We start from the raw sequence: 56,636 nt of genomic DNA on the forward strand, positions 1-56,636 counted from the left end.
TGTTCGGATTCGCTCAACATCAACTCCACCTTCGGTCGTCCCATTGGCATGCTGGTATCTCCCGTTCCGTTGATACCAACATCCTACGCAAACATAGTTCAGTTAACAACGGAACAGGACACTAGGCGTCGATACCGGGAAATTCGAAACCAATGTGCCGGGCATCTTCGCTGTGGGCGACATCAATACTTATCCGGGCAAGAAGAAGCTGATTCTTTCCGGCTTTCATGAGGCAGCGCTTGCCGCATTCGGCGCGGCGCCCTATATCTTCCCGGACAAGAAAATTCATATGCAGTACACAACAACCAGCACCCGGCTGCACAAGGTGCTCGGTGTCGAATCGCCCGTATTCGATTAAAGATCCGCTTGCCGGCATATCTGCCGGCTGTATCATGGCAGCGGGCCGGCGGCGAAATGCTGGCCCGCTGTGTTGTGAGCAGGTGCATCACACGCGGCCGGCAATGATCAAGCTAACTGAGAGAAACGAGAGGCTGCCCATGAGTCCAACCGCCGCCCGCAAGACGGGCGCAACCGGTGTCCGCGCGAAACAGGCCCAGGATACGCGCGCAAAGATTCTGAAGGCTGCGATCAAGGTGTTTGCAAAGCAAGGTTACGCGAGTGGCCGGGTCGAGAGCATTTCGAAAGCGGCCCGCTCGCACGACCGGATGATTTACTACTACTTCGGCAGCAAGGAGCAGTTGTTCGTCGAAGTGCTGGAAACCATCTACTCGCAATTCAACGAGGCGGAAAGCCGGCTCGACCTGGATCTGGACGATCCGGTGCGCGGCCTGCAGCAGGTCGTGGAATTCGTCTGGCAGTATTACCTCGACCATCCCGAGTTCGTCACGCTGCTATCCAGCGAGAATCTGCATCAGGGCAAGCATGCAAGGAAGTCGTCAAAGCTGCGTGAGATTTCCGGCTATGCGATTTCCGTGGTGCAGAAGGTGCTGGATGCGGGTAAGGCGAAAGGCGTGTTTCGTGACGGCATCGCGGCGCGGGACGTGTACATCATGATCGCCTCGCTCGGCTATTTTTATAACGCCAACCAGTACACATTGAGCGCGTTTCTCGGCGAATCGTTGATGGACAAGGCGGCTCTGGCGCACTGGCGCGAGGTGATCAGGGAGACGGTGTTGCGTGCGGTGCTGGCGCATGTGCCGGTTGAGGAAGCCGGCCGCGTTTAAGCCTTGTCCGCTCCGGCGTCCTCTTCACGGAACAGCTTGCCCACCAGATGGAAAGCCGAACTTGAGCGCCACCATCAGGCCAATCGTAATCAGATTGCGCGTATGCCGGGGCAAACCGTCACGTGTCCAGATTCACCCCATGCGTAGCGCGTGATGAAGTTCTAGACTTCCTCGGTGATCTCACTGCGGTTCGCCAACGAGCGATTCACATGCGCGTCGCCCAGCACCGAGCGGCGCATGTTCACGCGTGCGTCATAGCGTTCGCCGTCGTTCATGGTTGCTCCGCGAGGAAGTCAAGCACCGTGCTCGTGAAGATTTCCGCCTGCTCGATGTTGGAGATATGCGAAGCGTCCAGTTCGACATAGCGCGAACCCGGAATCGCCGCGGCCAATTCCTTGCCTTGCGCGGGCGTGGCTGCCAGATCATGCGTGCCGCTTATCACCAGCACCGACAACTTGATGCCAGGCGCTTCGGGACGCAAGTCAGTGGCGTCGATGGCTTCGCAGTTGCTGGCGTAGCCTTCCTTGTCGGTATGGACGAAGACGTCGCGGATCACCGAGAACATCAACGGCTCGCGGGCGATGAATTCGCCGGTGAACCAGCGCGGCAGCACCGCTTCGGACAGCGCCAGCATGCCTTCCTTACGCGCGCGTTCGGCGCGCGGCACCCACACTTCCGGCGAGCCGATGCGTGCTGCCGTATTGCACAGCACGACCCGTTCGAAGCGGTTAGCGTGACGCGTCGCAAGCGCGACGCCGGTCAGGCCGCCCATCGAGATGCCACAGAAATTCGCCGTGGCGATCTTCAGGTTATCCATCAGGCCGAGCACGTCGCCGCTCAACTGCCCGATGGTATAAGGCCCCTTCGGCGCCTCCGAATGACCGTGTCCGCGCGTGTCGTAGCGCAAGACGCGGAACTTCTTTGCCAGCGCGGCGACCTGGGGCGTCCACATCGTCATGTCGCTACCAAGCGAATTAGACAGCACGATCCACGGCGCATGGCCATGACGATCGCCGTCGATCCGATAGTGAAGCTCGATGCCGTTGACTGCAGCGTAGGGCATGCCTTGACTCTTGGGGAAGTGGGACGGTTAGCGCGTTCGCACAGCAGCGCCAGTACGGCATCGACATAGGCGCGCTGGCGTCGAGCATAGTCGGGTTGCCTGATGGCGGATCACGCGGCGCGGGCCGCCTCGGTGCCGTCGATCAGCTGCACGCCCGTCAATTTGTGCAGCGTGTCGAAGTCGATGTCGGAGCAAATTTCGCGCACCACAAGGCCGTCTGCGGTTACGTCGATTACGGCCAGATCCGTGTAGATGCGATCCACGCATGCCACGCCCGTCACTGGGTAAGAGCACTGCGCCGCAATCTTGCTTTCGCCCTGCTTGGTCAGGTGCTCCATCATCACATAGACCTGCTTTGCGCCGATCGCCAGATCCATTGCGCCGCCTACGGCCGGAATCGCATCCGGGGCACCCGTATGCCAGTTCGCCAGATCGCCCTTCGCCGACACCTGGAACGCGCCGAGCACGCAGAAGTCGAGATGGCCGCCGCGCATCATTGCGAAGGAGTCCGCATGATGGAAGAAAGCGCCTCCCGTCAGCAGCGTGACGTGTTGCTTGCCGGCGTTGATCAGTTCGTCGTCTTCCTCGCCCTTGACGGGCGCCGGGCCCATGCCGAGCAGGCCGTTTTCGCTGTGCAGGAAGATTTCCTTGTCCGCAGCGAGGTGGTTCGCCACCAGCGTCGGCACGCCAATGCCGAGATTCACATACGCGCCTTCGGGGATGTCCTGGGCGACGCGTTTCGCCATTTCATCGCGGGTCAGTTTTTTCATGTCGGTCTCCTCAGGCGGCGCTCGCGGATGCAAGCTCGGCTTGGTGTGCGGCTTGCGGCACTTCGATCACGCGTTGCACGAAGATGCCCGGCGTGACGATGTCCTCGGGATCGAGCTCGCCAAGCGGCACGACCTTCGACACCTGGACGATCGCGGTTTTCGCGGCGCTCGCCATGATCGGCCCGAAATTGCGCGCGGTCTTGCGATACACCAGATTGCCCCAGCGATCGCCCTTGAATGCCTTCACCAAAGCGAAGTCGGCGTGCAGCGGCGACTCCAGCACATAATGCCGGCCGTCGATCAGACGCGTTTCCTTGCCCTCGGCGAGTTTGGTGCCGTAGCCGGTTGGCGTGAAGAAGCCGCCGATGCCCGCGCCCGCCGCGCGAATCCGTTCCGCGAGATTGCCTTGCGGCACTAGTTCAAGCTCGATTTCACCGGCGCGGTAAAGCGCGTCGAACACATAGGAATCGGTCTGGCGCGGAAACGAGCAGATGATCTTGCGCACCCGTTTAGCCTTGAGCAACGCGGCGAGGCCGATGTCGCCATTGCCCGCATTGTTGTTGACGATGGTGAGTTCGCGCGCACCCTGCTCGATCAGCGCGTCGATCAGTTCGGACGGCATGCCGGCCGTGCCGAAGCCGCCGATCATGACGGTCGCGCCGTCGTGCACATCGGCGAGCGCCGCTTGAAGTGACTCGAAAATCTTGTTGATCATGTCGAATTCCGTTTGGGACGCGCCGCGCCGATTTGTTCTATATACGAACACAGATTCGTTTAGCGAACGCATTGGCGCATTATGAAAGGCGGCTGTTCCCGTTGTCAAGGCGAGGACATCCATAATCCGCTTTTCCGGGCGGCTTTGCAGCGCGACCCCGGTGACGCGTGTGATTCATCAGAACAGCGCGCGCGCTGCCCATGCTCGGCGCTTTCCCCAATATCGGCCAGGGCAATTTCGGGGGTACGGTGTATACGCAGCCGCGATACCACTCCGCCCCGCCCGCATGTCCGAACTCGACCTCAACCTGATCCCCTATCTCGTCGCGCTGGAAGAAACCCGCAACGTGAGCCGCGCCGCCGAACGCCTCGGCGTCAGCCAGCCGCGCGTCAGCACGGCGCTCGGCCGCCTGCGCGACTACTTCGGCGATCAGCTGTTCGTGCGCACTTCGCGCGGCATGGAGCCGACGCCCCGCGCGCTCGCCCTGATTCCCGCCGCGCGCGAGGCGCTCTCGCGTATCCGCCAGGGCATGCTGGACGCGCAGGACTTCGACGCCGCCACGACCACCCACACGTTTTCCATCGCCCTCGCCGATGTCGGCGAAGTCGTCTTTTTGCCGCGCCTGCTGCAACTCTTCGCCAGCCGCGCGCCGCAAGCGAATCTGCGCTCGCTCTCGCTGTCGCCCGCGCAGATCGAACGCGGCCTCGAAGCCGGCGAGGTGGATCTGGCAGTCGGCTATTTCCCGGATCTCGCGGGCAACAACTTCTTCCAGCAGCGTCTCTTTACACACCGTTTCATCTGCCTGATGCGCAGCGGCCATCCGTTGACCCGCGAACCGCTCACGCTGCCGCAATACCTCGCCGCGAGTCATGCCGTGGTGCGCGCCGAAGGCCGCAGCCAGGAAGTGCTCGAGCAATTTCTCGAGAAAAAGCGCCTCCGGCGTCGCGCCGTGCTGGAGACTTCGCATTTCATGAGCCTGCCGTTCATCCTCGCGCGCACGGATCTGATCGCCACCGTGCCGCATGCGATCGGCGCGACCTATGCGGCCGCGCATGCATCGATCACGCTCGCCGAGGCGCCGCTCGAACTGCCGCGCTTCGATCTCAGGCAGCATTGGCATCGCAAGTTGCACAACGACCCACGCGCGAGCTGGTTGCGCAGCGCCGTTGCCGAGTCGTTTGACGATACCGTGGACGAGTGGTCGAAATAACCCCGTTGATGCTACGGCCGATGTCCTTGCGCAGGCCTCGGGAAAACCACTCGCGTGGGGCGGCCATACACGCCGCAACGCAAAACATGGAACAATGGCCGCAACCATTCGGACCACATTCAACATGCGAGCACACAGGAGCGCAGGATGAGCAGCAAGGCAAAGAAGATCAAACAAAGTGAAGCCCTGGGCCGCCCAACGCGCGACGAAGCCCAAGCCGCCGTGCGCGTCTTGCTGCGCTGGGCCGGCGACGATCCGCAGCGCGAAGGCCTGCTCGACACGCCGGCGCGCGTGGTGCGTTCTTACGAGGAATTCTTCGCGGGCTATTCCGTCGATCCGCGCGAGATCCTCGCCCGCACCTTCTCGGAAGTGGACGGCTACGACGAAATGATCGTGCTGAAAGACATCCGCTTCGAAAGCTATTGCGAGCATCACATGGTGCCGATCATCGGCCGCGCGCACGTCGCTTATCTGCCGAAGCATCGGGTGGTGGGCATATCGAAACTGGCGCGGCTTGTCGACGCCTTCGCCAAGCGCCTGCAGATTCAGGAGAAGATGACCGTGCAGATCGCCGACACACTCAACGAAGTGCTGCAACCGGAAGGCGTGGGCGTGATTCTCGAAGCGTCGCACCAATGCATGTCGACGCGCGGCGTGCACAAGGCCGGCGTCTCGATGGTCACCTCGCGCATGCTCGGCACGTTTCGCACGGACCCGTCGACGCGCCGCGAGTTTCTGTCGATCGTCGGCAATCCCGGCATCGTGGCCGTGGCGAATACCTAGTCAGTGGACAGCGAGAATGCCTGGGACAGCCAGGCAGCGTGCCGAAGGTCTACGCACACGCCCAGCATAGGCAGTTCGGGCACGTTTGTTAGTTTGTTAATTCATCAGCACTACCTGGCAAATCCAGGCGGGCCTATGCGCGCCGCCCTTCGTCGTGGCTGTCGCTTTCGCGGACCTTGCCTTGCGAAACGCTGCTGCCCGGCGGCACGCTATGCGTCAGCCAGACATTGCCGCCGATCACCGAGCCGCGTCCAATCGTCACACGGCCGAGAATGGTCGCGCCCGCGTAGATCACCACGTCGTCCTCGACGATCGGATGGCGCGCATTGCCCTTGATGAGCGTGCCGTCGACATCCGCCGCAAAACTCTTCGCACCGAGCGTCACTGCCTGATACACGCGCACGTGCTCGCCAATGATGGCCGTCTCGCCGATCACCACGCCCGTGCCGTGGTCGATGAAGAAACTCGGGCCGATCTGCGCGCCGGGGTGAATATCGATGCCGGTCGCCGAATGCGCGATCTCGTTGATAAAGCGCGCGAGGAGCGGCACGCCGAGCCGGTGCAGCGCGTGCGCGAGTCGATGGTGCGTCATCGCCCATATGCCCGGATAGCACAGAAGGATTTCGGTGATGTGCTGCGCCGCCGGGTCGCCGGTGAAAGCGGCCTGGATGTCGCTCACCAGCAGCGCGCGGATGCCGGGCAACTGGGTGCCGAATTCGCGCGCCACTTCAAACGCGCGCTCGCTGAGCACGGGGTCCGGTGTGTCGGCGAATTCGGGCAGAAAGCGCAAGGCGCGGCGGATCTGTTCGGCGAGCAGCCGCAAGGTGCTTTCGAGAGTATGTCCGACGTAATAGTCGACGGTCTCGTCGGTCAGGTCGGGCGCGCCGTAGTGGGTCGGGAAAAGCGCGGCGCGCAGGCCGGTGACGATGCTGCTGACGGCTTCGCGCGAGGGCAACTCGCGAATGCCACGCGGATGACGGGTGCGATGCAACTGCTCGCGTGATGCGCGCAGGTCTGCGACGATCTGTTCTAAACCCCAGTTACGGGCAGGACTGTTTGGCATGGTGAGGACGGCGTCCGCGCGACAAGCACGGCAAGAGTGAATTGTCCCCAGAGATTACCGCGTTTTCCCGCCGCTCGTGCAGCGCTGCGTCCACGCCAGCCGCGTCAGATGGTGACGCTGCTGGCGTCGATCCAGCGCACCGCCCAGTCGCGTGCGTGCGCGATAGCGGCGGCTTCGTCGGCGAAACGGAAATCCGTGGGGAAAAAGCGGTTGGCGACCAGTTCGCCGTCACTGGACCGTGAGATCACCACGTAAGGTTGCCATGTCCCATCGCCCGCGCGCGCCGGCGCGCAGTTGAGCAAGTAGCCGCGATGTGTGAATGCAGCATCGAAGTGCATGTGTCACCCGCCCTGACTGCCTCGTAATAGTATTCGAGCAGCGCGTCGTCGTCTCCCACCGGCCACGCTGAGACGGCCTGGCAGAAGCCGTCAATTTAACCGCGCCTACTCGTCGGAGTAAGATCATACTCTGTAGAAAATACGCGTTGATTAAAAAAAAATCAAAAGAATGTCATGCGCGTATGGCCAGGCGAAGCGGAAGGCGCGTCGCTCGCTCGTCAACGCGCGGTACAAGTTTTGCTGCTATTTCAGCCATGTTGGCCTTTACTGGAGAAAGCATGATGAACAGCAATGACACTGGCAAACCCCAGGACGCCTCGCGCGCTCCCGGCACCGGCGGTCCGAGCAGCGCGGAGCTGCACAACGACCGCACGCACGACAGCACGGTGGACACCGACGGCAAGAACCTCGAAGCGGCGCGGCTGGCCGGCCATAGCCCGATCGGCCCTGACGAGGTCACCACCTCGAATGCCACGCTTGTGAACAGCGTGCCGGAGTCTAAAGACGGCCTCGGCGGTTTCGATAGCCGGGTGGGCGGCAATCGTCCGCTGCTCGCGCTCGAACCGGGCTATGAGGTGATCGACAAAGGCATGATCGCGCCGCAATCGACCTACGATGCGGACCATCAGTTCGACGACCCGCATGCGCTGGGAAGTCGTCAGGACCGTGGGCGGATTCACTACGCGCTGAACCATATGCGGCCCACGCGGCTGATCGAATTGCAGCGTGTGAGATAGCAGTCGCAGCGTGGCGGCGGGTTACTGCACGCCACGCACGCCACGCTTCAGTGAATTTCCGGCTCGCCGACGCTACCGGTGCGCGCCGCTCCGCCCGCTCCATCGCGCTGCAGGAAGTCGAAGTCGCAACCGTTGTTGGCCTGCATCACGTGCACCTGATGCATCGCGCCATAGCCGCGCGTGAAGCGCGGCGCCGGTTCCACCCACGCCGCCTTGCGCCGCGCCAGTTCTTCGTCCGATACCAGCACGTTCAGCTTGCGCTGCGGCACGTCCAGTTCGATCAGGTCGCCGTCCTGCACCAGCGCGAACGGTCCGCCAATGAAGGACTCCGGCGCCACGTGCAGCACGCACGCGCCGTAGCTCGTGCCGCTCATGCGCGCGTCCGAGATCCGCAGCATGTCGCGCACGCCCTTTTGCAGCAGCTTCTTCGGGATCGGCAACTGGCCCCACTCCGGCATCCCCGGCGCGCCCACCGGGCCCGCATGCTGCAGCACGATCACACACGTCTCGTCGATCTCCAGCGCGTCGTCGTCGATGCGCGCGGCCATGTCGTTGTAGTCCTTGAACACCACTGCGCGGCCCGTGTGGACGTGCAGCTTCGGGTCGGCTGCACCCGGTTTGATGACCGCACCGTCCGGCGCGATGTTGCCGCGCAGGACCGCGAGGCCGTTGTTCGGCAGCAGCGGCGCGGCGCGGCGGCGGATCACATCGTCGTTGAAGATCTTCGCGCCTTCGAGGTTCTCGCCCAGCGTGCGGCCGTTCACCGTCTTCTGCGAACCGTCGATCAGGTCACCCAGTTCCGCCAGCATCGCCTGCAGGCCGCCGGCGTAGTAAAAGTCCTCCATCAGGTACGAACCGGTCGGGCGGATGTTCGCCAGCACCGGCGTGTGACGCGAGATGTCGTCGTAGCGGTTCAGCGTCAGGTCGATACCGGCACGGCGCGCCAGCGCGATCATGTGGACAATCGCGTTGGTCGAACCCGAGAGGGCCAGACACGTCGTGACGGCGTTATCGATGGACCCCGCCGTGATGATGTCCGACGGCTTCAGGTCTTCCCACACCATCTCCACGATGCGCATGCCGGTTTTCGCCGACATCTGCGCGTGGCGCGAATCCGGCGCCGGAATCGACGCAAAGCCCGGCAGCGTGAAGCCCAGCGCCTCGGCCGCGCTCGTCATGGTGGACGCCGTGCCCATCGTCATGCAGTGGCCCGGCGAGCGCGCGATGCCGCCTTCCACGCCCTGCCAGTCCTGCTCGGTGATCTTGCCCGCGCGCAGGTCCGCCCAGTATTTCCACGTGTCCGAGCCGGAACCGAGCGTCACGCCGTTCCAGTTGCCGTTGAGCATCGGGCCGGCCGGCAGGAAGATGGTCGGCAGGTCCATCGAGATGGCGCCCATCAGCAGCGCCGGGGTGGTCTTGTCGCAGCCGCCCATCAGCACCACGCCGTCTGCCGGATACGAGCGCAGCGTCTCTTCCGCTTCCATCGCGAGGAAGTTGCGGTACAGCATCGTGGTGGGCTTCTGGAACGGCTCCGAGAGCGTCTGCACCGGCAGTTCGATCGGGAAACCGCCCGCCTGCCAGATGCCGCGCTTCACTTCCTCCACGCGCTGCTTGAAGTGCGTGTGGCACGGATTCATCTCGCTCCACGTGTTCAGGATCGCGATCACCGGCTTGCCGGCATATTCCTCGCGGCTGTAGCCCATCTGCGACGTGCGCGAACGGTGGCCGAACGAACGCAGGTCGTTCACCCCGTACCAGCGGTGGCTGCGCAATTCTTCGGGGGTCTTTCTCTTGGTCACAACTTCTCTCCTCACCGGGCCGCTGGGCAGGTCATCAGCCGCCCTTCACGCCCTGCGTATTGACATACAGCGAATACAACCCGTGGCTCGCGGCCATGAACAGGCGGTTGCGATGCAGCCCGCCGAAGCAGACATTGGCGCAGCGCTCGGGCAAGGCAATATGGCCGAGCGCTTCGCCTTGCGGCGTGAAGACACGCACGCCGTCGAGTTCTTCGCTGCCCATACCCCAGCCGCACCAGAGGTTGCCGTGGATATCCACCCGGAAGCCATCCGGCGTGCCGGGACCCGCGTCGATCAGCACGCGGTTGTTCGAAAGCGTGTGGTCGCCGTTGACGTCGAACGCGCGGATCTTGCGCGGCTCGCCGCGCGATTCGACCACGTACAGCAGCGACTCATCCGGCGAAAACGCCAGACCGTTCGGCCCGAGCACGTCGTCGATCACGACCGTCACCTCGCCCGTCTGCCCATCCACGCGATACACGCAAGCCGGCAACTCGGACGCCTGCTTCTCGCCTTCGTAGAAGCTGTCGATGCCGAACGTGGGGTCGCTGAACCAGATGGAGCCGTCCGACTTGACGATCACGTCGTTGGGCGAATTGAAGCGCTTGCCGCGATAGCGGTCGGCCAGCACGGTGATCGAACCGTCGTACTCGGTGCGCGTGACGCGCCGCGTGAGGTGCTCGCAACTGACGAGCCGCCCTTCGCGATCGCGCGTGTGGCCGTTGGCATTATTCGACGGCTGGCGAAACGGCGTCACCGCGCCCGTCTGCTCGTCCCAGCGCAGAATGCGGTTGTTCGGGATGTCGCTCCACAACAGATAGCGGCCATCGCCGAACCACACCGGACCTTCCGACCAGCGCGCGCCCTGATACAGACATTCAACCGAAGCCGACGCCAGCCGCAAGTCCTTGAAACGCGGATCGAGAATGCGGATCGCGGGATCGGGATAGCGTCGGTTGATTTCGGTCATGCCTTGTCCTCGGGTTGCCTGCGCGTGGTCAGGTGTGGTCGGTTGGGGGTTTACTCCTGCGCCAGTTTACCGTCGCGCAAACGCCAGAGGTGCAGCGGATTGCCGTCGTGCAATGCTTCCGGCAGCAACTCGGCCGGCAGGTCCTGATAGCAGACCGGGCGCAGGAAGCGGTCGATTGCGGTGGCGCCCACCGAGGTCGCGCGGCCGTCCGAGGTCGCCGGATACGGGCCGCCGTGCACCATCGCGTAGGACACTTCGACGCCGGTCGGAAAACCGTTGGCGAGAATCCGGCCCACCTTGCGCTCGAGCGTCGGCAACAGTTGGCGGGCAAGGGCGTAGTCGTCCGCTTCGATTTGCAGCGTCGCGGTCAACTGGCCTTCGAGATGCTCGGCCACTTTCTGCATTTCGCCGATATCGGCACAGGTGACGATCAGCGAAGTCGGTCCGAAGATTTCGTCTTCGAGCCTGGCCGTGGCGAGGAACTGCGCCGCCGTGGTTTCGAACAGCACCGGCAAGGCGGCGCAGGCGGCTTCGCTGGCCGCGCCTTGCGCCACGCTCTGCACGCCGTTGCTGGCCGCGCCTTGCGCCACGCTCTGCACGCCGTTGCTGGCCGCGCGTTGCGCCACGCCGTCCTTGTAGGCGGCGGCAATACCCGCCGTCAGCATGGTCTGCGCGCCCTTGCCGGCAAGCGCCTTCGCGGCTGCGTCGATGAAGGCGCGCGTATGCGGGCTTTCGAGCACCAGCACGAGACCCGGATTGGTACAGAACTGGCCGACGCCGAGCGTGACCGAATCGACGAAACCGCTCGCCAGCGCCTCGCCGCGCTTTGCCAGCGCGCCCGGGAACACGAAGAACGGATTGACGCTGCTCATTTCCGCGAACACGGGAATCGGCTCACGACGCTTCGCGGCGATCTCGACCAGCGCCAGACCGCCACGACGCGAACCGGTGAAACCCACCGACTTGACGGCCGGATGCTTGACGAGCGCCTCGCCGATTTCGTTACCCGCGCCCACGACGAGCGAGAACACGCCTTCGGGCAGGCCGCTATCCGCGACGGCTTTCTGGATGGCGCGGCCCACCAGTTCGGAGGTGCCGAGGTGCGCCGGATGCGCCTTCACGACCACCGGGCAGCCCGCGGCCAGCGCGGAGGCCGTGTCGCCGCCCGCCACCGAGAACGCCAGCGGGAAGTTGCTGGCGCCGAACACCGCGACCGGCCCAACCGCAATTTTCTGCAGACGCAGATCCGAACGCGGCAGCGGCTTGCGCTCCGGCAGCGCGGAATCGAGGGTAGCGGTGAGCCAGCGGCCGTCGCGCACCAGCGAGGCAAACAGCTTGAGCTGACCGACCGTGCGGCCGCGCTCGCCTTCGAGACGCGCCTTCGGCAGCGCCGATTCGATATGCGCGCGCTCGATCAAGGCATCGCCGAGGGCAAGGATGTTTTCCGCGATCGCTTCGAGAAAGCGCGCGCGCGTTTCGAGCGGCGCGAGGCGGTAAGAATCGAAGGCCTCGGCGGCGAGCGTGCATGCACGGTCCACGTCCGTCGCACCGCCCGCGCCGAACGCGGGCTCGATTTCCGTATTACGGGCCGGGTCGAAAGCGCGCAGTGTGCCCTGCGTTCCGCGAACGGCGGACGCGCCGAGCAACATGTCTCCGGTGATCTGCATCATCTGTTCCTTGTAATCTTTTTAAAGCCTGGGATGGTTAGCGTGCCGCCGCCTGCGCAAACTGGCGTTCAAACGCGAGCAGCGCCTGCGTCGCCGCGTCGATGCTCGCATGATCTTTCACAGGGCTCGGGCTTAGCAACGGCAATATCGGGCCCATGTCGGCGATCTTCGAGAACGTCACCGCGTCGTGCAGCACGCGAATCAGCGAAATGTCGTCGCGCAGGGTTTCCAGCGGCATGAAGGCGTCGTAGATGCGCTGCGCTTCTTCCGTGCGGCCCGCTTTGGCCGCCTTCAACAACGCCGTTACCGCGTGCGAGGCAATGCAACCCGAACCGGTTGTCCAGGCCGCGAGGCCGAAATCGCGCACGTGCACGAGCGCCGGGCGCTCGCCCATGCCGGACACCACTTTCGCCGCCGGCACGCTTTGCAGCAGGCGGCGCAGGTAGGCGTCATCGGCCGGGTTATCGCGCACGATAGCGTATTTCACGGCAATCAGTGTGCCGCGATCTACGAGGCGCGCCAGCGTGTCGACATCCACATAGTTTTCGCTCTTGATGTAGAGCGTGAGCGGGATGCCCGCGGCGTCGACAATGCGCGTGAGGCCCGTCTCCACGCCCTCGGAGGTGGTGAAACCGGCCAGCGGCAGCACCATGGCCGTGCGGTACGAGGTCTGCGCGAGGATACGCGCCTGATCGAGCATCTTGCCGTAGTCCGGGCCGATGGCCGGGATCACCCGCGTCTCCGGGCCGGCGCTTTCCGCCAGCAGGTCCAGCAGTTCGCGGTATTCGCTGACCGCGACGTGATACAGATTGGCGTTGCCGCCGTACAGGAGCGTGCGCACGCCACCCGCCTCGATGTGCTGGATCAGCTTGCGGTTTTCGGCGGCGTCGAGCGAGTAGTCGGCGCGGCGCGCCAGCGGCGGCACAGCCATGACGGTGGAGGCGAACTCGCTATCGAGGATGGGAGAAGTTTTCATGGCACCTCAGGACGGTATCGAAGAATTGATGCCAAGGTAGCACTCAGTCCGCAATGTTGTCAAACAACATTTGAAATGCATCAGCATGCAGACTTTCGCGTCGAGCTTTCCGTCAGGTAAAAGAAAACTTCTGAGACCTTACATATTGGGCGTCACAGGCCGAATCCGGACAGTTTTCCCGCTCCTGCCGGATTTGGAAAGTTCGTATGACAACCGCTTCTCAGGCGCATATGGCGGGTCCGAGTGAGCAACGCTGGCGGCGCCGCAGCTGCAAGCGCGAATCGGGATGGCGGGTCGGGTCCGTCGCGGCATCGCGACAAATGATACCCAGCAGGCAAAATATACCGATTCAAAGATATGCGGTCAATTTGACCGTCATTCTAGCTATGTGATTCGACAAAGCCCGTTTCTATAAGGACCAGCAATTAGATCGCGGGACGATTTGAACCACCCTGTACATTCTGGCTAAAACACATTCGACTTTCATTGTTAAAAAGCACCAAGACTTTATTGCCGCCGGCTGATGTTTGAAACTATGATGCGATTCGATATGAAGTTCTGCCGGGCGAATTGTTAAATCGGACGGGTAATCATTTTCATGGCGAAGACGTGACAATTGCCGTTCGGCGCCCGCATGCCGGACCGAGGTCTGACAACCGGTAGCCGGCTGCGGAAAATTTTCCCCGTCCGAAAATGTTTTTGATTTTCTATAGACTACGCAATGAGAATCCGGGAGCCCGGATTAGAAGTGCCCGAGTTTGCGGTCACAACCGCCCAGTAATAAACGGTTATATTGCTGTCTAATATCATGCTGGTCGCGAGTTCGCGTCAGCGAAACCCGCGGCCGGGCTGCTGCGATTGAGAGAACAAAGTGCCGCTACATTCTATCGAGCAAATGTCGCCACTCGTGGACGCACCGGACGAAACAACGTGGTTCAATGCACTCACGACAATCGCCGATAGCTGGGGATTTGACCGGGTTCTGATTGCCATGCTGCCGCGCCCGGGCATGCGCCTTGAAGACGCTTATGTTCGCAGCACCTATTCGCAATCGTGGCGCCGCAGTTACGAAGAACAGGGTTTCGTGCATATCGACCCGGTTGTCAGCCACTGCCTGACGCGCTCGGTGCCGCTGGTCTGGTCGCCGGAATTGTTCGCCACTCGCCAGCAGCGCGCGCTCTATGAAATGGCCTGCAATAATGGGCTGCGCTCCGGCCTGTCGCTGCCGATCCACGGCCCGAATCAGGAAGCCGGCATGCTGTGTTTCGCCAATAATTTCAACACCAACGACGCGTTCTGGCGACATATCGACGGCGTCCTGCCCAACCTCGTCCTGCTGCGCGATCTGGTCACCGACACCAGCCGCCGCCATGTCCATTCGCATGCCAAAACCGTGCTGCCGCAATTGACGCCGCGCGAGCGCGAATGTCTGAACTGGACCGCGCGCGGCAAATCCACCTGGGAAATCTCACATATTCTCAGTTGCTCGGAAGCCGCGGTGAACTTCCACGTGAAGAATATCCGGGCGAAATTCGGTGTGAATTCGCGGCGCGCGGCAGCCGTCATTGCCGCGCAACTCGGTCTTATTGACCCGGGTTAAGCAGCGCAGCGGCGTCGCGGCTATAAATCACCCGTTCGGCACGGCCTAAATCGCCGTCAGAAACCGTCTTCAGCAGATACAGCCCCAGCAGGATTGAAACCGGCGGCGGAATTTCCGCGCCCGATTCGAACCGGCTGCCGCGCGATTGCGTCACGCCAAAGCGCGCCCAAAACCGCCGCTGGCTTTCCTTTTTCATTTTGCGGTAAGCAATGATCAGGTGGCGATCAACCGTGGATGGCGTCTCTTCAGCACTGTCCGCCGAACGGTTTTGAATCGTGACGGGTGCTTTCCAATGATTTTCGAGTAATTCCATGGTGGGTTTCTCAGGTGGTTTGGCCGCTATTTGTATGAATTTTGCGGGACCCTGAAAGACGGCACACCTACCCAGGTAGGTAGGTGCAAAACCCATCCAACGCGCATAGCGCTTTTTGCGCGTTCTTTATTGCCGGCGATTTGTTCGGCACAGTCGAAAAACATTCGGGACAACCACGCTGTCACACCGGGAAAACGATTAATGCGCCGTTGGAGCGCCGGTATTGCCGCCACTGCTGCGCTTAAAGGTGATATGCGAAATCCGGCGCACGATAAATGCGGCCGCCAAAGCCGCGACGCCGGTCAGCACGACCCCGATGTGGATGGACTGAACCAGCACATGGCGCGCCGCTTCCACGAGTGCGGGACCCGCCAGTCCAGCGTGCCGGAGTTCGGCCAGCAGGCTGTCGCGCAGCGCCGGGTCGATCAGGATGCGTGGATCCGAGAGCCTGGGGAGCCACGTCGAGGCAAGCGGCTCGCCCAGCACCTGCAACGACTCGGCGACGCCTGCCTCATAGCGCCGGTTGATGATGGTGGCGACGATGCTGGTGCCGAGCATGCCGCCCACCATGCGGGTGGACTGCAAAAGCGCCGTGGTAATGCCGAAGCGCTCGCGGCCGGCAATCTCCTGGCCGAACACGTTCAGGTTGTTGAGGATGAAGCCGAGCCCAACGCCGACCGCGGACATCGCCAGTTCGAGGTACAGATGCGGCGTGGCGGGCGTCGCCAGCGCAATGCCGACGGAGGCGATCACCAGCAGCCCAAAGCCGATCGAAAGGATCAGCGTCGGCTTGGGCATGTGGATCACGATGCGCGTGTTGATGACGCTGCCGAGCGCGATGCAGGCGGCGATCGGTGTGGCAAGCAGGCCCGCCTGCTGCGGCGTCAGGCCAAAACCGCCTTGCAGCAGCAGCGGCGCGAAAAAGATCAGCGAAAACATCACGAAGCCGGACAGCAGCGACAGCGTGAACAGCGTGACGAGCTGGTCGTCGCGAAACAGGTCGAGCGGGATGATGGGATGCGTGGCGCGCCGCTCGCAGACCAGCAAGGCCGCCGCGCCTAGCACCACCAGCGCCGCCAGCACCAGATTGCCGGTGGTGAGGCCGGATTTCGGCACCGCTTCGATAAACGTCTGCAAACCGCCGAGCACCAGCGCCACCAGCGCGGCGCCGGCCCAGTCGATGCGCACCTCGCCGCTGACCGCCCGCCGGTAGTTGGGCAGATGCGCCCAGATGAAATACAGCGCCAGCACGCCCACCGGCAGATTGACGAGAAAAGTGGAGCGCCAGCCGAACTGCTGGCTCAGCCAGCCGCCGAGCGACGGGCCCGCCGCCGTGCCGATGCCGTAAGCCGCCGCCATGATCACCTGCCAGCGCACCCGGGCGCGGGCATCGGGGAACAGATCGGGAATCGAGGCGAACGCCGTGCCGACCATCATGCCGCCGCCGACGCCCTGCAGCGCCCGCGCCACCACCAGGAACGGCATGCTGGGCGCCACGCCACACAACAGCGAGGCCACCGTGAAGACGATCACGGCCGCAATGACAAAGCGCTTGCGGCCGAAATAGTCGCCGAGCCGCCCGAACACGGGCACCGTCACCACCGAAGCCAGCAGATACGCGCTCGCAATCCACGCGTAATACTCGAAACCGCGCAACTCGGCGACGATCGACGGCAAGGCGGTACTGACCACGGTCTGATCGAGCGCGACCAGCATATTGACGAGCGCGACGCCAAGCATCGCCAGCAGCGCATCGCGGAAAGGCAGGGGACGAGGAGAATTCACTTCGGGGCAGCGCGGGTCGAGGCGCGAAACAGGGTGTGGAAAAAGCGCGTGAAAATACGCAAAAAAAAGCGCGCGGAACAACCAAACCGCGGTACAACCAAACACCAAGCCGGACATCATGCCCGGCCGGTGAAATGAAAACGGGCCGCGTTCGACGCGGCCCGGCAAGACACATGTTTCTCAGGAGCCGAACATGCGCTCGAGCGCATTTTCGAGATGCACGCGCATCGCCGCGCCGGCCGCCGCGGCATCCTTGCGGCGAATCGCTTCGAGCACGGCCAGATGCTCGGCCTGCACCAGCCGCTGCCGCTCGACCGTCTTCACCAGCGACAGATTGCGCGACAGGTTCATGCTGAAGACGATCTGCTCTTCGATGAACGACATGACGGTGATGAAAAACGGGTTCTTCGAGGCCCGCGCGACCGCCAGATGGAACGAGAAGTCGTCCTTCGCGCCGATCCCCTGGGTTTCGACGATGCGCTCCAGCTCGTCCCACGCGAACTGGATCGCGGCGATATCCTCGGCTTCGGCCTTTTCCGCGGCGAGTTCGGCGGCGCCCGCTTCGGTAACGATACGGAATTCGTAGCAGCGGCGGATATCCGAGAGCGTCTCGAGCGGCGCGAAGCGGCGCACGTCCGGATCGGGCCGGCGCGCCACCGTGGTGCCGGAACCGTGCCGCGTGACGATGATGCCGTCGGCGCGCAGCCGGGCCAGCGCCTCGCGCACGGTTGGCCGCGAGGTTTCGAAACGTTCGGCAAGCGCGTGTTCCGTGGGCAGGCGCTCGCCTTCCTTGTACTCGCCTTCGAGTATCCGGTTCAGGATGTCGCCATAGATCTTGTCGGGCAGGCCCGTTGATTTGCGCTCGTTCATCATCGATGAATGGGGTATTGGCTTGTCAGAATAGACCACGATTGTAAGGCAAACAGCCCTCGCCGCCTGCTCAAAGATGAGTCAAATGACTCAAACGACGCCCGCAAAAGCCGGCTGGACGGCGCGTCCGCCTATATGACCCTACACACGGAAATTTGACAAGTGTTTGATTTACATCCCGACAAAACTTCACATTTCGGTCCATGATTTAAGCTGGAGCCGGTAATCAACCGCCCTCGGAGCACCGGGCGCAGCCGGCCACGAATCCTTCCACGCGGAGTCCATCATGTACAAACGCATCCTCGTAGCGGTCGACGGCAGCAACACCTCCCGCCGCGCCTTTGAAGCGGCCCTTAACCTGGCCAGTTCCATGGGTGCGATGCTCCGGCCTTTCTACGTGGTGGAAAACACCCCTGTGTACTTCGAGGCGCCGGGCTACGACCCGTCCATCCTGCGTACCCGCATGATCGAGCAGGGCAAGGAGCTCGGCACCGAGTTCGCCACGGCCATGCGGGAGCGCGGCGTCAGCGGCGAAATGGCCAGCGCCGAAGCCACCTCGCTCGACGACGTCTCCACCGTGGTACTGAAAGCCGCCGCCGATTTCAATGCCGACCTGCTCGTCATGGGTACGCACGGCCGGCGTGGGGTCCAGCGCCTGTTCCTTGGCAGCGTGGCGGAGCGCTGCGTGCGGCAGGCGGCACTTCCGGTGCTGCTGATTCCCTCCGCGGCCGGCCACGAGCAGCCCGAGGCCAAGGATGCGGCATAAAGCCTGATCAGGCGCGCCGGCCGGGCCGCCAAGGCCGGCCGGGCGCGACGACACCGTCGGAGATCCTGGCGTTCTTAGGGCGCGATCCAACCTGACGGCCGTGTGATCTTCCTCAAACAGAAGGAAGTCCTTTCGCGCGTCATTTTGCCGCTAAGCAACGCTTAACCGTGGTGGGACAATGGGTTTGTCTCCTTACAAATGGTCGTACACCATGCTTACGCCCACCCCGGTCGCCCGCGTCCGCTCGCCCCGTTCCATTCCTGTGCGTGCGGCTGGCCGCAGCTCCGCGCGTTGTTCGAGTTGTGCCATGCGCCAGCTGTGCATGCCGCAAGGCCTCGCCCACGACGAACTGCCCAAGCTCGAAGCGCTGATCTGCACCGCGCGTTCGGTGCGGCGCGGCGAGTCGCTGTACCGTTGCGGCGACGCCTTCGACAATCTGTATGCCGTGCGCTCCGGGTCGCTAAAGACCACCATGGCGCACCGCGACGGCCGCGAGCAGGTCACCGGACTGCGCCTCGCGGGCGAAGCGCTCGGCCTCGACGGCATCAGCGACGACCGGCACGCCTGCAGCGCCACCGCGCTCGAAGACAGCACCGTCTGCATCGTTCCGTATGTCGCGCTCAAGCGGCTTTGCCGCGAGATCGGCTCCATGCAGGAGCGCCTGCACAGGCTGCTGGGCGAGCAGATCGTCCGCGAGGCCGCGCAGATGATGGTCCTCGGCTCGCTCTCCGCGGACGAACGGGTTGCCGCGTTCCTGCTCGACGTGTCCGAGCGCAATGCGCAGCGCGGCTATTCGTCGGCGGAATTCAACCTGCGCATGACCCGCGAAGACATGGGCAGCTACCTCGGCACCACGCTTGAAACCGTCAGCCGCACCCTGTCAAGATTTCAAAGGCGCGGCCTGATCGACACGCAAGGCAAGTTCATCCGGATCATCGATCTCGAAGGCCTGCGGCAAGTCTGATTACCCGCTCAAGGCGGGGTCTGTCAGATAACACCGGCCAGGCCGCGACGCACCGCCCTGGCCGTCTGACAGTCGGCTGGTTGGCACGTCTCCTGCGACTCAGGTACAGTCTTCAAACTGTCCCCCATCAAGGAGACCCGGCGAAATGAATCGCGACCCCGCCCCGCATCATCCGCTGGTCCAGCGTTTGATCGACGCGCGTCACATTACCGACGCCCTCTTCTCTATCGTTAAGCCCGAGTACCTGTATGAACGGCCGATCCGCGAACGTCACCGGATCGTGTTCTATATCGGCCATCTCGAGGCGTTCGACCGCAACCTGTTCGACGAGCGGCTGTGTCCGCTGCCCGCATTCGATGCCTCGCTCGACGCCCTGTTCGCGTTCGGCATCGATCCGGTCGACGGCGGCCTGCCCACCGACGTGCCGGCCGACTGGCCGTCGCTCGATGCCGTGCGCGCCTATGGCCTGCAGGCCCGCGAGCAGATCGACCGCGAACTCGCGGCGCTGAACGTCGACGGCCGGCCGCAAGGACAAGGATCACAAAGCCACGGCACGCAAGGCGGTTCGGCCGAGCAGTTGCTCAATGTCGCCATCGAACATCGGCTGATGCATGCCGAAACGCTCGCGTACATGCTGCATCAGTTGCCGCTCGTACAGAAGATCGCCGAGGTTGGCCAAAGCCAGAACCGCAATACCGGCGAATCCCAGACGCGGGCCGCACGCACCCGTCGCGACGGCAAGCTGGATCAGGCGCCGATGGTCAAGGTGCCGGCCGGCTCGACCGTGCTCGGCATGACGCGCGAAGGTGGCCGCTTCGGCTGGGACAACGAATTCGGCGAATTGCGCGTCGACGTGCCGGCGTTCGAAATTGACCGCTACATGGTGACGAACGGCGCATTCCGCGAGTTCCTGCTGGCCGGTGGCTATCACCAGCGCGCGTGGTGGCAAGACAAGGATTGGGCCTGGAAGGAAAGCGAGCAGATCACGCATCCGGCCGGCTGGTCGCAGCGCGCCGGCGATGGCGAGTGGCTGCTGCGCACCATGTTCGAAGAGATTCCTTTGCCGCTCGACTGGCCGGTCTACGTCAGTCACGCCGAAGCGAGCGCCTACGCCCGCTGGGCCGGCAAAGCGCTGCCGACCGAAGCACAATGGCAACGCGCGGCCGCAGGCGCGCCGCACGCGGCGTCAGGCAACTTCGATTTTCGCCAGTGGGATCCGCAAGCCGTCGACGCGCATCCGGATAACGTCAGCGCCTTCGGTGTGGAAGGCCAGTTTGGCAACGGCTGGGAGTGGACCTGCACGCTGTTCGACGCGCTGCCCGGCTTCGAGCCGTTTCCGTTCTATCTCGGCTATTCCGCGAATTTCTTTGACGGGCAGCATTACGTGCTCAAGGGCGGCTCGGCGCGCACCGCGAAATGCATGCTGCGGCCGGAGTTTCGCAACTGGTTCCAGCCACGCTATCAATATGTGTATGCAGGGTTTCGCTGCGTGTCGGTGTGACAGTTAAAGCATAAGTGGGGAAGAAATCCACTTATGCTTTATGCAAATATTTTCGGAAAAAATGCGCTGTTTTTTACGAAATGCTTTAATTGATTTTTCTGGCTCTCGTTTTACCCTCGCGTCGCCATTGGCAGCCTGGTTAGCCACCCAGTACCGCACCCGACGGTAAATTCAGCGGCTACGGATTTGCGCCCGTCAGCGTCAGTTTTATCGACGCGTCGTAATAAGGCACCGTGATCGGATCGTCGCTGTCGTCCGGGTCCGCCTGGAAGCGGAAATGTTTCGGGTCAATCTGCGCGGTAGCGGCGGTTACAACCCAATAACCGTATCTTTCAGGCATCCAGCAGCCTCGCTTTATATTTTGCTTCGTCAAGTTAATGTGATAGGCCGTGTGAACATATATGCTCACAGCGGCGCCCTCTCCCACCGTTGTGGCAACGCAGCTTCTAATGCTTTTGGCGGCCAGAACTAGCCCACCCTGCGATAAAACCGGTGTATGCGGATTTCCACCCACAGGCTCAAGCCAAAGAAAGGGTCTTGCCGGTTGAAAGATTCCACTTCCTCGCGCGTGTCGGCCTCCACCAGGAAGAAGCTGCCGTTCATCTTCTCTCCCGCGTCGTCCGTCAGCGGCCCCGACATCACAACCTTGATGGGTGCCTTTTCCAGATAGCTTCGATGAAGGGCTATGTTAGCGTCGCGCAAGGCCGACGCGTCCGGCCTGTCAGTGCAATAGATGATCCAATGCATTTCAGTCTCCTTGGCTGTGTGCCGTGATTACTGTCCGGTTGCATCCGCCCACGTAGGACATGACAGCTTGTCAGGTGCGACGTCAAATTGCTGATAGTTGGCTGACGTCACGACTTCCGTTTTCAGAGCAATGTCCCTCGGTACAGGCTGCCCTCTCAACGACCTGAGCGCTGCCATTGCTCCAATACAGCCTTGCTTGAATCCCGAGTAATCGCCGCTTGCAAGCAGCTTTCCCTGCTTGATCATGTCGACGGCCTCCTTACTCGCATTGATGCCAACCACCTTCGCCTGCAGATTTGCGCCGTCAAGCGCGTCGAGCGCGCCAATTGCCATAGCATCGTTCGCCGCCAGCACGCCATCTACTTTTGGATAGGTCTGCAGCAGGTTTTCCATCACCTGCAAGGCCTGAAGGCGCTGATAATTGCCCGGCTGGGTGCTCAGAACCTTGATGCCCGGCGCCTCCTTCAGCGCATCGTGGAACCCGCGCATGCGCTCGTCGGAGGTAGAGGTGCCACGAACCCCTTCCAGAATAATGATGCTGCCCTTGCCGCCCATTGCCTTGAACAGATAGCGCGCAGTCTGAAGACCGATCTGATAGTCGCTGGCGCCGACAAAGGCTACGAAATTACCTGACTGCGCCTTGTCGACAATGTTCACGGTCGGAATTTTTGCAGCGTTCAGCTTTGCAACACCGGGCCCCATTGCCTTGAAGTCAACCGGCACGAAAACCACGGCACTGGGCTTCTTGACGATGACATCGTCAATCTGGCTCATCTGTTCGGGAATGCTATCCGGCTTGGTCGGAACGTAGTTAGTGATACTCGCGTGCATCTGTTTGGCGGCGTTCTCCGCGCCGAGCCGCACGCTCTGAAAATATGGATTGGTCAAATTCTTCGTGAACACCGCTATGTTTTCACCGTCTGCATGCGCGACGCCCGCGGCCCCGCACAGCGCAGCAAAAAATCCAGCCTTCAAAGTCATCTTGTTCATGCTTGTCTCCACCGTTTTAGTTGGAACATCCTGGGATTTAATAAGGTATCCTGTTCAAATTATCGCCTGCCCGAAAATTTCCGCCGATGCGGTTGCCAATAACTTTTCCGCCGCATGCTCTGCGACCATCAACGTGGGAAGATTGGTGTTCGCACTTGGAATCACCGGCATAACGGATGCGTCGACCACGTACAGGTTCGCGAGACCCGCAACGCGATAGCCGCTGTCCACAACCGTCTGCGAATCGCGCGGCGCGCCCATCGCACAGGTGCCCACGGGATGCCCCATCGGGGCGATCGAGGCCAGTATCTCTTCATCTGTGATTTGCCCTTCGCCCCGACGTTCTGCAAGCGGCTGCCCGACATTCAATGCCCGTCGTACCGCCATTCGTCGAAGCGGACCCGGTGCATTCAGAGCCACTTGCGCGCCGACAGCCATGGCCGCGCCGGCAAAGCCCGCGCGATTGAACTGGTTGACTGCCATTGCGGCGGGCAACAAGAATGCCTCGTTGTAGCAGTCCTTAACCCCCGGGTCACGCAAGAGCGTTTCCAGCAAGCGGGCCCCTTTAACCACGCGAGGCGCGTCTCGTGGATCATCAAGCATTCTGAAGTCGATACGTGGATTGGCATGAACATCACTGCTCATCAACGTCACAAAGCCCTTTGAAAAAGGCGAGTACAACGCCGAGCCAACCATCGCCACAGCCGTTCCGAAGCTCTGCGGACTGACCCGGCCGAGCGCAAACAGAAGAAGGTCGCTTTCCGGACAATCCGCCATCATCGACGATGCACGCACACCCGCGATAACAAATCGCCTAAGCGCCTGGTCAAGCCGCTTGCCACGCGGCAACGTCAAGGCATAGAAGAGATAGGAGTGGTTCTGCAGGTTTCGCCCCACACCTGGCAGGTCAAGAACGGGCTTGATACCTATTCTTTCAAGCTCAGATGCCGGCCCGACACCCGAGCGCAGTAGGATGGCAGGCGAATGTATCGCGCCCGCAGACAGGATGACACGGCGAGCCGCGAGATTCTTTAGCACACCGGCCTGTTCGACCTCGACTCCTACTACGTTAAGTCCGTCGAATCTCAACCGTGTCACGCGCGTATTCGCCAGAATCGTCAGATTCCTTCGATTCCTTACCTGCGCGGTCAAATAACAACCGGCACTCGTGGATCGTGTATTCGAATCGCGGCTTACCGGCATGGGAAAGAAGCCATCACCGGGGCTTTCATTGATGTCCGCGATGTGCGGCAAGCCGAGAGAGGCCGCTGCGGCCTTCATCGCCGCAACGAATGGCGGCCACTCCTCTGCTGGCATTCGACGTATCGGGCTACTGCCGCCCGTCCTGCCTGGACGCCCAGGATCGTCCTCGATCTTGCGATAAAACTTCACGGCTTCGTCCCACGACCAGCCATCGGCCCCGGCCGCCGCCCACCTTGAAAAGTCCGACGGAACGCCGCGCAGCGCGAACATACCCATGATGCTCGAACCGCCGCCCATGATCTTCGCCTGCGGGAAAGGCCGCGGTTTTCCACCTTTGACGACGGTGGCCTCAAGGCCGGCCCAAAAATACCCAGGGTTTAGCGTCGAGCTTGGAAACGTGTCCTGGATGTCGGCAGGCACGGCGCCGGGCGGTGTGTCGATACCCGCTTCGACAAGCACAACGCGATGTTGCCCGTTCTCGGACAGACGCGCGGCCAGCACGGCACCCGCAGTGCCTCCGCCAACAATCAGATAGTCGGCCTGTGCGTCCCGCTCGATAGTTGCCTGAGCATCCCGTTTCTGAGTGGTGAATGAGGATGTCATTGGTCAGACTCCCGAGCCTGCCCACGCCCGCGACAGAATTTCGCGAAGCGGAGCGGCCTCAACCGGCCTTGGATTGTTATACGGATGGGCCATCGTCTCTGCGACAGCACGCTCCACGCCATCCTTTGGCATCCCGATGTCGCGCAACGCAAGCGGAATTCCGCAACTGCCTTCAAGGTGCATAAGCGCGCCTATGGCGTCGTCGCTGCGCATGGCGCGCGCCAGCCGCTCCAGGGCATCGGGAATGGCGGGCGCGTTGTAGGTCAACGCATACGGCAGCAAAATGGCATGCGTTTGCGCGTGAGGGAGGTCAAAGAGTCCGCCGAGCGTGTGACAGAGCTTGTGATGCAAACCCATCGAGGTTGAACCAAGACAGCATGCGCACAGCCAGGCGCCGTAAAGCAACTCGCTACGCGCCGCGGGGTCACCCGGATTGCGTAACACTTCAGGAAGTGCATCGCAAATGGCGCGTACCCCCTCCTCTGCCATTAAGGACACAACGGGGTTACGGTCCGGGGCGTACAGCGCCTCGGCGGCATGGGCCACCGCGTTGAAACCGGAGAGCGCCGACATGACGGGCGGCAGAGTCAACGTTAGATCGACGTCGTACACGACGACCTCGGGTTGAATCCTGGGATCGCGCTGCGTTACCTTGCGACCGCTTTGCGTCTCACCGAGAATTGGCGTCATCTCGGAGCCGGCATAGGTTGTTGGAATGACGATTTGCGGCAGGTCGGTACGCAGTGCAATCGCTTTTCCTAGTCCAATCGTCGAGCCGCCGCCAACCGCAACCACGCCATCAACTTTCAATGTGCTCACCACCTCCATCGCACGCTCCGTCACCTCTACCGGAGTGTGCATGGTAGCGTCCGGGAAGAGTCCCACCACGCGCGAACCCAGCAGATTTCGAACACGCTCAGCGAGCGCGGCCTGCTGCGGCGTCGATAGAACCAGCAGACGGCTCAGGCCCAGACGGTCCACCTCTGCTGCCAGCTTTTGTGTCGTCCCGCTGCCGAATACGACTCGTGCGGGCAGTCCCTGATAATTGAATGCGTGGAGCATGAGCGTGTCAACCTGCGTTAGGGTCCTAGGAATGCGGTTACAGCAGCGAGCACGCCTCGTCAAACGACAGGCGCGGCAAGCGGTCGAGTACCTTGCTGGAATCGCCGTAACCGAGGTTGCATAGGAAATTCACCACGATGTCGCCGTCCGGGAAAAATTCGCTGTTGACTTTCGCGGCATCGAATCCGGACATCGGCCCACAGTCGAGACCGAGCGCCCGAGCTGCGATAATCAGATAGGCGCCCTGCAGACTACCGTTGCGAAATGCAGTGCTTTCAATGAGTTCTGGTTTGCCGTCAAAGATGGCTCGCGCTTCCGGACGATGTGGAAAGAGCGTGGGTAGCTTCTCGTGGAAGCGCCGGTCATAACCCACGATGACACTGACCGGCGCCGACTTTGTTTTATCGACATTGCCAGGCGCCAATGCGGGCAGCAAGCGCGCTTTAGCCTCCGGCGTGCGCAGAAAGACAAAGCGTGCCGGGCAGGTGTTCATACTCGTCGGGCCGTGCCTCAACAGTTCGTAGAGTTCCTGCAGTTGCCCATCGCTGACGGGCTTGTCAAGCCAGCCGTTCTGAGTTCGAGCAGTTCTAAACACGACGTCAAGCGCAGCGGGATTAAGAAGATTTTCCATAGTAGTCCTATAAGCCATTCATTTAAAAATTCAGTTCCCAAAACATGGCGATTCAAGTCCGCCTGTCTTTACATCCGGAATCAACGCGCCGGCTGCATGCCGGCCGCAGCCTCCAGCCACGGAATCACCGCAGTCGCGCCGCTTACCGCGGCGCCGCTTCCCAGCGCGCCGACGAACATCTGATGGGCAAGTCCAGTCAGCGTGAGCACCACGCCTTTAGATTTCCCGCGCGCAAGCGCCGCCTCGAGACGCTCGCCGATCATCCCGCAGGTAAGCGAGGACTCGTAGTCGAATTGCGACACGCGAACTGCATGGTCCTTGATAATTGGAGAAGCGATCGCGCTGGTTTCCATCACCTGGACCATGTCGCTCCAGTCAAGGCCCGCTGCTTCGCCGAACACCAGCGCCTCGGCCCACATGCCGAGTGTCACGCCAGTCATGACATCGAGCACGCCTGTCATCGCACGGGCCTCTTCTCCCGCGCCGAGATAGACAATTTTGTCGGCTAAGCCTTCGAGAACCATCTGAGCGGCATCGACCGCGCTCGGGCCGCCGCTCACCATCGCGGTGGAGATCGTTTCCTGCGGTGTCTCGGCCGGTCCATGCGTGATGGGCGCGCGCACATAAAGTGCGCCAGCTGCACTCGCAGCCTTCGCGATTTCGAGCGACAGGGCCTCGCCAATCCAACTGACATCCACGTAAACCAGTCCCGGCCGCTCTACGGTCAATAGTCCAGCCGGTCCAAGTACCAGTTCGCTCAGCTCGTCTTCCGTTGCGCAAGACGTCACGACAACCTGCGCGCCGTCCAACGACTCCGCGTGCGTTACGTCAGCAAGCTCGCGAAGATGGTAGGACAACCGCTGCCGCAGAAGCACGGTTTGTGCATTTCCGAGCACCACAACTTTTTGCATGCGCTTCATCATGTTTCCTCAATCCGCTTTAGGCGCCATTAGGCCCGCGCTTCCTGACGTTGCCGGCTTATGGAGTCGACCAGCACCGCGATGATAATGATGGCGCCTGTGACGAATGGCTGCCAGTTCGCATCCACATTCAACAGGTTCAGCCCGTTTAGTACCAGAGTCAGAATCATTGCGCCGATAAGTGTCCCAAAAGGGCTGCCCACACCGCCGAACAGCGAAGTTCCGCCAATCAGCACTGCGGCGATTGCAGGCAGTGTCAGCGGCTCGCCAATATCCCCTTCCGCGGAATTCAGGCGTGCCAGGAATACAAGGCTGCCAAGTCCTGCCATCAGGCCGCTGAGCGTGTAAACGAGCACAAGACGGCGCTTCACCGGAACGCCCGAGAACCTGGCGGCGACTGGATTGGACCCCAGCGCGTACACTTGTTGCCCCCATGTCGTCCGGCCCGCAAACAGCGCCGCAAGCGCCAGAAAAATCAACATGAGGTACACCGGTACCGGGATTGAAAACAGGTAGCCCGAGCCGAGTTGCCTGAATCCGTGCGGGAATCCGTAAATGGTATTGCCGCCCATGTAGTAGTACGTGAATCCATTGATCAGCCACATCATTCCGTATGTTGCGATGAAGGAGGGCATTCGCAACGCAGCGACCAGCAGGCCGTTCACCAATCCGATTGCCGCCCCGCAGGCGATCGCGACCACCGCGCCTTCGAGAGCCGAACCGCTTACCTTGATAAGCGTGCCTGCCAGGCAAGCCGACAACGCAACGTTGGCGCCGATGGACAAGTCGATTCCGGCGGTCAGCACCACTAGCGTCAAGCCCGATGCCATCAGAAACAGCAGGCTCGTCTGGCGCAAGACGTTCAGAAGGTTTCCTGAAGTCAGGAAAGCGTCGCTGGCGAGCGATAGCGCCAGTCCGATAACAAAGACGGCTGCCAGACGCGACGCCAGCTTCGACATACCTTCAGTCGGCTTTAACCGCTTTGGAAGTTTGATGGCATTCATGATTGTGTCTTCCGTCCTTCTACAAAGAGAGCCAGTAGCACGAGCACACCGATACACGAAACCTGCACGGACGACGGCACACCCACGAGATTGAGGCCGTTTCTTAGCATACCGATCGTCAGCACTCCCAATAGAGTCCCAAGCAATCCGCCCTTCCCCTTTTCGAAAGAGGTTCCGCCCACAATCACCGCGGCAATTGCGTCAAATTCAAGTCCAAGCGACGCAGTGGGATGAGCCGTACTCATTCGAGCCGTCAGCAATACCGCGCCGAGGCCAAACATTGCCCCTGCAAAGGTATAGATGCCGATGAGCCAGACCCGAAGCGAAATTCCAGCAAACCGCAAGGCCTCAGGATTTCCTCCAATGGCTCTCGCATAGATTCCCACCCGGCTTCGATACATCAGCACATGACAGAGAAGGTAGACGACAGCGGCGAAGAGCAAAGGAGCCGGAACGCCGAGCACAGAATTGTTATACAGCGCGGGGATGAGCGTCCCGATCCCGGTGATGCTCTGCCCTCCGCTCAGAATGAGCGCGAGTCCCTGCGCCATTCCCATGGTTCCCAGCGTGACGACAAAGGGTGGAAGACGAAGCCAGGCAATCAGCGTCCCATTGATCAGGCCGAAAAGCGCGCCGACACACAGCGCCACCGTGACTCCAACGGCGCTGTTGCCGCCCGCCTGCATCACCCATCCGAGCGATACGCTGCTGGCCGCCGCGACCGCCCCCGCCGACACGTCGATGCCTTCGGTGAGAATGACAAACGTCATCGGCAAAGCAATGATGAGCAGAATCGACGACTGCGAGCCGATGTTCATCAAATTCGCTGCATCGATGAACTGCCGGTCCAACGCGGTAAAGACCACGATGACGGCAGCCATCATCCACGCCACACCGGGTACGCGCGCGGGCACGTCGGTCCAGTGCGCGGGTTGGACAAGTCCCTGAACGTTACGCATCTTGCATCCCCAAAGCCAGGAGGTTCTCTTCAGAAAGCTGGTCCCGGCTCAACTGGCCCGCTACCCTGCCTTCGCGCATCACATAGGCGCGGTCGCACACGTGCACGATTTCCAGCAATTCAGAGCTGATGATCAGCACCGCAGCGCCGTTTTTTACCAGCTCGCCAATGAGCGCAAAGATCTCTGCCTTTGCGCCGACATCGATGCCGCGCGTCGGCTCGTCGAAGATGAACAGCTTCGCCCCTGTCGCAAGCCACTTGCCGATGACGATCTTTTGCTGATTGCCGCCACTCAGTACGGCGGTTCGTCGCGTGACGGTCGGCGTTGCAATGCGCAGGTCTGCGACCATCTCGTGCGCGATCTTGCGGGCGAGACGCGGTCGAAACCATCCGCCGGGAAAGCGCATTGCAAGCCCGGATAGCATCAGGTTATCGCCCACCGAACGTGTCACTGCGAGCCCTTCGTGTTTGCGGCTTTCGGGAATCAGCGCCATGCCGAGCTTCACTGACTCATACGGTTCGCCTTTGCGACGCTTGCCGAACACTTCGACTTCGCCTGCACTCACGGGATCAATGCCAAAAGCGGCCCGCGCCACTTCAGACCGGCCCGACCCCACCAGACCGGCGAGACCGACGATTTCGCCCGCTCGCACCTCAAGGTCGACGTCATGAATCCCATTTGGCGAACTCACTCCACGCATCACCAGTGCCGGCACACCTGGTTGGTCGCAAAACGTCCGCGCATAAGTGAGGTCGACGTCGCGCCCGACCATCATGCGGACGAGGTCGCCAGGGGTCGTGTCGGACGGCACCGCGGAGCCGACCATTCGGCCATCGCGCAAAACCGTGATGCGGTCGCCAAGCTCGAATACCTCGCTCATGCGATGAGAGATGTAGACGATTGCGACCCCTTGTGCCTGCAACATCCGGATGACGCGAAACAGATTCGCCGTCTCCCGTTCCGATAATGGCGCAGTCGGCTCGTCCATCACGAGAATGCGCGCGTTCTGCGAAAGGGCCTTGGCAATCTCGACCATCTGCTGCTGGGCCACGCCGAGCTTGTGGACTAGCGTATGCGGGTCGACATCGAAGGCAAGCAGTTCCAGCACCTTCTTCGCCTCGATATGTGCCTTTCTGTTATCGACGGTTCCAGGAAAGCGGCCGCGAAACTCCCGGCCGATGTACATGTTTTGTGCGATGTCCAGGTGCGGGACGAGAGAAAACTCCTGATAAATCACTGCGACACCCAGCGCCTGCGCGTCCTTCGGAGAGCTAATTTCAACCGGTGCGCCGTTATGAAGAAACTCGCCTTCATCCGCGCGATACACCCCGCTCATGACTTTCATCAGGGTGGATTTGCCCGCGCCGTTCTCTCCTAGCAACATGTGCACTTCACCGGCGCGTACCGCGAACGTCACTCCGTCAAGCGCGCGCACGCCCGGAAACCGCTTGGCGATATTGCGCAGTTCAAGTAATGGATGCACGGCGCCCGAATCAACGAGACCAGACGGATGGCGGCCGGCAGCACGCTCTCCCCTGCCGCTGCCGGCACCATAAGACGCAGCGCTTCTGAGTGCGGCAACATTGCTCGAATTGCCGCTCATACCGCCCCCGACAGCGTTTCGACATGCTTGACGAGCGCGATGTAGTCCTCTTCTCCGCCACCCATTGATATCAATCCCTGAAACATGCCGCGCACGGCGGAGGTGAGAGGCACCGGAACCTGGCTTTGCGCGGCGCAGTCGAGAATGAGGTCGACATCCTTGGTCTGCGTGATGGCCGACATGGTTGAGGTGAAGTCGCGGTCTTTGAGTGGCGGGACCTTGTAAAGCACCATGGGCGAGGCAACATGGCTTGATGCCAATACGTCGAGCATTTTTGACCAGTCGAGACCGCTCTTACGTCCAAGCGTTAGCGCCTCGCCAATCATTCCTGCAGAAACTGAAATCATGAGATTCACCGCTAGTTTCATCAGCCGGGCTTCTTCTGCCTGACCGAGGTAGAAAGCGCGGCGGCCGATTTTGTTAATCAACGGCAACGCAAAGTCGTACGCTTCGCGCGGGCCGGATGCCATCACCGTAAGCGCGGCAGCAGCGGCCACTACCCCGTTACCCGACACGGTCGTCCGGAGATACTGCACCCGGCGGGACGTGGATGCCTCGGCTACCTCGGCTGATACGCCCGCAGAGACCGTGCTGGTGTCCATGACGACAGCGCCGGCGCGAGCGTTTGCAATGACACCTTCGACCCCCAATAAAACCGCCCGGAAAGTCACATCATTCGGCAAGGACGTGACGATGACGTCGGACCGGCTAGCGACGTCAGCAATCGAATCCCCTCGTGTGGCGCCTCTCGACACAATCGTATCGAGACGCTCTTGCGCACGGTCGAACGCGATGACGTCGTAACCGGCTTTCAGCAAGTTGGTGCACATCGGCAGACCCATGTTGCCGATCCCGATGAATCCAACCCGAACGGTCGGCTTCGTTTCACTCATGACTGACTCCCAAATGACAGAGGAGATATGCGGGCATGCTTCAGTGAGAAGCCAGCAGTTCGTTCAGACCACCGGCGATGCGTCGCCCGGAGAGATCGAGTTCGTTCAGCAGGCTTTGGACAGCCGGGTGCATAAGCCGGCCATGACGCTTGCGGAACTCGCCGGCCACCAGCACCGTGTCCACATTAGACGCAGCCGCCTGCATGATCAGAGTAGCGACGGGATCATGAAGCGGACGCATATTGATGGTGTCCGCGCGAACCAGCACGACATCAGCCTGTTTTCCTGGCGTTAGCGAACCGATTTCGTCTGCCAGTCCAAGCGCTTCTGCCCCGCGCATCGTCACCCAAGCGAGCGCGTCGTCGCAGGACAATGTCGAGGTAGGCGGTAAATGACCGTCGGACGCTTTCGATGCTGCATTGTCGAGCGCTCTTTGCGATGCAAGCGCCATTCGGGCGACGGTGAACATGTCGCCGGCGATCGACGATTCCAGGTCAACGCCGAGCGAGGGCGCCCGGCCGGCATCTCGAAGACGCCCCGTAATCGGATGGCCATGGCCCTGCAGCATCTCCGTTTCGGGTGCGAGCGAAAACGTGACGCCGCAATCGAGCATCATGCGCAACTGCGCATTGGTCAGGTTATTGCCGTGAACGACGTTGGTTCGTGAATCGAGCAATCCTGCTGACGCAAGACGCTCCCACCCGTCGGGTGTTTTCGCGTCGAGGCCGGCGCAGTGCATGCTGGCCACCAGCCTGAATTCTCGAGCCAGCAGAAAATCATGAAGCGATACCTCAAACGTCGAATAGTGTGGCCCCAGGATAGCCAGACCCAAAGTGACCAAGTCGCCCTGATTGACGAAGCGCTCGCGCATCAGACGCTCCACTTCCCCCCTGGGGTGCGGGATTTCGCTGAAATGCCTCTGACCAGGCTTGGGGTCCGGCTTCGGCGATCCGTGAAAAAACACGCTACGAATGCCCGCTTCGATCAGCCCATCGATGGCACGGTCGGTATGCGCTGGCGTGGGATTGTTGTGACACCAGTCTCCAAGCGTCGTCGTGCCGCAGTCAAGCTGGTTTAATGCGCCGACCAGGGTGCCGATATAGATGTCGTCCGGCGAAAAGAGTGTCGCAAGCCCTGCATGAACGCTACGAAAATATTGCGGCAAGGTCCAGTTCGCCGCGATGCCGCGCAATGCCGTCTGCCACGTGTGCATGTGGGCATTCACGAGGCCAGGTATCACGATGCACCCGGACGCATCGACTATCTCGGCGTCAGGCGCATTCAACTTCGCCCCTACCGCTTCGACCCGGGTTCCATTCAGGAGTACGGATAAATCGCCCGACCCAATGCGAGGGTCCATTGAAATGACATGACCGCCTTGAATTAATTTTTGTTTCATCTTACGTCTCCTCCGACAATACAACGGGCGACTCAGGCGACTGCGCGGACCGCGACGGGTGTAGCGTGGTAATCAACCTGATGCCTGGCAATTCGCACGTCGCCCAGTTCCTGTCTGACCCGCAGGTGATCGGCATGGTGCGCGTATGCTGCGAGCGACTCGTGCGAATCAAATTCCGAATACAGCACGACGTCGCAGGCATAGTCGGCGCCGCTGACATCCACGCCGACTTCCATGTGCAGCAGGCCGGGAACCTTGCCGACCAGGCCTTCGAAGGCCGCTTTAAGACTGCGCGCGACATTGGCCTTGTCCTCCGGCGTGTCGCCTTTGAGATTCCACATCACGATGTGCTTGATCATCGGATCCCTCTCACCTCATGCGTATGAAAGCGCGAAGCTCGCGCGATGGTTGCTGTACGCGGCAAGCAGCAAAAGCCGTTACCTGCTTCGGCCGGTTCCTGCGTTGACCCGGTTAAGGACAAACGTGAAATCGAGCGTGCTGAAAGGACTGTCATGCGCGATTCCGTCCGGCGATGTACCCGACTCATGCCGCTCCCAGTCGGCAATGAGAGATGAACGGACGCCAAACACCGCATCTGAATCGAGATACTTGTCGCCGGATCTGAACACGTGCGTAATCAGCCGTTCATATCCCGGTGCGTCGATCATGAAGTGGAGGTGCGCCGGGCGCCATGGATGCCGCCCCAGCGCCGTCAACATCCGGCCGACCGGCCCGTCGTGCGGGATGGGGTACGACTCGGCGGTTATCGAGCGGAAATGAAACGTTCCGTCGGCCTGGCTGCGCAGGGTGCCGCGCCCATGTGCTTCATGCGTACCAGCGTACTGGACGTCGTAGAAGCCATCGGAGTCTGCCTGCCAGACATCGACGCGGGCATTGGCCACTGGCTCTCCGTCAAGTCCGGTAACCCGTCCCGTCACGAAACAAGGTTCGCCTCTCGCGCCATTGCCCACGTCGGCGCCATTTTCGTAATGGGGTGCGTCTTCGACGAAGAACGGTCCAAACACCGTCGACTCCGTGCATCCCCGCGGTTTGCGATTGTTAAGCGCCGTGACCAGCATCGATAGCCCGAGCGTGTCCGACAGCAGAATGAATTCCTGGCGTTTGTCGTCGGTGATGTGGCCAACCTCGGTCAGGAACTGGATCCCCTGAAACCACTCCTCTTCCGACAATTGAACGTCTCGCGCGAATGCGTGCAGGTGCTGCACCACGCTCGTCATGATCTGTTTGAGACGGGTGCTGGAAGCCTCGGCATGGCGGGCCAGCACGATCTGGGTGATCGTGTCCTCGTCGACATTTTGCATAACGTCTCCAATGTTGATCTGCTTTGAGTCAGAATATAGTCTGCCAATGGCCGGCGAAAAAGGCTTGCAGCGGGAAACATAATCCCGCAACGCGGGAAACAGGAGACATCAGTGGACAAGTGGGTCGAACTCGAGCTGTTTGTTCAGACAGCTGAGAGAGGAAGCATTTCGAAAGCTGCGGAACAGCTAGGGCTTTCGACCTCCGCCGCCGGACGGCATCTCGCCAACCTTGAACAGCGACTTGGCGCGCGACTCGTCGAGCGCAATACGCGGCGTCTGTTCCTGACCGAAGTCGGCGAGGAGTTCTATCGGCGCTGCCGGAATATCGCCTCGGAGATGGAAGAAGCCGAAGCGCTCGTCAGCTCTGCCCTTCTAAGCCCGGTCGGGACGTTACGGGTCACGGCGTCCGTGTCATTCTGCTCGCAGATAATTGCGCCGCTTCTGCCGGACTTCTCCGAGCAATATCCCAAGCTAAAGGTTGCGGTCACCGCAGCGAATCGCTACTTTGATCTGATTGAAAGCGGCATCGATCTTGCAATCCGCACGCGCGAGCACGAAGCAGACTCCGGACTCGTGATACGGCGCCTTGCTGAAACGCGCCGCATACTTGCCGCTTCGCCCGAGTACCTTGCGAACTTTGGAACACCCCGCACGCTTGAGCAGCTTGAGGGACACCAATTTCTGGTCTACACATTGGCGAACAATCCTTACGAACTCACCTTCTCAAGGGGCCACGACACTCGCACCGTGAAAATTAGCGGGGTGCTGGAGTCCAATGAAGGACAGGTCATCGTCAAAGCCGGACTCAACGGGCTCGGTATCGTGATCCAGCCCGTGTACATCATTCACGACGAAGTCATCGCCGGCCGGCTTGTTCCGCTGCTTGAGGAATGGGATTTACCCTGGTTGAAAATCAATATCGCGTACCAGAACCGCAAATACATCTCGTCAAAGGTCCGCGCGTTCACTGAGTTTCTCATCGCACATTTTCAAACCATGGAATACGAACGCCGGTGGACGCAGAGGTGGCCTTAGGTTATTGCGAGCATTAATGACGACATGTCCGAAATTCGAAAGTAGCTGTCTCATCAACGGGACGGGGTGGCGATACAGTGCGTACTGAGCCAGCCAAGGGCTGCCGCCGATAGGAAAACCAACGCGAGGTGATGGTGGACGTACTGACAGCGATGAAAGTATTCGTTAAGGTAGCGGAAGCAAATAGCTACGCGCACGCAGCCGAGACACTGGAGATGGGCGTTCCGCGCATCAGCCGGGTCATCACCGAGTTGGAGGAACATCTCGGAACGCGCTTGCTTCAACGGACCACACGAAAGATGTCGATGACCGAGGCCGGCCGCATCTACCTTGACCGCTGCCGGCAAATACTGGGCGAAGTGGAAGAAACGTATTCGATGCTATCGACGAATGCGATCAGCACGTCCGGTCGACTTCGGATTGTCGCGCCTGCACTATTTGCAATGCGTCAGCTAGGGCCGATACTGAGCGCCTACCAACGTGAGTATCCCAATGTGATTGTCGACCTTGCTCTGGTCGACCGGGCGGTCGACCTCATCGAGGAGGAGTTCGACCTCGGCATTCTCGCGGCCCGCCATGTGACGGCGCAGACCCTCGTCTCAAGACATCTGACATCGACCGACTACTACACCTGCGCATCGCCCGACTATATAGCCAGGAACGGCGCGCCGGCGCACCCCACCGATTTGATAAGCCATCCTTACGTTTCATTCCGTACCTCGCAGGCTACGGACGAAATTGTATTCAATGCACCTGATGGAACCGCTGTCAGCGCCGCGCCCAAACCCACGCTCTACACCAACAACATCGGGATGGTCCGCGAGTGCGTTCTGGCGGGGTTAGGCATTGCAACGCTATCCGCGTATCTCGTCGAAGACGACATCCGCACTGGAAAACTCACGCGTCTCTTGCCCGAGTACAGCCTGCCCGACCGCGAATTTCGCATCGTTTATTCGAATCGAAAATTTCTGCCGCTGAAAGTCAAGGCATTCGTCGATATGGCCGTCGACCACTTCCGCGAATCGGCTAAGGGTATGCGACCAGAGGCAAGCCCCTTGCCGTCAGCGCTTAGATAGTGGCATGGCCAGCAGGATCGCCGCCACACTGTCCGTGCGGTTCTCCAGCTTGCGACTTTCCCCTGGCGCGATACGGCAAGAGTCGTGGCGACTGAGTTCCACTTCGCCTTCCTCCGTCGTGATGGTCACAGAGCCTTCGAGCACCACATAATGCTTCTCTACCGCAGATGCGTCCAAAGAGGTATTGCCCCCCGGAGAAATAACGGATACACCCATCCACAGATCGCTAGCGGGTCCCGCCTCATGACCCTGCAGTCGCAGGCAGCGCATCATGAAGTGATTCTCGGGAAAATACTCGGGTGCCGCAGCAAACCGCGTGACGTTCATTTTTGTCTCTGGCTCCATGCAATCGTTCGCAAATGTTACTACGGCAAGGGGTCCTGTCGGCACGCACGATTCAGGAAGTGTTCCTTGTCAAACAGGCAACTAAGGCCGAAAGCCGACAGACACCTGCAGCGACGAGTGAAAGAGCAACCCGTTCCAGGAAGGTCGCGCTGCAGCACCAATTGCGCTAATGTAATAAGTGGTTTGAGTATCGGCATTCAACTTTCGCGCAACAACCTGTGGATTGACGACTATGTCCCAAGCAGTGCCTCCTGACCTGTCCGACGAATCCGGCCGCGGCAAATCGTTGGCGCGACCCTACCCACGCGGACTGCGTATCGACCCGCACTCCCACGACTGGGCTCAGGTCCTCTACGCGGTAGCCGGTGTGATGTGGGTCGAGGTCGGCCGCGAAGCGCTGGTAGTGCCCCCTCAGCGTGCCGTATGGTTACCCCCGAACACGGTGCACTCCATCCGTATGATGAGTGCAGTCGAGATGCGCAACCTGTATCTGCGCGAGAGTGATGTGCAGCATCTGAGCAGACAGGCCGATGTTTTCGAAATCAACGGCCTTCTTCGCGAACTCATCACCACGATTGCAGAGCGGGAGACTGAAAGAAATGAGGAGTACCTGGATATAGCCTATCGTTTCGCCGCGCTCGAACTGGGGAATGCGAACCGCTATTCGCTGCGGATTCCCCTGCCCGATGAGTCCGATCGCAGACTGGATGTGCTTTGCCGAGCCGTGATAGAGAATCCGTCGGTGGATATCAGCTTCGAGCAACATGCGGCCTCCGTCGGCGCAAGCGTCAGAACGCTCGCGCGTCTTTTTTCACGCTCGCTCGGTATCGGCTTTGCGGAATGGAGGCGACAGGTCCAGCTAGCCATTGCGGTTTCGAAGCTGGCTGAGGGCCAGTCGGTAAGTGCCGTTGCCCGTGCTCTCGGCTATCGTCCAAGCAGCTTTAGTGACATGTTCCGCCGCGAACTCGGAACCTCACCCAGCGAGTTCTGCGCGGACGAAAAGTTGGCGGACGAGTCAGCAACAAGCGAAGAGGTTTGACCGCATATAGAGGCCGGCCCAACCCCGGGCGCGACTTCAGCGGCGCCGTGGTAGACAGCCAGTCCGAGCGGCAAGGTCCCATATCGCATCGGACATCGAGCGCCAGGGATTCGGCTGGAGTCCCTGCGCCCGATGTCGCTCCGTCTGAATACACGCCGCAACCATTTCACTACGTGCGCGACCACTAGACCACTAGAAGTGCATGACGACGGGTTTGGAAAACACATACCGCTCCCCGAGTGTCACGTAGCGTTCAGCAGCAACCACAATGCCAGCGATTTCTTCTTCGGTCAGATTTCTCAGCAGGCGCGCTGGATTTCCCGCCCACAGTTCCCCCGAGCCCACGACTTTGCCCGGCGTCAGTACGGCCCCCGCTGCCAGCATCCCACCTGTACGCACGATCGCGCCGTCCAGAACCCGCGAGCCGAATCCAACAAACGCTCTGTCTTCGATCGTGCATGCATGAAGGATTGCGCCATGCCCAACGGTGACCTGACTGCCTACCAGCGTCGGCGCGCCGTTAGTGGTGCCGTGCAGAATGCAGCCATCCTGAATGTTTGTCCTGGCGCCCACCACGATACGTTGGACATCGCCTCGCAGCACAGCGTTGAACCAGATTGACGCTTTTTCCCCAACCAGCACGTCGCCGATAATGGACACGCCACGCGCCACAAAGACTGATTTGTGTACCGACGGTGTACCGAATTGCTTTCCGTCCCATTGTTCGCTCATTTTTTTAACCCCAGTATTTCGCGAGCTTCCGCGGCCGTTGCGATTTCACCGCCGAGCGACGACACAATGTCACGAGCCCGCGCCACGAGCGCAGCATTGCTCCCGGCGAGCACGCCTTTCGCGATGTAAATGTTGTCTTCCAGACCAACCCTGACATGACCACCCGCTAACCACGCCTGCGCGACGATAGGAAACTCCGCACGTCCGATTCCGAATGCGGACCATGCCGCACCCTGCGGCAGGAAGTTACGTGCATACAGCATCGTCTCCGGTGTGGCGGCGAAGCCGTATTTCACCCCCATCACGAATGTCCACAAACCGGGACCGTCCAGCACCCCTTCCTTGATGAGATCCAGCGCCAGATGCAGATCGCCCGAATCGAAAATCTCAAGCTCTGGTTTGACACCGGCCTGGCGAATCACCTGGGCCATCCGGCGCACGTTCTTAGGAGTATTAATGACGACATCGCCGCCCGAATTCATCGTGTTGAGATCGAGGCTGCAGATGTCCGGGCGAAGCGCCGCAATGTGTTCGACGCGCTTCTCCGGCGGCAGCAAGGTCGTGCCGGGTGCAGCAATTTTCGGGTCGTCGTCCGACGGAATGAAACGCCCGCCTGGCCCCGTGGTGAGGTTGATGATCAGTTCCGTGTCGACTTCGCGAATGAGCTTGATGACCTCGCGATACAGCTCAACGTGCATCGACGGGCGTCCCGTTGCCGGATCGCGTACATGAATATGCGCAACGGCGGCGCCGGCCTGAGCAGCTTCGAGCGCGGCAGTTGCAATCTGCCGGGGCGTGACAGGCAGTCCCGGATGTTGTTCCGGCTTCGTCAGATTGCCCGTGACGGCACAGGTGATGATGGTTTTGCGTGCGTGCATGATTAACCTTGAATCGTTCAACCGAGACGCCGGCCGCCATCGACAACGATGGTCACACCGGTGCTGAATTTCAGATGTGTCGCGCATGCTTCGATTGCATCCGCAATGTCTTCTGGAGTGCCTATGCGCCCGAGCGGGGTCGTAGCCGCGACCTTGTCGTTGAAGTCGGCTCCGCGCCCCGGCACGAAGCTCGTATCCACTACGCCAGGCGCTACGTTTAGCACCCGAATGCGTGGCGCCAGGGCTCGCCCTAGCGAAGCCGCCATCACATCGAGCCCTGCTTTCGCTGCGCAGTAGGCAATGTTGCTGCCCACACCCGTCGTTGCGGAAATGGACGAGACGTTGACAACAAGTGCGTCGCCGGCTTCGTCCAGAAGCGAACGGAAGGCACGGATTGCAGCAAACTGTGCACGCCAGTTGACCCTCATGATTTCATCAATGAGGTCGTCGGTCAGCGCGTCGAGATCGGCGTGTTTAACGGGCTTTGTGAAACCCGCGGTGTTGATAAGGATGTCGGTTCGACCATATTGCGCGCGAACCTCATTCGCCAACCGCGAAAGTGACTCACTGTCCGTGATGGTCACCCGCTTCGCCATATGTCCCTGGCCGGGGAGCGATTGGACGACACGCTCCGCCTTGCCGTTATCACGCTGACCGCAAACGACCACCGATGCGCCCGCCGCAGCGAAGCGTTTAGCCGTCGCGACACCAATTCCGCCAGTGCCGCCAAGGATCACGGCTACTTTCCCTTGAAGAAGGTTTGACATCGTTCTCTCCGGTGTTATTTGATGGGTGGGGTCGGATAGGTCGGGGTACCCTCCGCCACGACAAATTCGTATTCCAGCGTGTAGTAAAGGCCGCTGACGTCGAGGGCCGGCGCCTTGCCATCCTCATGAGCCAGGAATTTGCCGACCAGGGCGCGGTTCACACCAAACACGACGTCCGAGCCAAGATGTTCCGAATCGTCGGCAAAGACCTGACTGACGAGCGTCTCGTAACCGTCCGCGATGATGACGAAATGGATATGTGCCGGGCGGTATGGATGGCGATGCTGGCTCTCCAGCAGTTTCCCCACGGGGCCGTGGGTTGGCACAGGATAGCCGGCTGGGCGGACCGAACGAAAGCGAAAGAACCCGTCGGCGTCCGTATGAAAACGTCCGCGCAGGTTCATGTCGGGCTGCTCGGGATCCTGGTTCTCGTACAGTCCGACCGGCGAGGCCTGCCACACATCGACGACCGCGTTCTTGACCGCTTCACCAGCCGTGTTGACTACGCGGCATCGAACGAAAAGCGGCGCGCCGGGCGAACCCGCTGCAACGATGCTGTCGCCGTCCGCATACTCGGGTGAATTGCCCCGATAGAACGGCCCCAAAAGCGCACCGGGAGTACGGTTAGTTCTGTCTGCCGTGTTAAGCAGGGTGATGAGCGTCGAAAAGCCAAGCACGTCCGCACACAGCACCACTTCGTTATGATCGTCCACCGTCGCTTGACCAATGGCCTTAACGAATTCGAGCCCCTTTTCAAATTCCGGGTCGGTCAGTCGAATCTCACGAAAAAACGCATGGGCATGGCGCACGAGAGCGTCGACGATTTGCTTCAATCGCGCATCGTCCGTCTCGCTCATGGCCTTTAATACGACTTCAGTAATCGAATCGGGGTCGTCAACGATGCTGTCGAGGTGAGATAAGTCCGTCATTTCAGTCTCCATTTGTCTTTCTGCAGCGACCGGCCGAAATTGTTCGGCGCGGCAAGAACCATTACAGGTTGCTCGCTCCAGATGGATTGCGTTGGGCCTCAATGTCATGCTATCCAGTTGAGAGGCGCCGGGCGGACAATCACTTCCGAGTTTCTGCCAGGTTCACAGATCCCTGAAGCGATGTCCGGTTTCATCAATACGGTTATCTGACGCCGGAATCCGGCGTACCCGTTTGCCCTTCGGCAAGCGTGGGAACCCCGCGCTGCCAGCCGCCGCCGAGCGCCTTGATGAGGAAGACGCACTGCTCGAGCTGCTGGCCATGGATGCCGGTTGCCAGCCGCTCCTGCGCAAGCAGTGACTGTTGCGCGTCGATCACGTCGAGATAATTGGCGAGGCCGTCTTTGTAACGTTCGGTGGCGATGGACAGCACGTGGTCGGCACTTGCGGTCGCACGCGTGGCGTCGTTGGAAGCGGAGCCGAGGTAATTCATGCTCGACATTCCATCCTGCACTTCCTGGAACGCTTTAAGGACCGTGGCGGAGTAGTCGTCAACCGTCGCCCTGTAACCGGCCTCGGCAAACCGGTTCATGGCCGCGATCTTGCCGCCCTCGAAGACGTTCTGAACAGCGCTGCCACCCAACGACCACAACAGACTGGAAGCCGTGAACAGCGACCCACCCGCCACCGATTCAAACGCAATAGAGGGACTGAGGACGATATTCGGGTAGTACGCGCTGCGAGCAACGCCGATCTTCGCGTTCGCCGCGGCTACCGCGCGTTCAGCCGACGCAATGTCGGGGCGGCGCTGCAGCAGTTCGGAAGGCACGCCAACCGGCACGACGGGAATCTTTGCCGGCAGCACGCCTGCCTCAAGAGCGAAGTCCGGCGCCGGCGTGCCTGTCAGCGTCGCCAATGCATGCACATTGCGCGCACGCTGGTCTTTCAGCAGTTCAAGCTGCGTTTTGGTCGCGTCGAGTTGCGCCTGCTGCTGTGAGAGGTCGAGCCCCGACGCATCGCCGTCCTGATAGCGATGCTGCACGAACGCCAGCGCCTTCGCCTCGTAGTCGACCATTGACTGGACCACGCTCATCTCCTCGTCCAGTTCCCGCACTTCAAAATAAGTTGTCGCGACACCCGCTGCGACGACCAGCTGCATGTTCTGGAAGTCGGCGGCCGATTGTTCCGTCCCGGCCTTTGCGGCTTCTACCTCGCGCCGCACGCGGCCGAAAAGGTCGACCTCGTAGCTGGCCTGCACGCCGACCTGAATGTCGTTCTGCACCGTCGAAGTATTGGGCACGCCGTAACTGAGGAGTGGCCGGTTGGCCGAAATTCGCCCACGGCTTGCGTTTGCGCCTACACCGACGGACGGAAGCTCGGCCGAGCGGGTCTCACCCAATTCGGCCTCGCTCTGCGCGTAGTGCTCGAATGCCGCCTTCAACGTCGGATTGGCTGACGCGGCTTTCTGCTCGAGCTGGTCGAGCGCAGAGTCGTCGAACAGGGTCCACCAGTCACCTTTTACTTTGGTGTCCTCTGGGTTTGCGGCAGACCACGGCGCCTGCGGTTGCCATGCGGCGGGCGTCGGTACGGTTGGACGAACGTAGTCTGGACCCACAGCGCATCCGGCACACAGAATCGCCACGGCGCAAGCAGTCAACTGCCCGATAGGAAGTTTCATGGCTGTCTCCTATCGAACGGCAACATGCTGTCCGTCTTCGAGCGAATCGGGCGGATTCAGCACCAGACGGTCGTTGGGAGCAATGCCTTGAACGATCTGCAGCGTGGTTCCATAGTCTTCGCCCACGGTCACCGCTCGAAGACGCACGATGCCATCCGCTCCCACCACGGCGACGCGCAGCCCCTCAGCGCGAAACAGCAGCGTGTTGGCAGGAATCACCGCCGCACCGGAAGACGGCAAATCAAGCTCTACGTCGGCATATGCGCCAGGCTTGAGCACGCCCGCCGGATTCGGCAGGTCCACTTCGATCTGCATCGATCGTGTCGTCGTATCGATGGCGTCCGACGTGCGCGCCACTGTGCCGGAGAATGTCTGACCCGGCAGCTCTGCCAGCGTGACCTTGACCTGCTGTCCCGCGTGAATACGCTGGGAATACGATTCGGGAACGTAAACGTAGGTCTTCAGCATGTCGATCCTGGCAAGCATGAACAGTTCTTTGCCTGGACCCTCGGAGCCCGCGTCGACGAGTGCGCCCACATCGATATTGCGGCGCGTAATCACCCCGGAGAAGGGTGCAACCACGCTTTTGAAACGCTCGAGTTCCTGCAACCGGCCCACTTCGGCATTCGCAGCAGCGAGGTCCGCCTGCGACTGCGCCAGCGTGCTCTGCTTTTCGTCGAGTTCCTGCTGAGAGACTGCGTCGTGCGAGCGAAGCGTTTCCCAGCGTTTGGCCGAGGTCACGGCGAGCCCAAGACTAGCCTGAACCTGTTGCCGGTTTGCCTCGGCCTGGCTCAACTGCCGGTCCACCTCCGGCGTCTCGATGGTGGCGAGCAGTTCGCCCTGCTTCACCGTGTCGCCAATATCTTTGTACCAGTGCGCGACGTAGCCCGTGCTTCTCGCATAGATTGGCGATTCGGTCTGTCCCATCAGTGTTCCTGGAAGCGTGACCTTTCTCAGGGCCGGCGTCGCCGAAGGCTTCACCACGGTCACGTACTGCTGCGAGATTTCGGTTGTCGTGTTTTGCAAGGCATTGGCATGCGCCTCGCGGTCCCGCAGGGTCTTTGCGCCAAGGACAACGAATGCTATCCCTACTACGACGGCCATCCTGGATGCTTTCTTCACAGGTGCCGCATGTGCGCGGGTTGACGGATTGTGCGAGACCGGCGCGGCAGATTGTTCAATATCAGACATGGTCATTCTCCAGTTGCCGGGGTGACGGCGGAATTGGGTTTGCGTTTACCGTTGAGCAAGGCGAATACAGAAGGCACGAAAAGCAGAGTCGAGAACGTGGCGAACAGCAGGCCGCCGATAACGGCACGCCCTAACGGCGCGTTCTGTTCGCCACCGTCGCCCAGACCAAGCGCCATTGGAATCATTCCGATGATCATGGCGAGCGCCGTCATCAGCACAGGCCGGATCCTTGTGGCGCCGGCTTCGTAGGCGGCCGCTAATGCGTCGCAGCCCGCCGCCATGCGTTCACGGGCGAACGACACCAGCAGGATGCTGTTTGCCGTCGCGACGCCCATGGTCATGATGGCGCCCATCAAAGCGGGCACACTCAGACTCGTTTCGGTGAAGAACAGCATCCAGGCGATGCCTGCGAGCGCCGCCGGCAATGCGGTGATGATGACGAACGCATCGACCCATGTCTGGAAGTTCACGACGATAAGCAGATACACCAGCACGATGGCCATTACCAGACCTACGCCCACCGCGACAAACGACGAGTTCATGGTTTGCACCTGGCCGCGCAGCGTCACACGGGCCCCGCGCGGCAGGCCCGGCTGGGCCGCCTTGACGAGCTTGCCGATTGCGGCGCTCACCGAGCCGAGATCGCGTCCATCAACGTCCGCGTAGATGTCGACGGTCGGTGTGATGTTGTAATGAGAAACCACCGCGGGCTCGATCGACGGCGTCACATTCACGAGGTTGCCGAGGAGCTGCTCCGGATACCCGGATCCTGCATGGGAAACGGGCGTGCGCATCAGGTCGTCGAGCGTGTTGATGCGATATTGCGGCGACTGAACTGCGACGTTGTAGACGACGCCGTTTTTGCTCAGCCAGAAAGCCGGCGAGGTCTGGAAGCTGCCGCTCAGCGAATACAGCATGTTTCCAGCCACATCCGCCGCATTCAGTCCAACCTGCTGGATGCCGGTGCGGTCCATGCGCAGATTAATGCCGGGGTTGTTGTCGAGTTGATAAACGTGGACGTCGACAGCACCGGGAATCCGCTTCATCTTGTAGGCGAGCTGGTCTGCAATGGTACGCAGCTTGGCGGTGTCATTTCCCGCGAGTTGCACGTCGATCGCTGCGGGCGAGCCGAAGTTCAGAATCTGCGTCACCATGTCCGCCGGCTGGAAAAAGAATTCGGCGCCCGGATACAGCTTCGGAAGCTCCGCTCTCAGTTTGCGGATGTAGTCATTGGTGCGACCCTTGTGGTCGGTCTTGAGCGCCACGAGAATTTCGGCATCCGAATTACCAATGGTGCCGCCGTTGCTGTACGCGAGATTGATACCGCTGACCGGAAGGCCGATATTGTCGAGAATGGTCTGCAGGTCACCGGCCGGCACCACGTCACGAATCGTCCCCTCGACCTGGTCCGCCAGCTTGGCCGTTTCCTCTATACGCATTCCGGTGGGGCCACGCATATGCAGGCGAATCTGACCTGAATCGACGCCGGGGAAGAAGTCACGTCCAAGCGTCAAAAACAGTGCACACGAGAGAACACATAGACCCAGAAATATCGTCACGAACACCCGGCGATTTGCCAGCACCGCTTCCAGCACCCCGACGTAACCTGACCGGAGACTTTCGAAACCCGATTCGAAGCGACGCTGAATGCGATGAAACAGGTTGTCGTTCGTCTCCGTATGACTATGCGTATTTCCGGCCATCAGATACTTGACGAGCGTCGGGACCAGCGTGCGCGACAGAATGTAGGACGCCACCATCGCGAACACCACGGCCTCGGCCAACGGAACGAAAAGGAAACGCGCGACGCCGCTAAGGAAGAACATCGGCACGAACACAATGCAGATACACAGCGTCGAAACGAGCGCGGGCACGGCAATCTCGCCCGCTCCGGTCAGAATCGCCTCTTCAAGCGGCGTGCCTAGATGAAGGTGACGTTCGATGTTCTCGATCGTCACCGTGGCGTCGTCCACCAGAATGCCCACCGCCAGCGCGAGGCCGCCCAGGGTCATCAGATTGATCGTCTGTCCGCACACGCTTAGCATGATGATTGACGACAGGATCGACAACGGAATCGACACCGCGATAATCACCGTGCTCCGCCAGCTACCCAAAAACATCAGAATCATCATTGCTGTCAGCGCCGCGGCAATGACTGCCTCGCGGATGACCCCGCTAATCGCGCTCTTGACGAACACCGACTGGTCGAACAAAGGCGTAATGCGCAGGTCCTTCGGCAACGACGCCGCTGCTTGAGGCAACATCGACTTGAGATCGCTCACGATTTGCAGCGTGGAAGCACCCGAGCCATTTTTCAGAATGGGCTGCAGCACGCCACGTCGGCCGTCCTGCCGAACAACGTTCGTCTGCGGCGAGAAACCATCCCGCACGTGAGCGACCTCACTCAGGTAGGTGGTCGAGCCGCTCTTCGTGCGGACAGGAATGTCGTTGAGCTCCGATACCGCTTCGGGCGCACCGTTGGTGTTCACCTGGAACTCGGTGGGGCCAAATTTCGCGGTGCCTGACGGCAGGATCAGGTTCTGCGCGTTGACCGCATTGACCACATCCGCCGGCGTCATATTTTTTGCAAGAAGCGCCTGCGTATCCAGATCCACGGCGATGACGCGGGACTTGCCGCCATAAGGATAGGGAACGGCACTGCCCGGAATCGTCACGAGTTGCGGGCGCAGAAAGTTCATGCCCAGGTCGTTAAGCTGTTGCTCCGAGAGCGTGTCGCTGGAGAGCCCGAGTTGAATGATAGGCACGCTCGACGCCGAATATTTAATGACCAGCGGCGCAGTCGTGCCAGGCGGCAACGACCGAAGCGTCTGCTGCACGTTCGCCACGGCCTGAGCAACGGCCATCGGCACGCTCGCGTTCGGACGAAGATACAGCTTGATGACGCCAACGCCGGCGAGCGACTGCGATTCGATGTGGTCGATATCGTTGACCGTCGTCGTCAGGCTGCGCTCGCTGACCGTCACGATCCGCTGCGCCATGTCATTGGCGTTAAGCCCGTTGTAACTCCAGATAATGCTTACTACGGGGATGTCGATATCCGGAAAGATATCCGTCGGCATCTTGAGCAAGACGAAGGGGGTGGCTAATAGAATGAGAATCGCCGCGACGATGAACGTCAGCGGCCTTCGCAGCGCAATGTTGACTATCCACATGGCTTCCAATCCTTTGAGTTGTCCGAATGACGACCGGACTCGCCTGCCGGATGTCGGCGCAAGCGCAGAAGTCGTCACGATGTGCCGGACCTTGAAGCGAGTCCGGCGCGAATCAGCGAACGAAGTCTATTTGTCGCTCGATGCGGTGTTCGGACATCCGCTTCTGTTTCTCTGCCACGAAGCGGCAACGGCTTTCACCCCGCGCTGGGAAATTCGTTGCAAGCCCGCTCTGGCGCGGCGTTGGAGGAAATCGGCCTGATCGTTGCTCATTCAGACAACAATGACTTTCCTGGCATTGCTATGGGCAGTCGCAGACATTTTTCCTAGACTGCGACGCATCGTGTCGGCAGCGCACATGGACACGCCAAACGACGTAACACTCGTAGCAATGCACCGTGAGGCCCCGAGTGGCCGAGGGACGATTCATGTTTGCAACCATCAATCCGCTGTTGATTTCTGGCACGGCCGCCGGCGTGGTGATCGCCGCGTTGAACGTGCCTCCACTCAAGGTGCCTTTCGGACGCGCAGCGGTACGCGTGCTGGCTTTCGCCCTGTTCACGGCTACGCTCCTGCATGCCGGCATTTATCCGAATCAGGCGCTGGGCAGCTCGGGCTCCGCGGCAAAGCACGGCGCGGAGCAGATCTTTGTCTGTTTCTGGTGGTTCGGATGTGCCGCGATTGTGAATAGCGTGGCGCGTGCGACGCTGCGCATCAGTCAACATCCCGAGCGTGAGCGCCTGGTGCAGGACCTGGCGACGACAGGGGCCTATCTACTCGCCGCGCTCGAGGTCAGCAGCAAGGTTTTCGGCCTGCCCGTCGGCGCGCTACTTGCCACATCCGGAGCGGTTGCTATCGTTGCAGGTCTGGCGTTGCAAAGTGCGCTGGGAGACGCGTTTTGTGGACTTCTTCTCAACCTGAGCCGCCCATACCGGCTCGGTGACTGGATAGCCGTTGACGCATCGCTCGAAGGGCGTGTCATTGAAACGAACTGGCGTGCGACACATCTGCTGACTGTCGAGCGCAGCGTCGCGATTGTTCCCAACAGCGCCCTCGCCAAAGCGAGATTCATCAATACGAGTGTCGCTACGCCTTTGCGCGGCATCATCGTGAGGGTGCAACTGAGACCTGACATACGCCCGGGAATGGTCATAGCGGCGTTGGAACGCGCCGCGTTTGAGTACGAAGATATCGTGCGTGACCCACAACCTCAGGTCACGACTACGTTGTCAACCGTCGAGTTCGTGCAGTACGAAGCTCAATTCTTCGTCGCTAGAGACGTCAATGAAAGCCGGGCAAAAAATAGATACGTCGACCTCGCGTTTCTACAACTTGATTTGCTGGGCATTGACCGGGCCCCGATGCGGTAGGCCCGTGCATCGGCCGAGCAAGGAAACGTTTTAGATGGGTGTAAGCGCCGCAGACCGTCGAACTCGGCCTTGAAAAATCGTTGCGCACAAGCCCGTTTAAACCATAGACTCAGGCAAGATCTGCTAGCAAGCTCTTCGAATTCGCGTTTTGCTTTAATCACCACGTGGCAGCCTAATGTCCGAGCTCCGATCCGAACTCCGCAATCTGACGTTCGAACATCTTCTGATCTTTATCGCGGTCGTCGAAACCGGTTCGTTGACGCGGGCCGCGGAGCGGCTCGGGATTGGCAAAACGGCGGTTAGCAAGGGCATCCAGCGGCTGGAGCGCGTGTATGCGGACTGGTCGACCGCGCCCCTCGCAATTCATGCGCTACTGCCGCCCGGCAAACATACATCGCCGAAGGTGCGGGCGCTGATCGACATGCTGAAGGTCCATCTAGACGTCGCCTGACCCAGGCGGCTCAAGCGACGTCAACCCTTCATTACTTCTGCGCGGCGGCCGCTTCGAGGATCAGGTTCGCCACCTCGGCCGGATGCGAGATGAGCGACACGTGGCTCGACTTGATCTCGATCGTATGCGCGTGCATGCGATTCGCCATGAAGCGCTCCAGATCCGAATTGATGGTGCGATCTTCGGTCGACACCGCGTACCAGGTCGGCTTGTCGTGCCATGCGGCGACGGTGGTCTTCGCCATGGTGATGGCCTTGCCGATCGGCTGCTGAACCGCGTAGTACGTTTCCGCTTCTTCCTTCGGCAGGTCGCCGGCGAAGTCGTTGACGAAGGCTTGCTCGGAGAGCTTGCCGTAGCCGTCAGCCGACCATTGCAGTCCCGCCGATGCCGGCGCCGGCGCATACTTCTTCGTCAGCGCCGGGTAGTCTTCACCCGCATCCGGTGCGCGCGCGGCAATGTAGACAAGGCCGGTTACCTTCGGATCGTCACCAGCCTGGCTGATCACCATACCGCCGTAAGAATGCGCCACCAGCAGCGTCGGGCCATCCTGCTGAGCCAGCGTGCGCTTGACGGCGTCTACATCCGCGTCGAGCGAGGTCGTGGGGTTCTGCACCGCCGTGACGTGATAGCCCTTCGCCTGCAGCAGCGGGATTACTTTCGCCCAGCTCGAACCGTCTGCAAACAGGCCGTGAACCAGCACGATATTCTTGACGGGGCCGGACGGAACAGCGGTGCTGTCCTGCGCGAATGACGTCGAGGCGCCCAGCAGCGAGGCACAGGTGAGAGCGGCAAGAACCAACGAATTCAACTTCATGAGAGTTTCTCCGACAAGTGTTTGATGTGTTTGAGGACAGACATAGGGGCAAACACAGTCGTCGAGAAATCATTCCATCTTCTGAAGAATCTTTTTTATGGCATCAGCCGCAGAGATTACGGCACCGTCATGCCGGTTTCATGATCGGTCACGCTATCGGTGCAATAGGTTTTTTTCATTGACGAGATTCCCGGCTCCGATGCATCGCATGGCGATGCATCATTTCATTATTTAGGAAACCAGAACATATCGATTCTTGCCATGCCGCTTGGCTTCATAGAGACCCTGGTCAGCCACCTTGAAAATTTCCGCAAGACTCATGGCGTCGCTGAACCGCGATATGCCGATACTGATCGTCACGACATGCGTTGAAATACGCAGCTTCGCCACGCTCTCACACAATTGCCTGGCGAGAGCGCACGCCGCCGCTTCTTCCCCCGTGAACACAACGCCGAATTCCTCACCGCCAAGACGGCCGCGAGCATGCGTCTGCGCATGCCGGTCGATGATTGAGGCGACGGCCACCAGCACCTCGTCGCCAACGTCATGGCCCGAGGTATCGTTGATGCGTTTGAAGTCGTCGATATCGATCAGCAGAAAATAGAAGTCGTTGCTTGCCGAACGCGCGTGATAATCCTGCATGGCCTCCATCAGGCTGCGGCGATTGTCGATGCCCGTTAGCGCATCCTTGAACGCGAGCTTGATCAGCTCTCGCTGTACGAGGAATGTCCGCTTCCGTTCCCGCACGAACAGGAAGTTGAGCAGCAGGCCCAGCGCTGTCCCGGCGAAAATGAACAGAATGATCCAGCCGGAGTCATGCGAATGCATGATGAATTCGCCCCGGCCATAAGACAGGATGAGCCACGCCGCAATCGCACTCGCCAGATAACTGAAGTAATCGGCAAACACCGGCGCCATGCCGACGGTAATCAGAATGCCCATGGGCATGACCCACACCTCGGGATTCGGTGTGCCGCTCGCATTGCTGTGAAAGCCAAACGCAACGGCGACGGCACAGACGAAACAGCCAAGCGAATTGAGCACGACGTGACGGGAGAAATACGTCGTGGCCGAACCCATCAGCATGCCGGCCAGCGCGACGACCGTCTCCGTTCGGTCGAACGCGGCGCCGGGGCTCGCGAAGACGCGCGACAACATCCAGCCCACGATGCCGAACACCTGCACCCAGACGGCCAGCGGTCGCAGGCTGATTGCCGAGCTGCGCCAGAACAGCCGCCTCTCGGAGGCGTCATGGAAGACGATTTCCCGTTCGAGCGAATGGATTTTACGAACGAACCGCATGGCTAGCCCCTGATGTCCGCACGGAGCGTGGATGGAAAACGTCCGAGGAGAATCTTGGCATCCGCGCAAATTATCGTTGCTGCGATAACACTATATCAATCCGGCGCGGCTCTTTATGGCGGTACAAGCCCTGATGCTGCGTGAGCCCCGGCAGCCGGTGCAATCCGTGGCCTGTGGCCCGGAAGAAAGAAGCCGTAACCGCGGGCTACGGCTTTCCCTTTCCGCGCCTTTCGCTCAGCTTGTCTTTCCTCTGAGGATTCTCCACACTCGCGTCAAACGTATCCGGATATGGCCGCGCGCCAGCAGCCGCAAGTGGGCGAACGACGCGGAGATAAACATGACGGAAAGCACAGCGGATCGTTCACCGGGGAATAAAAATCATGCACGACGGCGAGACGCTCGGACTTATCAGGGAAGTGAATCTGTCGTACATCATGCTGGCGCAGCGCCTGTTGCGCGAGGACAGATTGGCCGGCATGTTCCGGCTAGGGCTATCGGCACATAGTGCGGAGCTGCTCGCGACGCTCACGCTGGCGCAGGTCGTCAAGCTCGCGGCATCGGAGCGCTTGCTGTGCGAATCGCGCCTGAGCAACCACAGCATCCTGACGACGCTGACTCAATGCGCCGGCCACGTGGACGTGGCGCCCGCGCATACGGCGATTCTGCTGGCGAGCCAAAAGGCCGGGCAATTCGTCTAGGCGCTCTGCGCCAGCGCGGCATCGGGCGCGTGGGTGACGATCGATTTCAACGTCACGCGCGTATCGGCCAGCGTGTCGAAATCCGGCGTGGGGCGCCGCAACTCGTCGTCATGGCCAAACGCGCTTTCGAGCGCCTGGGCGATATCCAGAACACGGCGATCGCCGCGAAACGGCCCCACGAGTTGCAAGCCGAACGGCATCCCGGCTTCGTCCTTACCGCACGGCAACGACAACGCCGGATTCGTCAGCAAGCTCACAACGTAGGTCAGCCCTAGCCAACGATAATAATTTTCGAGCTGACGTCCGTCCATTTCCGCGAGATAGAGCGTCTGCCAGGGAAACGGCGAAACCGGACAGGTGGGCGAGACAATCAGATCGTAGCGCTCGAACGAAGTTTGAAACCGGCGGAACATGCGCGTTTGCTCGGCATGGGCCCACACCGCGTCGCCGAGCGACATCGCGAGTCCCATCTCGTAGTTGGTGCGTGTGTTCGCGCCCAGCAGTTCAGGATCGCGCTCGTAGAGCTCCTTGAAACTGGCGATGAAGTTCTGCGCGCGCACCACGTCGAAGCAACGGTCTACTTCGCCCAGGTCGAATCTCACAGGTTCGCAGACGCCCACGTAACGCGACAGCGCGGCCATCTTCGTGCGGAATGTCTGCCGGGTCGCTTGCGACACCTCGCACATGCCGAAGTCTTCGGTGTAGCCAATTCGCAGTGTGTTCAGATCCACGTCCCGCGCACGCAGGATAGTCCGAAAATCGCATTCGACGCCGAGCGGCTCGCCATGGTGCAGGCCCACCATTGCCGCCAGTTGCAAACGCGTGTCCGCCACGTCGCGTCCCATCGGACCCGACACCGTGAGCGGCGACCAGCCGAGTACACGGTTGTCCGCAGGCACGAGGCCGGGCGAAGGCCGGAAACCCACCACGCCGCACCACGCCGCCGGAATGCGCAGCGAGCCGCCCGTATCGGAACCCGTACACATAGGCAGCATGTTCGTCGCCAATGCGACGGCCGAGCCGCCCGACGAGCCGCCCGCGTTCAGCGCCGGATCGAACGGATTGCCGGTGGCGCCCCACACGGCATTGCGCGTATTGGCGCCGGCGCCCATTTCCGGCGTATTGGTCTTGGCGGTCAAGATCGCGCCCGCCGCCCGCAAACGCGCAACCACCGCGTTGTCGTGCGAAGGCACGTTGGCGCGAAATATAGGCGAACCGTAAGTGGTCAGTAACCCCGCCGTCTCTTCCAGATCCTTCACACCAAGCGGCAAACCGTGCAACAGACCTAAGGTTTCACCCCGCATCACCGACTCTTCCGCGGCGCGCGCTTCGCTGCGCGCCTGTTCGAAACGCGTCGCGGCAAGCGCGTTGACGGCTGGATTGAGCCTCTGTATCTGTGCGATGCACGCATCCATCAGTTCGACCGGCGAAACCTGGCGGCTTGCGATCAGACGCCGCGCATCCACCGCCGACAAGGCATTCAAGGCAAGAGAGTTCATATCAACCGGATTTCATCTGTAGCTGGCTCTCGGCCAGCCACTGGTTCACATACTCGACGACCGCGTCCCGCGTATTTTCCAGGTGGCTTCGCGTTTGCGTATAGACGGTTTCGGTGTCGCCTGCCTCGTATGCTGCCAGAAGCGCGGCATGTTCGCTGTTGTTCGAGGCCATGATGTCCTCGTTCACATGCATCGAAAGGCTTACGTAGGGACGCGCCGCCCGCGAGAGCGACTCCGTGATGTCGAACAGACGCGTCTGCGCCTGACTCTTCACCAGGCTTTCGTGGAACGATTCGTTGAGCAGCGACCACTCTTCGGGAGAGCGGGTCGCCACCATGGCGTCGTGGCTGCTTTTCGCGGCGTCGAGATCGGCGCTCGCGATGTGCGCGCAGGCACGTTGCGCGAGCATCGGTTCGAGCATCATGCGCAATTCGTAGATGCCCGTCGCATCGGCTGCCGTCAGCCCTCTGGTCAGCACGCCCTTATTCGGGTCGATCAAGACGAGGCCCTCTGCGCGCAGGTCACGAAACGCCTCACGCACCGGGGTCGTGCTGACATGCAGGCGCCTCGCGACCTCCTCCTGGCGCAGGTGCGTATTGGCGGGATAAGCGCCCTGCAGGATTTCCGCGCGCAGCGTGCTCAGCACATATTGCTGAGCAGTCCGATAGAATCTGGCCAAGGCTTACCCCAACACGGTCTCGACCCAGGCCGCCGTCTGCAGGGTCTGCAAATCGTCGCCGTATCGGCCCAACACCTGAAAGCCTAACGGCAGGCCGTTCTGCGAGCGGCCGGAAGGAACCGTCACGGCGGGCACGCCCAGCAGGCTCCAAGGCGCGCAGAAGGTCGCGTCGCCGGTATCGGCCAATCCTTCTGGCGCGGCGCCTGCGGCCGGAACGGTCACGAGTGCGCCGCATCCGTCGATCCAGCCTTCGTATTCCTCGCGCATTTTCGCCTGCAATGCCAACGCGGCCGCATATTGCTCCGCTGGCACCGCTGCGCCGAGAGAGGTCAGCGTCTGCATGTGTTTGCTGATCAGATCCGGATGCTGCGTCGCTGCCGGGCCAATCGCACGATTTGCCTCGACCTGCAAAATGGTCTGCAACGCCTCGAGCATCGACGGCATGCTGTCGAGCGGATCCAGTTCCACCAACGTCGCGCCCGACGCTTGCAGGCGCGCGAGCGTCGCCTCGAAGTTGCGCTTCTGATCGTCGCTCACACGCTCCCAGAACGGGGTTCGAACCACGCCGAGTTTGCGCGGCCGCCGCACCGGAAAATACGCACTCCACGCAATCAGATCAGTGAGCGCGTTGGGATTGTCGTCCACGAACAGCGCATGGCAAAGCGCCGCCCCCTCCACCGTCTGCGCAAAGAACCCGACGTGATCGAGCGAGGGCGCCAGCGGATGCACGCCGGTGGAAGGCACCTTACCGTGACTCGGTTTGTAGCCGACCACCCCGCAAAATGCAGCAGGCCGGATCACCGAGCCCACCGTCTGGGTGCCGATTGCGAGCGGCACGACCCCGGCGCCGACAGCGGCGGCCGAACCGCTCGACGAACCGCCCGGCGTATGCAGCCGGTTCCACGGATTCACCGTCGGTCCTGGCTCGCGCCACGCAAACTCGGTCGTCACAGTCTTGCCGAACACCACGCCGCCGAATGCCTTGATGCGCTCGACGATCCACGCGTCTTCAGCAGGCCGATGTCCCGCGTAAATCGGCGAGCCATACGTGGTGGGCATGTCGCGCGTCGCCATCAGATCCTTGACGCCGATCGGCACGCCCGCGAGCGGTTTGCCCACCGCGTCACCGATCTCATACGCATCGGGCCGATACACGAAGGCCTTCAACCAGGGCTCACATTCCTGCGCGCGACGCTCTGCCGCTTCGAGCCGCGTGCGGCACGCCTCCTCATTGCCGCGCCCCACTATCAGTCCGGCCACCAACGAGTCCGTTTTTGCACTCATTTTGCCGAGGCCTTTGCAAACGTATCGTCGACAGCGTTGCCATAAGTGATGCTGCCCGGCTTGATATTGCCGATGTACTCCTGCAAGTCCAGCGCATTACGGAATGCCTGCTCGGAGATGTCCGGCGTCGCCGCGTAAATTTTCTGGCTAATCAACCGGTCGACCGCGGTCTCCACCACTTTTTTGTCGAGCGTCGGAAACTCGGCGACAGCGACGGCCTTTGCGGTCTCGGGCGATTGCTGGATCAGCGCTTCCGCCTCGGCGATGGACTTCACGAAGGCCGACACCATCGCCGGCTTCTCCTTGATCGTGGACGCTAACGTGTCCAAGGTGGAAAAAGCGTAGCCGCCGGGGTAGGCCTTGGGAAACGCATAAACAATTTTGTAGCCCGAAGCAATGCCTTGATCCACTTGCGGCTCGTAAAGCACGGCTGCCGCGGCGCGTCCGGCCGAAACCGGCGCAAGCTCGGTGCCGATCTGCACCGTATTCAGATTCACGTCAGCCAGCTTCTCCTGCTTGATCAGGCGTTCCAGCAGATAGGTGCTGGTCGAAGGCGGCAGCGCCGCCGACACCGTCTTGCCCGCCAGATCGGCCTGAGTCTTGAGCGTGGAATCCGGCGGCGCGATCACCCACACCGGCACCCCTGCCACGACGTTGGCCACGTTGATGAGCGTCGCGCCCTTCAGATTGGCGAGCGCCGCGGTCATCGGGTCCTGCAGCGAGAAGTCGGCATGACCGCCGATCACGGCGGCGACACCCTGCGCGCCGCTGCCTGCTGTCACTTTCTGCACGTCGAGACCATTCTGCGCAAAGAAGCCCTTATCTATCGCAACGTAGAGCGGCAGATACTGAATGGACTGAAACGCCTGATAGACAACCACCTTGTCCGGCGCGGCAACGGCCGGCTGCGTCACGACGGCGGCGAGCAATGCACCCGCCACGGCGACCTGCATCACGCGGTGGCGAGCCAGCCTGTTTTGTAGCGACATCAACGACTGCTTCAACGTTTTGTTTTCCATGAAATGATCCGATTTTCCGCGAGTTGAACAATCCAGGAGAGCAGCGTCGCCATCACCGTCAAAATGATGATGCCGAGCCAGACCGTATTGAGGTCGAACAGCGAGCCGGCCACGAAGACCGCATGTCCCAGGCCCGCCTGAGAGGCGATGTATTCACCGACGACGGCGCCGATTAGCGCGAAACCAATATTCACGCGCAGCGCGGAGAAAATCCACGGCAGCGCGCCCGGCACGATCAGCTTGCGAAAGATCATGCTCGGCTTGGCGTTGAAC

54 protein-coding genes and 3 pseudogenes (1 of these 57 running past the window's edge) are annotated in these 56,636 nt (G+C 60.9%); 15 read left to right on the plus strand and 42 right to left on the minus strand.

What is annotated here, in order from left to right; genetic code table 11:
- Window positions 1-115: 115 nt before the first annotated feature.
- Both FQ755_RS33615 and FQ755_RS33620 read left to right on the plus strand, forming a co-directional pair.
- Window positions 116-358, plus strand: a pseudogene (locus FQ755_RS33615) (ferredoxin--NADP(+) reductase); the annotation flags it as partial.
- A gap of 139 nt (window positions 359-497) precedes the next feature.
- On the plus strand, window positions 498-1,184 hold the full coding sequence (locus FQ755_RS33620) for a TetR family transcriptional regulator (RefSeq protein ID WP_144161627.1): 687 nt from the start codon (window positions 498-500) through the stop codon (window positions 1,182-1,184).
- A 54-nt stretch (window positions 1,185-1,238) separates the two neighbouring features.
- Here the strand turns inward: FQ755_RS33620 and FQ755_RS33625 are convergent.
- From FQ755_RS33625 to FQ755_RS33640, 4 genes and pseudogenes are all read right to left on the minus strand, one after another.
- A pseudogene (locus FQ755_RS33625) lies at window positions 1,239-1,459 on the minus strand (carboxymuconolactone decarboxylase family protein); the annotation flags it as partial.
- Window positions 1,456-2,247, minus strand: coding sequence for a 3-oxoadipate enol-lactonase (pcaD, locus tag FQ755_RS33630; protein ID WP_144161630.1), 792 nt, complete (start codon window positions 2,245-2,247; stop codon window positions 1,456-1,458). The gene pcaD and the pseudogene FQ755_RS33625, both read right to left, overlap by 4 nt.
- Window positions 2,248-2,357: 110 nt before the next feature.
- On the minus strand, window positions 2,358-3,017 hold the full coding sequence (locus FQ755_RS33635) for a 3-oxoacid CoA-transferase subunit B (RefSeq protein WP_144161633.1): 660 nt from the start codon (window positions 3,015-3,017) through the stop codon (window positions 2,358-2,360).
- A gap of 10 nt (window positions 3,018-3,027) precedes the next feature.
- Window positions 3,028-3,732 (minus strand): 3-oxoacid CoA-transferase subunit A, encoded by a 705-nt coding sequence (locus tag FQ755_RS33640; RefSeq protein ID WP_144161636.1) that lies wholly within the window; start codon window positions 3,730-3,732, stop codon window positions 3,028-3,030.
- A gap of 286 nt (window positions 3,733-4,018) precedes the next feature.
- Here FQ755_RS33640 and FQ755_RS33645 point away from each other — a divergent pair, with 286 nt between their 5' ends.
- Entirely contained in the window at window positions 4,019-4,942 is a 924-nt protein-coding gene (locus FQ755_RS33645) for a LysR family transcriptional regulator (protein ID WP_144161639.1), read from the plus strand.
- Window positions 4,943-5,089: 147 nt separating this feature from the next.
- Window positions 5,090-5,725 carry a GTP cyclohydrolase I FolE gene (gene folE, locus FQ755_RS33650; protein ID WP_144161642.1) on the plus strand — a complete coding sequence of 212 codons (636 nt, stop codon included), beginning with the start codon at window positions 5,090-5,092 and terminating at the stop codon, window positions 5,723-5,725.
- 133 nt (window positions 5,726-5,858) lie between these two features.
- On the opposite strand, the gene epsC is transcribed toward folE, so the two are convergent.
- Both epsC and FQ755_RS33660 read right to left on the minus strand, forming a co-directional pair.
- Window positions 5,859-6,788: a serine O-acetyltransferase EpsC gene (epsC, locus tag FQ755_RS33655; RefSeq protein WP_144161645.1), complete on the minus strand. Its 930-nt coding sequence runs from the start codon at window positions 6,786-6,788 to the stop codon at window positions 5,859-5,861.
- A 104-nt stretch (window positions 6,789-6,892) separates the two neighbouring features.
- On the minus strand, window positions 6,893-7,126 hold the full coding sequence (locus FQ755_RS33660; protein ID WP_074296310.1) for a hypothetical protein: 234 nt from the start codon (window positions 7,124-7,126) through the stop codon (window positions 6,893-6,895).
- A gap of 281 nt (window positions 7,127-7,407) precedes the next feature.
- Between FQ755_RS33660 and FQ755_RS33665 the strand changes: the two genes are divergently transcribed.
- Window positions 7,408-7,863 carry a DUF3005 domain-containing protein gene (locus tag FQ755_RS33665; protein ID WP_144162187.1) on the plus strand — a complete coding sequence of 152 codons (456 nt, stop codon included), beginning with the start codon at window positions 7,408-7,410 and terminating at the stop codon, window positions 7,861-7,863.
- 47 nt (window positions 7,864-7,910) lie between these two features.
- On the opposite strand, the gene araD is transcribed toward FQ755_RS33665, so the two are convergent.
- Genes araD through FQ755_RS33685 form a run of 4 tightly spaced genes read right to left on the minus strand, consistent with a single transcriptional unit; the run spans window position 7,911 to window position 13,275 of the window.
- A complete protein-coding gene (gene araD, locus FQ755_RS33670) occupies window positions 7,911-9,662 on the minus strand; it encodes an L-arabinonate dehydratase (protein WP_144161648.1) in 1,752 nt (583 codons plus the stop codon).
- Between the two features lie 34 nt (window positions 9,663-9,696).
- Entirely contained in the window at window positions 9,697-10,632 is a 936-nt protein-coding gene (locus FQ755_RS33675) for an SMP-30/gluconolactonase/LRE family protein (RefSeq protein WP_144161651.1), read from the minus strand.
- A gap of 50 nt (window positions 10,633-10,682) precedes the next feature.
- Window positions 10,683-12,299, minus strand: coding sequence for an aldehyde dehydrogenase (NADP(+)) (locus tag FQ755_RS33680; protein ID WP_144162190.1), 1,617 nt, complete (start codon window positions 12,297-12,299; stop codon window positions 10,683-10,685).
- Window positions 12,300-12,336: 37 nt separating this feature from the next.
- Window positions 12,337-13,275 (minus strand): dihydrodipicolinate synthase family protein, encoded by a 939-nt coding sequence (locus FQ755_RS33685; RefSeq protein ID WP_144161654.1) that lies wholly within the window; start codon window positions 13,273-13,275, stop codon window positions 12,337-12,339.
- An 895-nt stretch (window positions 13,276-14,170) separates the two neighbouring features.
- On the opposite strand from FQ755_RS33685, the gene FQ755_RS33690 reads away from it, so the two are divergent.
- On the plus strand, window positions 14,171-14,875 hold the full coding sequence (locus FQ755_RS33690) for a helix-turn-helix transcriptional regulator (protein ID WP_144161657.1): 705 nt from the start codon (window positions 14,171-14,173) through the stop codon (window positions 14,873-14,875).
- Here FQ755_RS33690 and FQ755_RS33695 read toward each other — a convergent pair.
- The 3 genes from FQ755_RS33695 to FQ755_RS33705 form a co-directional block, all read right to left on the minus strand.
- Window positions 14,859-15,188: an XRE family transcriptional regulator gene (locus FQ755_RS33695; RefSeq protein WP_144161660.1), complete on the minus strand. Its 330-nt coding sequence runs from the start codon at window positions 15,186-15,188 to the stop codon at window positions 14,859-14,861. The two genes, FQ755_RS33690 and FQ755_RS33695, sit on opposite strands and share 17 nt — an antisense overlap.
- 198 nt (window positions 15,189-15,386) lie before the next feature.
- Window positions 15,387-16,928, minus strand: coding sequence for an MFS transporter (locus FQ755_RS33700; protein WP_144162193.1), 1,542 nt, complete (start codon window positions 16,926-16,928; stop codon window positions 15,387-15,389).
- Between the two features lie 225 nt (window positions 16,929-17,153).
- A complete protein-coding gene (locus FQ755_RS33705; protein WP_144162196.1) occupies window positions 17,154-17,843 on the minus strand; it encodes a FadR/GntR family transcriptional regulator in 690 nt (229 codons plus the stop codon).
- A 286-nt stretch (window positions 17,844-18,129) separates the two neighbouring features.
- On the opposite strand from FQ755_RS33705, the gene FQ755_RS33710 reads away from it, so the two are divergent.
- The 3 genes from FQ755_RS33710 to FQ755_RS33720 all read left to right on the plus strand — a co-directional run bounded on the left by FQ755_RS33710 (window position 18,130) and on the right by FQ755_RS33720 (window position 21,074).
- Complete coding sequence (locus FQ755_RS33710; protein ID WP_144161663.1) at window positions 18,130-18,609, plus strand: universal stress protein; 480 nt, start codon at window positions 18,130-18,132, stop codon at window positions 18,607-18,609.
- A gap of 307 nt (window positions 18,610-18,916) precedes the next feature.
- Window positions 18,917-19,573 (plus strand): helix-turn-helix domain-containing protein, encoded by a 657-nt coding sequence (locus tag FQ755_RS33715; protein WP_144161666.1) that lies wholly within the window; start codon window positions 18,917-18,919, stop codon window positions 19,571-19,573.
- A 145-nt stretch (window positions 19,574-19,718) separates the two neighbouring features.
- Entirely contained in the window at window positions 19,719-21,074 is a 1,356-nt protein-coding gene (locus FQ755_RS33720; RefSeq protein WP_144161669.1) for an SUMF1/EgtB/PvdO family nonheme iron enzyme, read from the plus strand.
- 178 nt (window positions 21,075-21,252) lie between these two features.
- Here the strand turns inward: FQ755_RS33720 and FQ755_RS37710 are convergent, their stop codons facing one another.
- The 14 genes from FQ755_RS37710 to FQ755_RS33785 form a co-directional block, all read right to left on the minus strand.
- Window positions 21,253-21,414 carry a hypothetical protein gene (locus tag FQ755_RS37710; RefSeq protein ID WP_186308737.1) on the minus strand — a complete coding sequence of 54 codons (162 nt, stop codon included), beginning with the start codon at window positions 21,412-21,414 and terminating at the stop codon, window positions 21,253-21,255.
- Window positions 21,415-21,542: 128 nt separating this feature from the next.
- The gene (locus tag FQ755_RS33725; protein WP_144161672.1) at window positions 21,543-21,821 is read right to left on the minus strand and encodes a YciI family protein; all 279 of its coding nucleotides are present in this window, start codon (window positions 21,819-21,821) and stop codon (window positions 21,543-21,545) included.
- Between the two features lie 27 nt (window positions 21,822-21,848).
- A complete protein-coding gene (locus FQ755_RS33730; protein ID WP_144161675.1) occupies window positions 21,849-22,811 on the minus strand; it encodes a sugar ABC transporter substrate-binding protein in 963 nt (320 codons plus the stop codon).
- Between the two features lie 54 nt (window positions 22,812-22,865).
- Window positions 22,866-24,617 carry a GMC family oxidoreductase gene (locus FQ755_RS33735; RefSeq protein ID WP_144161678.1) on the minus strand — a complete coding sequence of 584 codons (1,752 nt, stop codon included), beginning with the start codon at window positions 24,615-24,617 and terminating at the stop codon, window positions 22,866-22,868.
- A gap of 3 nt (window positions 24,618-24,620) precedes the next feature.
- Window positions 24,621-25,679: a maleylacetate reductase gene (locus FQ755_RS33740; protein WP_144161681.1), complete on the minus strand. Its 1,059-nt coding sequence runs from the start codon at window positions 25,677-25,679 to the stop codon at window positions 24,621-24,623.
- Window positions 25,680-25,716: 37 nt separating this feature from the next.
- Complete coding sequence (locus tag FQ755_RS33745; RefSeq protein ID WP_144161684.1) at window positions 25,717-26,310, minus strand: malonic semialdehyde reductase; 594 nt, start codon at window positions 26,308-26,310, stop codon at window positions 25,717-25,719.
- Between the two features lie 80 nt (window positions 26,311-26,390).
- A complete protein-coding gene (locus tag FQ755_RS33750) occupies window positions 26,391-27,221 on the minus strand; it encodes an NAD(P)-binding domain-containing protein (protein ID WP_186308738.1) in 831 nt (276 codons plus the stop codon).
- Window positions 27,222-27,259: 38 nt separating this feature from the next.
- Window positions 27,260-28,234: an ABC transporter permease gene (locus tag FQ755_RS33755; RefSeq protein WP_144161689.1), complete on the minus strand. Its 975-nt coding sequence runs from the start codon at window positions 28,232-28,234 to the stop codon at window positions 27,260-27,262.
- Window positions 28,231-29,193 (minus strand): ABC transporter permease, encoded by a 963-nt coding sequence (locus FQ755_RS33760; RefSeq protein WP_144161693.1) that lies wholly within the window; start codon window positions 29,191-29,193, stop codon window positions 28,231-28,233. Before FQ755_RS33760 ends, FQ755_RS33755 begins: the two co-directional genes overlap by 4 nt.
- Window positions 29,186-30,676, minus strand: coding sequence for a sugar ABC transporter ATP-binding protein (locus FQ755_RS33765; RefSeq protein WP_260859002.1), 1,491 nt, complete (start codon window positions 30,674-30,676; stop codon window positions 29,186-29,188). The genes FQ755_RS33760 and FQ755_RS33765 overlap by 8 nt, the downstream gene beginning before the upstream one ends.
- A 116-nt stretch (window positions 30,677-30,792) precedes the next feature.
- Window positions 30,793-31,689 carry an NAD(P)-dependent oxidoreductase gene (locus FQ755_RS33770; RefSeq protein WP_144161700.1) on the minus strand — a complete coding sequence of 299 codons (897 nt, stop codon included), beginning with the start codon at window positions 31,687-31,689 and terminating at the stop codon, window positions 30,793-30,795.
- A gap of 40 nt (window positions 31,690-31,729) precedes the next feature.
- The gene (locus FQ755_RS33775; protein ID WP_260859003.1) at window positions 31,730-33,112 is read right to left on the minus strand and encodes an amidohydrolase family protein; all 1,383 of its coding nucleotides are present in this window, start codon (window positions 33,110-33,112) and stop codon (window positions 31,730-31,732) included.
- A gap of 8 nt (window positions 33,113-33,120) precedes the next feature.
- The gene (locus FQ755_RS33780; RefSeq protein ID WP_144161703.1) at window positions 33,121-33,447 is read right to left on the minus strand and encodes a Dabb family protein; all 327 of its coding nucleotides are present in this window, start codon (window positions 33,445-33,447) and stop codon (window positions 33,121-33,123) included.
- A gap of 78 nt (window positions 33,448-33,525) precedes the next feature.
- Window positions 33,526-34,410 carry an intradiol ring-cleavage dioxygenase gene (locus FQ755_RS33785; protein WP_144161706.1) on the minus strand — a complete coding sequence of 295 codons (885 nt, stop codon included), beginning with the start codon at window positions 34,408-34,410 and terminating at the stop codon, window positions 33,526-33,528.
- A 111-nt stretch (window positions 34,411-34,521) separates the two neighbouring features.
- Between FQ755_RS33785 and FQ755_RS33790 the strand changes: the two genes are divergently transcribed.
- Both FQ755_RS33790 and FQ755_RS33795 read left to right on the plus strand, forming a co-directional pair.
- Window positions 34,522-35,445, plus strand: a complete 924-nt coding sequence (locus FQ755_RS33790; protein ID WP_144161709.1) for a LysR family transcriptional regulator — start codon at window positions 34,522-34,524, stop codon at window positions 35,443-35,445.
- 131 nt (window positions 35,446-35,576) lie between these two features.
- Window positions 35,577-36,521, plus strand: coding sequence for a LysR family transcriptional regulator (locus FQ755_RS33795; RefSeq protein ID WP_144161712.1), 945 nt, complete (start codon window positions 35,577-35,579; stop codon window positions 36,519-36,521).
- Here FQ755_RS33795 and FQ755_RS33800 read toward each other — a convergent pair.
- Entirely contained in the window at window positions 36,507-36,848 is a 342-nt protein-coding gene (locus FQ755_RS33800; protein WP_144161715.1) for a cupin domain-containing protein, read from the minus strand. The genes FQ755_RS33795 and FQ755_RS33800 overlap by 15 nt on opposite strands.
- 250 nt (window positions 36,849-37,098) lie before the next feature.
- On the opposite strand from FQ755_RS33800, the gene FQ755_RS33805 reads away from it, so the two are divergent.
- Window positions 37,099-37,905: an AraC family transcriptional regulator gene (locus FQ755_RS33805; protein WP_144161718.1), complete on the plus strand. Its 807-nt coding sequence runs from the start codon at window positions 37,099-37,101 to the stop codon at window positions 37,903-37,905.
- Between the two features lie 192 nt (window positions 37,906-38,097).
- Here the strand turns inward: FQ755_RS33805 and FQ755_RS33810 are convergent, their stop codons facing one another.
- The 7 genes from FQ755_RS33810 to FQ755_RS33840 all read right to left on the minus strand — a co-directional run bounded on the left by FQ755_RS33810 (window position 38,098) and on the right by FQ755_RS33840 (window position 47,250).
- The gene (locus tag FQ755_RS33810) at window positions 38,098-38,637 is read right to left on the minus strand and encodes a gamma carbonic anhydrase family protein (RefSeq protein ID WP_144161721.1); all 540 of its coding nucleotides are present in this window, start codon (window positions 38,635-38,637) and stop codon (window positions 38,098-38,100) included.
- Window positions 38,634-39,515: a 3-keto-5-aminohexanoate cleavage protein gene (locus FQ755_RS33815; RefSeq protein WP_144161724.1), complete on the minus strand. Its 882-nt coding sequence runs from the start codon at window positions 39,513-39,515 to the stop codon at window positions 38,634-38,636. Before FQ755_RS33815 ends, FQ755_RS33810 begins: the two co-directional genes overlap by 4 nt.
- A 17-nt stretch (window positions 39,516-39,532) precedes the next feature.
- Window positions 39,533-40,252, minus strand: a complete 720-nt coding sequence (locus FQ755_RS33820; RefSeq protein ID WP_409937802.1) for an SDR family NAD(P)-dependent oxidoreductase — start codon at window positions 40,250-40,252, stop codon at window positions 39,533-39,535.
- A 44-nt stretch (window positions 40,253-40,296) separates the two neighbouring features.
- Entirely contained in the window at window positions 40,297-41,211 is a 915-nt protein-coding gene (locus FQ755_RS33825) for a dioxygenase (RefSeq protein WP_260859004.1), read from the minus strand.
- Between the two features lie 202 nt (window positions 41,212-41,413).
- Window positions 41,414-42,886: an efflux transporter outer membrane subunit gene (locus FQ755_RS33830; RefSeq protein WP_144161733.1), complete on the minus strand. Its 1,473-nt coding sequence runs from the start codon at window positions 42,884-42,886 to the stop codon at window positions 41,414-41,416.
- 9 nt (window positions 42,887-42,895) lie between these two features.
- Entirely contained in the window at window positions 42,896-44,077 is a 1,182-nt protein-coding gene (locus tag FQ755_RS33835; protein ID WP_144161736.1) for an efflux RND transporter periplasmic adaptor subunit, read from the minus strand.
- Window positions 44,078-44,079: 2 nt separating this feature from the next.
- On the minus strand, window positions 44,080-47,250 hold the full coding sequence (locus tag FQ755_RS33840; RefSeq protein WP_144161739.1) for an efflux RND transporter permease subunit: 3,171 nt from the start codon (window positions 47,248-47,250) through the stop codon (window positions 44,080-44,082).
- Between the two features lie 425 nt (window positions 47,251-47,675).
- Between FQ755_RS33840 and FQ755_RS33845 the strand changes: the two genes are divergently transcribed.
- Window positions 47,676-48,617, plus strand: coding sequence for a mechanosensitive ion channel family protein (locus FQ755_RS33845; RefSeq protein ID WP_144161742.1), 942 nt, complete (start codon window positions 47,676-47,678; stop codon window positions 48,615-48,617).
- A gap of 175 nt (window positions 48,618-48,792) precedes the next feature.
- Window positions 48,793-48,942, plus strand: a pseudogene (locus tag FQ755_RS38840) (LysR family transcriptional regulator); the annotation flags it as partial.
- 157 nt (window positions 48,943-49,099) lie between these two features.
- On the opposite strand, the gene FQ755_RS33855 reads toward FQ755_RS38840, so the two are convergent.
- Window positions 49,100-49,882, minus strand: a complete 783-nt coding sequence (locus FQ755_RS33855) for an alpha/beta fold hydrolase (protein WP_144161748.1) — start codon at window positions 49,880-49,882, stop codon at window positions 49,100-49,102.
- A gap of 231 nt (window positions 49,883-50,113) precedes the next feature.
- Window positions 50,114-51,184 (minus strand): GGDEF domain-containing protein, encoded by a 1,071-nt coding sequence (locus tag FQ755_RS33860; protein ID WP_144161751.1) that lies wholly within the window; start codon window positions 51,182-51,184, stop codon window positions 50,114-50,116.
- 377 nt (window positions 51,185-51,561) lie between these two features.
- Here FQ755_RS33860 and flhD point away from each other — a divergent pair, with 377 nt between their 5' ends.
- Window positions 51,562-51,882: a flagellar transcriptional regulator FlhD gene (gene flhD / locus FQ755_RS33865; RefSeq protein WP_409937803.1), complete on the plus strand. Its 321-nt coding sequence runs from the start codon at window positions 51,562-51,564 to the stop codon at window positions 51,880-51,882.
- Here flhD and FQ755_RS33870 read toward each other — a convergent pair.
- The 5 genes in view from FQ755_RS33870 to FQ755_RS33890 are tightly spaced (at most 3 nt apart) and all read right to left on the minus strand, a layout consistent with a single transcriptional unit that may run on beyond the window.
- A complete protein-coding gene (locus FQ755_RS33870; protein ID WP_144161757.1) occupies window positions 51,879-53,381 on the minus strand; it encodes an amidase in 1,503 nt (500 codons plus the stop codon). The genes flhD and FQ755_RS33870 overlap by 4 nt on opposite strands.
- 1 nt (window position 53,382) lies before the next feature.
- Window positions 53,383-54,060, minus strand: a complete 678-nt coding sequence (locus FQ755_RS33875) for a GntR family transcriptional regulator (protein ID WP_144161760.1) — start codon at window positions 54,058-54,060, stop codon at window positions 53,383-53,385.
- Between the two features lie 3 nt (window positions 54,061-54,063).
- On the minus strand, window positions 54,064-55,344 hold the full coding sequence (locus FQ755_RS33880) for an amidase (protein WP_144161763.1): 1,281 nt from the start codon (window positions 55,342-55,344) through the stop codon (window positions 54,064-54,066).
- On the minus strand, window positions 55,341-56,363 hold the full coding sequence (locus FQ755_RS33885) for an ABC transporter substrate-binding protein (protein ID WP_260859005.1): 1,023 nt from the start codon (window positions 56,361-56,363) through the stop codon (window positions 55,341-55,343). Before FQ755_RS33885 ends, FQ755_RS33880 begins: the two co-directional genes overlap by 4 nt.
- A protein-coding gene (locus FQ755_RS33890) for an ABC transporter permease (protein ID WP_144161767.1) crosses the window boundary here: on the minus strand, window positions 56,345-56,636 show its 3' end. It continues 527 nt past the right edge of the window; 292 of the gene's 819 nt are visible here — the last part of the coding sequence; its start codon lies off the right edge, out of view; it ends in the stop codon at window positions 56,345-56,347. Before FQ755_RS33890 ends, FQ755_RS33885 begins: the two co-directional genes overlap by 19 nt.

It is taken from the genome of Paraburkholderia sp. BCC1885, from assembly GCF_900996235.1.
GTDB lineage: Bacteria > Pseudomonadota > Gammaproteobacteria > Burkholderiales > Burkholderiaceae > Paraburkholderia.

Excerpts from the sequence above, each read along its gene's own strand:
- pcaD (WP_144161630.1), bottom strand. The coding sequence starts at position 2,247 with ATGCCCTACGCTGCAGTCAACGGCATCGAGCTTCACTATCGGATCGAC.
- FQ755_RS33870 (WP_144161757.1), bottom strand. The coding sequence starts at position 53,381 with ATGAACTCTCTTGCCTTGAATGCCTTGTCGGCGGTGGATGCGCGGCGT.
- FQ755_RS33720 (WP_144161669.1), top strand. The coding sequence starts at position 19,719 with ATGAATCGCGACCCCGCCCCGCATCATCCGCTGGTCCAGCGTTTGATC.
- FQ755_RS33690 (WP_144161657.1), top strand. The coding sequence starts at position 14,171 with ATGTCGCCACTCGTGGACGCACCGGACGAAACAACGTGGTTCAATGCA.
- FQ755_RS33800 (WP_144161715.1), bottom strand. The coding sequence starts at position 36,848 with ATGAACGTCACGCGGTTTGCTGCGGCACCCGAGTATTTTCCCGAGAAT.
- FQ755_RS33760 (WP_144161693.1), bottom strand. The coding sequence starts at position 29,193 with ATGCGTAACGTTCAGGGACTTGTCCAACCCGCGCACTGGACCGACGTG.
- folE (WP_144161642.1), top strand. The coding sequence starts at position 5,090 with ATGAGCAGCAAGGCAAAGAAGATCAAACAAAGTGAAGCCCTGGGCCGC.
- FQ755_RS33830 (WP_144161733.1), bottom strand. The coding sequence starts at position 42,886 with ATGAAACTTCCTATCGGGCAGTTGACTGCTTGCGCCGTGGCGATTCTG.
- FQ755_RS37710 (WP_186308737.1), bottom strand. The coding sequence starts at position 21,414 with ATGCCTGAAAGATACGGTTATTGGGTTGTAACCGCCGCTACCGCGCAG.
- FQ755_RS33880 (WP_144161763.1), bottom strand. The coding sequence starts at position 55,344 with ATGAGTGCAAAAACGGACTCGTTGGTGGCCGGACTGATAGTGGGGCGC.
- FQ755_RS33780 (WP_144161703.1), bottom strand. The coding sequence starts at position 33,447 with ATGATCAAGCACATCGTGATGTGGAATCTCAAAGGCGACACGCCGGAG.
- FQ755_RS33705 (WP_144162196.1), bottom strand. The coding sequence starts at position 17,843 with ATGAACGAGCGCAAATCAACGGGCCTGCCCGACAAGATCTATGGCGAC.
- FQ755_RS33860 (WP_144161751.1), bottom strand. The coding sequence starts at position 51,184 with ATGCGGTTCGTTCGTAAAATCCATTCGCTCGAACGGGAAATCGTCTTC.
- FQ755_RS33795 (WP_144161712.1), top strand. The coding sequence starts at position 35,577 with ATGGTGGACGTACTGACAGCGATGAAAGTATTCGTTAAGGTAGCGGAA.
- FQ755_RS33730 (WP_144161675.1), bottom strand. The coding sequence starts at position 22,811 with ATGAACAAGATGACTTTGAAGGCTGGATTTTTTGCTGCGCTGTGCGGG.
- FQ755_RS33750 (WP_186308738.1), bottom strand. The coding sequence starts at position 27,221 with ATGCAAAAAGTTGTGGTGCTCGGAAATGCACAAACCGTGCTTCTGCGG.
- FQ755_RS33735 (WP_144161678.1), bottom strand. The coding sequence starts at position 24,617 with ATGACATCCTCATTCACCACTCAGAAACGGGATGCTCAGGCAACTATC.
- FQ755_RS33740 (WP_144161681.1), bottom strand. The coding sequence starts at position 25,679 with ATGCTCCACGCATTCAATTATCAGGGACTGCCCGCACGAGTCGTATTC.
- FQ755_RS33700 (WP_144162193.1), bottom strand. The coding sequence starts at position 16,928 with ATGCTTGGCGTCGCGCTCGTCAATATGCTGGTCGCGCTCGATCAGACC.
- FQ755_RS33815 (WP_144161724.1), bottom strand. The coding sequence starts at position 39,515 with ATGCACGCACGCAAAACCATCATCACCTGTGCCGTCACGGGCAATCTG.
- FQ755_RS33835 (WP_144161736.1), bottom strand. The coding sequence starts at position 44,077 with ATGTCTGATATTGAACAATCTGCCGCGCCGGTCTCGCACAATCCGTCA.
- FQ755_RS33840 (WP_144161739.1), bottom strand. The coding sequence starts at position 47,250 with ATGTGGATAGTCAACATTGCGCTGCGAAGGCCGCTGACGTTCATCGTC.
- FQ755_RS33745 (WP_144161684.1), bottom strand. The coding sequence starts at position 26,310 with ATGGAAAATCTTCTTAATCCCGCTGCGCTTGACGTCGTGTTTAGAACT.
- FQ755_RS33855 (WP_144161748.1), bottom strand. The coding sequence starts at position 49,882 with ATGAAGTTGAATTCGTTGGTTCTTGCCGCTCTCACCTGTGCCTCGCTG.
- FQ755_RS33805 (WP_144161718.1), top strand. The coding sequence starts at position 37,099 with ATGTCCCAAGCAGTGCCTCCTGACCTGTCCGACGAATCCGGCCGCGGC.
- FQ755_RS33845 (WP_144161742.1), top strand. The coding sequence starts at position 47,676 with ATGTTTGCAACCATCAATCCGCTGTTGATTTCTGGCACGGCCGCCGGC.
- FQ755_RS33660 (WP_074296310.1), bottom strand. The coding sequence starts at position 7,126 with ATGCACTTCGATGCTGCATTCACACATCGCGGCTACTTGCTCAACTGC.
- FQ755_RS33825 (WP_260859004.1), bottom strand. The coding sequence starts at position 41,211 with ATGACGGACTTATCTCACCTCGACAGCATCGTTGACGACCCCGATTCG.
- FQ755_RS33665 (WP_144162187.1), top strand. The coding sequence starts at position 7,408 with ATGAACAGCAATGACACTGGCAAACCCCAGGACGCCTCGCGCGCTCCC.
- FQ755_RS33715 (WP_144161666.1), top strand. The coding sequence starts at position 18,917 with ATGCGCCAGCTGTGCATGCCGCAAGGCCTCGCCCACGACGAACTGCCC.
- FQ755_RS33725 (WP_144161672.1), bottom strand. The coding sequence starts at position 21,821 with ATGCATTGGATCATCTATTGCACTGACAGGCCGGACGCGTCGGCCTTG.
- FQ755_RS33620 (WP_144161627.1), top strand. The coding sequence starts at position 498 with ATGAGTCCAACCGCCGCCCGCAAGACGGGCGCAACCGGTGTCCGCGCG.
- FQ755_RS33635 (WP_144161633.1), bottom strand. The coding sequence starts at position 3,017 with ATGAAAAAACTGACCCGCGATGAAATGGCGAAACGCGTCGCCCAGGAC.
- epsC (WP_144161645.1), bottom strand. The coding sequence starts at position 6,788 with ATGCCAAACAGTCCTGCCCGTAACTGGGGTTTAGAACAGATCGTCGCA.
- FQ755_RS33710 (WP_144161663.1), top strand. The coding sequence starts at position 18,130 with ATGTACAAACGCATCCTCGTAGCGGTCGACGGCAGCAACACCTCCCGC.
- FQ755_RS33755 (WP_144161689.1), bottom strand. The coding sequence starts at position 28,234 with ATGAATGCCATCAAACTTCCAAAGCGGTTAAAGCCGACTGAAGGTATG.
- FQ755_RS33885 (WP_260859005.1), bottom strand. The coding sequence starts at position 56,363 with ATGGAAAACAAAACGTTGAAGCAGTCGTTGATGTCGCTACAAAACAGG.
- FQ755_RS33640 (WP_144161636.1), bottom strand. The coding sequence starts at position 3,732 with ATGATCAACAAGATTTTCGAGTCACTTCAAGCGGCGCTCGCCGATGTG.
- FQ755_RS33770 (WP_144161700.1), bottom strand. The coding sequence starts at position 31,689 with ATGAGTGAAACGAAGCCGACCGTTCGGGTTGGATTCATCGGGATCGGC.
- FQ755_RS33645 (WP_144161639.1), top strand. The coding sequence starts at position 4,019 with ATGTCCGAACTCGACCTCAACCTGATCCCCTATCTCGTCGCGCTGGAA.
- FQ755_RS33785 (WP_144161706.1), bottom strand. The coding sequence starts at position 34,410 with ATGCAAAATGTCGACGAGGACACGATCACCCAGATCGTGCTGGCCCGC.
- FQ755_RS33680 (WP_144162190.1), bottom strand. The coding sequence starts at position 12,299 with ATGCAGATCACCGGAGACATGTTGCTCGGCGCGTCCGCCGTTCGCGGA.
- FQ755_RS33675 (WP_144161651.1), bottom strand. The coding sequence starts at position 10,632 with ATGACCGAAATCAACCGACGCTATCCCGATCCCGCGATCCGCATTCTC.
- FQ755_RS33695 (WP_144161660.1), bottom strand. The coding sequence starts at position 15,188 with ATGGAATTACTCGAAAATCATTGGAAAGCACCCGTCACGATTCAAAAC.
- FQ755_RS33810 (WP_144161721.1), bottom strand. The coding sequence starts at position 38,637 with ATGAGCGAACAATGGGACGGAAAGCAATTCGGTACACCGTCGGTACAC.
- FQ755_RS33685 (WP_144161654.1), bottom strand. The coding sequence starts at position 13,275 with ATGAAAACTTCTCCCATCCTCGATAGCGAGTTCGCCTCCACCGTCATG.